Source organism: Sanguibacteroides sp. AM78-02pH3A, assembly GCF_027666085.1.
In the GTDB taxonomy this organism is placed as follows: Bacteria; Bacteroidota; Bacteroidia; order Bacteroidales; family Marinifilaceae; genus Gabonibacter; species Gabonibacter massiliensis.
The window spans coordinates 84,116-131,689 of record NZ_JAQEHX010000008.1; the positions used below are offsets into that span (position 1 = coordinate 84,116).

Sequence of the window (47,574 nt, forward strand, 5' to 3'; positions counted from 1 at the left end):
AATAAAATCTGTATATTTACGCCATCATAAAACGTTCATTTTTTTAAATCGAGTAGAAGAATGAAAGGAAAGGAAAATGATTATATTAATCCATCCAAAACAATACTTATTGCCGAAGACAACGAGAGTAATTTTCTTCTTTTAGATACCATTCTAAAAAAAGAGTATTTTATTATTCGCGCCCGGGATGGGATAGAAGCAATCCAAAAATTCAAATCTCATTTTCCGGATCTTATTTTAATGGACATTAAAATGCCTCAAATGGACGGTTTGGAAGCCACCCGGGAAATACGAGAAACGAATTCAGATATTCCGATTATAGCCGTAAGCGCTTTCGCCTTTCCCCAAGACAAACAAGCAGCAGAGGCTGCAGGATGTTCTGACTATATCGTAAAACCGATCAACTGCGCTCTATTGAAGCGTCTCCTCCGGTATTACCTTTCTCCCGATTAAATTGTCCTTTTCCACACGTCCCATCCTTACTTCGATTCGCGTAGCACCCCAAAAACCAAGGGTTTCAAAACTTTATTAGAAACAATCTATATAACAAAGGTTGACGTTTTGTCAGTTGTTTATTACGATATTTCTACTATATTTGAGACGAATTATTTTCAATTGAAAGTTTATTTTGAAAATAACCGTAAATTTATAAGTGGAAGGTGCGATTTCCCTCACATTTAGAAGTGACGAAGATGCAAGATTTATCAGCTCATATTATGGACATTGCCCAAAATTCGGTGCGGGCAGAGGCCACAAAAATAGAAATTGATATTGAAGAGAATATCATAAAAGACCTCTTTAGCATCACCATAAGAGACAATGGATGTGGTATGGACGCAGAAACGCTGGATCGGGTAACGGATCCCTTTTTCACGAGCAGGACCGTTCGAAGAGTAGGATTAGGAATTCCCCTGTTAAAACAAAATGCCGAACAAACCGGAGGTTCGTTAACCATTAGTTCTCGCGAAGGAGAGGGAACAACCATTCAGGCCATTTTCTCACACTCCCATTTGGATCGCCCTCCCGTCGGCAATATAGCCAACACGGTCGTCCTGCTTGTAGCATCGAATCCGGATATCCGTTTTGTCTATCGTCATGTCACGGAAAAAGGAAAATATCTTTTCGACTCGAAAGAGGTAAAAGATTTCCTGGAAGGCGTTCCCGTTAACGACCCGGAGATCGTACTCGCTTTACAACAAATGATAGAAGAGAACTTAAAAGAGATAACTTATACAACAAATCAACCTTAATCATTAACTATGGAGAAGATAAAATCATTAGCAGATCTTAAACGTATCAAAGAAAACGTTCAGGCTAAAATCGATCTTCGCGAGAAAAGCGAACAGGCAGATAACCTGATCCAGATAAAGATAGCCATGGCTACCTGCGGTATTGCAGCCGGAAGTAAGGAAACCATGAATTATTTTATCGAAAATTTAGAAAAAAACGGGATTGCGGCTGTTGTGACACAAACCGGTTGTATGGGATACTGTTATGCAGAACCGACTATCGAAATCACGAAACCCGGTAAAGATCCGATCGTTTTTGGTCACGTAACCCCGGAAAAAGCAGAAGAAATCATTCAAAAATATTTAAAGAACGACGAACTCGTGGAGGGGATCATTCCCGTCAATTACAACACGATTTAATCGTTGCAACCCGCTTATCACCTGTGGAGTTGTGTTGAAAACAAAAAAATTAACCCTAACAAAACCTTATACCTATGAGTTATAAAATGCATGTTCTCGTATGCGGTGGGACCGGATGTAGAGCATCCGCCAGTCAACACATTATCGGGAAACTGGAAGAGTGCCTGAAAGATAAAAACCTTGAAGACGAAGTTCAGGTCATTGCAACAGGCTGTTTCGGTTTCTGCGAAAAAGGCCCTATCGTAAAAATCATGCCGGACAATACTTTTTACGTTCAGGTAAAGCCGGAAGATGCCGAGGAAATTGTGAACGAACATATTATTAAAGGACGTAAAGTAGAACGTTTACTCTATAAAGATCCGGAGAAAAAAAGCGCCGTAAGTGACTCCAAACACATGGGATTCTACAAAAAACAACTCCGTATCGCCTTACGTAACTGCGGTTTTATCAATCCTGAAAACATCGAAGAATATATCGCTCGCGACGGGTATGCAGCCTTAGCAAAATGCCTCACGGAGATGACTCCGCAAGAGGTAATCAACGAGATGAAACTCTCCGGCTTACGGGGAAGAGGCGGCGGTGGTTTCCCTACCGGTATGAAATGGGAATTTGCCAGTAAATACCAGGCAGATCAAAAATACGTGGTATGTAATGCGGACGAAGGAGATCCGGGTGCATTCATGGATCGATCCATTATGGAGGGTGACCCTCACTCTATCGTGGAGGCCATGGCCATTTGCGGTTACAGTATCGGAGCCACAAAAGGTTTGGTTTATATCCGCGCCGAATATCCTTTGGCTATCAACAGGTTAAAAACAGCCATCCGACAAGCGGAAGAGTATGGACTTTTAGGGGAGCACATTTTAGGAACCGATTTCCATTTTTCCATCGAATTACGATACGGAGCGGGAGCTTTCGTTTGCGGAGAAGAGACGGCCTTGATTCACTCCATGGAAGGACAACGAGGAGAACCTACGATGAAACCGCCTTTCCCGGCAGAGGCGGGTTATCTGAAACGTCCCACGAACGTAAATAACGTGGAAACATTGGCCAACGTCCCGGTCATAATCACGAAAGGCGCCAATTGGTTCAATCAGATCGGGACTGAACGTTCCAAAGGGACAAAAGTATTTGCCCTGGCCGGCAAGATCAATAACGTAGGTTTGATTGAAGTGCCCATGGGAACAACTTTACGGGAAGTCATCTACGAAATCGGGGGTGGTATCAAAAACGGAAAGAAATTCAAAGCCGTTCAGACCGGTGGTCCTTCCGGCGGTTGCCTGACAGAAAAACATTTGGACGTACCGATTGATTTCGATAACCTGCTGGCCTCCGGCTCCATGATGGGTTCTGGAGGAATGATCGTTATGGATGAAGACGATTGTATGGTCGCCGTTGCTAAATTCTATTTAGATTTCACCGTAGAGGAGTCTTGCGGAAAATGTACTCCGTGTCGGGTAGGAAACAAACGACTTTACGAGCTACTGGATAAGATCACCAAAGGACAAGGGACCATGGAAGATCTCGATACATTGAAAAATCTTAGCCGGGTAATTAAGGATACGGCTCTTTGCGGTTTGGGACAGACCTCTCCGAATCCGGTTCTTTCGACCATCGACAATTTCTACGATGAATACATCGCACATATTAAGGACAAAAAATGTCCGGCCGGTAAATGTAAAGACTTGCTGACTTACCACATCGATCCCGAATTATGTATCGGATGCGGACTATGCGCGCGGAATTGCCCGGTAGATGCGATTGTCGGCGAAAGAAAAGAGGTACACTTTATCAACACCGCCAAATGTATCAAATGCGGTGCATGTATGGAGAAATGCAAATTCAAAGCCGTAAGCACGAGATAAGACTTTTCACCTAAAATCAGGAGAAAAGCGGAAAGCTAAAATTTCACGATTAAGATTTTAACATGGAAAATAATATAACATTAAAAATAGATAACCGGGAGGTAAGCGTCCCCAAAGGCACTACTATTCTGGAAGCCGCACGAGGAATGGGAATCGATATTCCAACCCTCTGCTACATGAACCTGAAAGACCTGTGTATTCAAAACATTCCGGCTTCTTGCCGTATATGCGTTGTAGAAGTGGAAGGCAGAAAAAACCTGGCTCCCTCTTGCGCCACCAAATGCGAAAACGGCATGAACGTACGCACGAATACGATCCGCGTTCTGAACGCCCGTCGCGTTGTCCTCGAGTTGATGCTATCCGATCACCCCTCCGACTGTTTGGTGTGTCCGAAATCGGGAAAATGTGAATTACAGACGATAGCCATCAAATTAGGTATTCGCGAAATCCCTTTTGCAGGAGCTCAAACGACCTATAAAGTAGACGAATCTCCTTCTATCCGCCGGGATATGAGTAAATGTATCTATTGCCGTCGGTGCGAAACCATGTGTAACGAAGTACAAACAGTCGGCGCACTCGGAGCGGCAAACCGGGGCTTCGGTTCCGTTGTCATGCCTGCCTTCGACCAGGATCTGAAAGATTCCGAATGTACTTTTTGTGGACAATGCGTAGCTGTATGTCCCGTGGGGGCTCTGACAGAAATAGATCACACGAATCGTTTGATCCGGGATCTGTCTAATCCCGAAAAAACCGTGATCGTACAAACAGCTCCAGCCGTGCGTGCCGCATTAGGAGAAGAATTCGGATTGCCGGCCGGTACATCCGTCACCGGAAAAATGGTCGCAGCCTTACGCCAATTAGGCTTTGCCAAGGTGTTCGATACCGACTTTGCCGCCGACTTGACCATCATGGAGGAAGGAACCGAACTATTAGGTCGCCTTGGAGCCTTTTTGAATGGCGATAAGAACGTCAAACTACCGATCATCACCTCTTGTTGCCCGGGATGGGTCAATTTCTTCGAAAACCAGTTCCCCGATCTCTTGGACATGCCTTCCAGCGCCCGATCTCCGCAACAAATGTTCGGAGCCGTGGCCAAAAGCTACTGGGCCGAAAAGATGGGCATAAAGAGAGAAGATCTGATCGTCGTATCCGTCATGCCCTGTTTAGCCAAAAAATTCGAATGTGAAAGAGACGAGTTCAAAACGGACGGAGACCCGGATGTAAACTACTCTATCTCTACCAGAGAATTAGCCGCCCTCATCAAACAAACCAATATCGACTTCATGCAACTCGAAGAGGAAGAGTTCGACGCACCTCTCGGAGAATCAACCGGAGCTGCCGTTATTTTCGGGGCATCGGGAGGCGTTATGGAAGCCGCTTTACGTACCGCTTATGAAATACACACGGGCAAAACCCTTGACAATGTTAATTTCGACGACGTTAGAGGTATCAGCAACTTGAAAGAAGCTACCATTGACGTTGACGGATTCAAACTGAAGGTGGCCGTTGCCCACGGTCTCGGAAATGCCCGCAAACTGATGAACGAAATACGGGCGGGAAAATCCCCGTACCACGCCATCGAAATCATGGCTTGCCCCGGCGGTTGTATCGGTGGAGGAGGCCAGCCGCTTCACCACGGAGACTCTTCTCTATTGAAGGCCCGTACAAAGGCACTTTATCAGGAAGACGAAACAAAACATTTACGTAAATCTCACGAGAATCCTTATATTGTTTCTCTTTATGAAGAATACTTAGGGAAACCGATGAGCGAAAAGGCACATCACCTTTTACATACATGTTACTTCAACAGAAGTAAAGAAATTACTGAACAATAAAAGAACGGAATATGACAAAGATAACTTTAGCCAAATGTAAGGTGGACGAATTCGTTCAACTATGCGAAAGACATGGTAATCAACCCGGAGAATTGATCAACATCCTGCACGAAGCACAAGAGCTTCACGGGTACTTGCCGCGGGAAGTACAGGAGATCATCGCCCGGCAACTGAATATTCCGGTATCCAAAGTATACGGAGTGGTAACGTTCTATTCCTTTTTCACGATGACTCCCAAAGGAGAACATCCGATTTCTGTATGCATGGGAACAGCCTGTTACGTGAGAGGAGCCGAAAAGGTATTGGACGAATTCAAACGGATTCTAAAAATTGAAGTTGGCGAGACCACACCGGATGGAAAATTTTCCCTTTCCAGCTTACGCTGTGTAGGAGCCTGCGGACTTGCTCCCGTCGTTCTGATCGGAGAAAAAGTTTACGGAAGAGTTACTCCGGCAGAAGTCGAAAAGATTTTGAAAGAGTTCAACTAAAATAAAAAAGAGTGCTTCATCGAAGCACTCTTTTTTATTCGTTCTTTAAAGGCAAGGAGAAACTGAAACTCGATCCCTGACCGTACTCGGATTCAAACCAAAGACGTCCTTTGTTCTTTGTCACGAAATCTTTACACAACAGAAGTCCCAACCCCGACCCTTCTTCGCTATTCGTTCCGAAAGTGGTGAAATGAGTCGCCGCATTTAATAATTTAGGCTGATCCTCTTCTTTTATACCGCATCCGTTATCCGACACGGTTACGATAACCTCCTCCCCTTCCACGTTCAGACTTACCCTGATCTCGGTATCTTTATTACTAAACTTTATAGCATTGGATATTAAATTGCGCACGACAGATTTAATCATCTCTATATCCACACAAACATTTATTGCCTCCCGATCGTTAAGAAGTTTTAACCGAATACCTTTACTTTCGGCTATAGGGCTGAATACTTCCACCACCCCCTGTGCCAACCCGACGATGTCCACCTCCTGAGGTAATAACGACAATTTTCCCAATTGACTTTTGGTCCACTTCAACAGGTTATCCAATAAGGAGAAAACCTCTTCTGCCGTCTTATTCGTCATCTCTAACATTTCAAACACATCAGAAGGCAAAGAATTAGGCTCAATGGTCATCATGATCATATTACACAACATTTTCATTGAAGCCATAGGAGAACGCAAATCATGAGCGATCACGGAATAAAGTTTATCGCGTCCTTCTATCGTTTTACGTAATTCCTCCGTTTGTCTCAAAATAATTCGCCGGGACTCTACCAACAACAATTGATGTTGTACGCGTATCAGCAACTCCTCCCTTCGGAAAGGTTTGGAGATAAAATCACTTGCTCCCAATTGAAATCCCTTGACCACGCTGGCAGAATCGTTCAATGCCGTGAGAAAAATAATCGGGATCTCCGCGTATTCCGGCTCGACCTTCAAACGCCCCGCAACCTCAAAACCGTCCATGTCAGGCATCATCACATCCAACAACAACAAATCAGGCCGCTCTTTTTTTACTACTTCCAAGGCTTCCGCACCATTCATCGCAAAGACGATATTAAATCCTTCCCGCCCTAACAGAGCTTTAAGCAGTAACACATTTGACTGCACGTCATCCACAATGAGTATTTTATATTCCGAAGGGTTCAGGTTCATATCGTATCACATTTAATTTTAGCCCGATTAAGCTTTTACAAAAGTACAAACTAATCACATATATTCAAATCTGCATTCCACTATTCTTTCCGACAAATTTAACTTTCTTAACCTACTAATGGACCATTATTTATAAAAAGAATAATCATTTCCTCATTTTTCACATAAAAAAGGAGAAAGGAACAATATATTTATACGAAAAAATAGCTATCTTGTATTAATATCGTATATTTGTAAGTTACTAAAATGCATGCCTATGGACAAAACTATTCTGATCGTTGATGACAAACCGGAAATTGCGAAGGTGATCATGTATCAGTTATCAAAAGATTATAATGTACACTCTGTTAATAACCCTATACAAGCTTTTAACTGGATGCACGAAGGAAATATTCCCGATTTGATTATTTCTGACGTATATATGCCCGAAATGGACGGTCATACTTTTTTGAAAAAACTGAAAAGCAGCGAGATGTTCAGTTTCATTCCCGTCATTATTTTATCAAGTATGGAGAGTACGAATGACCGTATCGGATTGTTAGAGGACGGAGCTTCCGATTTTGTTTTGAAACCATTTAACCCGCAAGAGCTAAAAATTAGAGTAAGGAATTTATTAAGATAGGGCTATGTTTGCTTACTATATTGGTATTAACCCCCAATGGAGCGAGTACATTCAATCGAAATTGAATGTAACATTGACTGTTTTAGAAAATCCGATCCGGCTCTTTCTATACCTGTCAAAACAAAAAGATGCGAACGAAGAACCGTCTTATATCTTCATAGAATCGAAAAAAGAACGGGACTTCTTGTGGTTAAACCACATTCAAAACGGTAATTTAAAAAATACTTATCTGATCGTCGTAACCGACAAAATAGATAAAAAGGATATTCCATCCTATCTTAAAGCCGGTGCACATGAGATCATAAGCATACATGCCAGTAAGGAGAACCTGCAGGATATACTGATGCTATTACCTCAATTGAAACAATACTCTACCGATAAAAAAAGAGATAGCAAACGTTTTCAACTTCCGTTATGGAAACGGATATTCGACATTGTATTTTCCCTTTTGGCCTTACTTTTTTTATCCCCGCTCCTACTTCTTACGATGCTGGCTATTCGTTTGGAGAGCAAAGGATCCATCGTGTATAAGTCCAAACGGGTCGGAAGTAATTACGATATTTTCAATTTTTTGAAATTCCGTTCCATGTATATAGATGCAGACAAACGGTTGAAGGAATTTGAAGCCCTGAATCAATACAGGGAAGAAAGTTCTTTACAGAAATCCGATATAAAAAGTGAAATAAACGAGTCTCAGGATATTTCCGAAAACGAACCTATTTTCGTGGCCGATGATTTTATTACGACGGAACGCGATCTTTTACAAAATCGGCATAAAAAACAAAAAAATGCATTTGTAAAATACGAAAACGACCCGCGCATTACCAAAGTGGGACATATCATTCGAAAATACAGTATCGACGAACTTCCTCAACTGATAAACATTCTGAAAGGTGACATGTCTATTGTAGGAAATCGTCCGCTTCCCCTTTACGAAGCAGAACTCCTCACTTCCGATGATTACATCGAGCGATTTATGGCCCCTGCCGGCTTGACGGGGTTATGGCAAGTCGAAAAAAGAGGTGATCAGGGCGCTCTCTCCGCAGAAGAACGAAAACAATTAGACATCAAATATGCCCGCAACTTCTCGTTTCGGATGGATATCCGGATCATATTCAAAACATTCACGGCATTCGTACAGAAAGAAAACGTATAACCTTTTAGTAAACCATATGAAAAAATATATTCTTAGTATCATTCTGATTATAAGTTTAGGAATATCTTATGCAGAAGCACAAAACACCACGGTTCTGACATTTATGCCGAACGACTATTTAAACTTCCATCTTCCTCCTCTGGACACGTTATTCAGAAATGTCGAAAAGAATCCCAGAATAACCCAAACAGAGACATTGGTCGAGACCGAAAAAAACAAATTAAAAACGGAAAAAAGAAAATGGCTTTCCTTTTTCAATATAAGAACCGGATACACCTACGGTGTGCTCGGGAACTACACCTCTTTTTCTGATGAAAATACACCTCTGATGACAACTTATAGCGGCAATGCCCAGAGCAGTTGGTCAGTAGGAGCCTCTTTGGCTATTCCTCTGAATATAATATTCAACATGCGTACGGACGTAAAGACTCAAAAAGCAAGGGTTTATTCATCAGAACTGAATAGGGATATTGCCCTCGATGAGTTAAAAGGTCAGATCATCGAGCTCTACTCCAGCATCCTTTCGGGATTAAACATCATAAAATCAAAAATAGAAGTTCTTAATTTTGCCAAAGCTCAGTATGAAATCGACGAAAAAGACTTCAGGCTCGGGAAAACCACGTCAAGCGTTTTGGCTAAAAGTAAGGCGACACAAAACGAAGCTTATGAAGCCTATGAATCCTTTCGGGCCCAATTAAACACGCAAATCCTCAAGCTGGAAATTATTTCTCACACGAAACTCATCAAATAATTACTTTATGGACTACATACTATACATCGTAAAATTCATATACAAACTTAGGTTCTGGCTGACCATCGTCCCCTTATTGGTGGCCTTCATCGTTTTTCTGCAAACGGCCAATATGGCTCGTAACTATACGGTGAACAGCACCATATACACGGGAGTTATTTCCGGATTTAATATCTTATCGGAAAACCAGAATCAAACCAGTGCGGCGATTTCGAACAGTATCATGGACAATCTGTTCAACATTATTCATTCCGATCATACATTGAAAGAAGTATCGCTAAGATTGTACGCCCGCAGCATGATCAACGGTAATCCGCAGCAAGACAACATGTTTATCAAAGCAATCAATTACCGCAAGATACACAACCATGCCCCCCAATACATACGGGACCTGATTGTTAAAGATAATCCGAACGATTCGATCAACGAGGCGAGAACTCTCGAGAATCTGCATCGATTCGAGAAAGCCGATCCAAAAAACTACGTGTACGGTATCTACAACTGGAACCTGGAATATTATAACCGGTCTTCCCTGAAAAATATCGCGGCCAGAAGAGACGGGAAAAGCGACATGTTGGAACTCTCCTACTCCGCAACCGACCCCGGCTTGACCTATCAAACTCTAAAAATCTTATGCGATGAATTTATCAAACAATACCAGGATTTACGTTTCGGGGAGACGAATGATGTTATAAAATATTTCGAGGGAGAGTTGGCCAGATACAGCAGACTTTTAAAACAGGCGGAAGACTCGCTGACGGATTACAGCATCGCAAAACGGGTTATCAATTACGACGAGGAGACCAAACAGGTATCCATATTGAATTCCGATTACGATATCAAATACTGGGAATTTCAATTAGCCCACGAGAGTACGCAAAAACTGATTCAGGAGTTGGAGAGAAGATTGAAAGATCAAGCCGAAGTTTTTCGAAACAATTCCCAATTCATCAGTACCCTGAATAAGATTTCGACCCTATATACACAAATCAGTCAAAAAGAGTTATTCAGCAATGATTCTCTCGCATCGCAAAAAACAGCTCCCATAAAAAAGGACCTTCAAAAAACCGAGGATGAATTTTACGATTTATTGAAGCATTACGGAGAACATAAATACACTAAAGAAGGTATTGCCAATGAAGAAATCCTCCAGCAATGGTTGGGACAAGTCATCCTGTTGGAAAAAACCAAAGCGGAATTGGAGGTTATGAAAGAACGGAAAAAAGACCTTGATAACAAATACGTCTACTTTTCGCCTATCGGCTCCACACTGAAAAGAAAAGAGCGCAACATCAACATTATCGAGGCCCAATACATGGCCATCCTGAATGCATTGAACGCGGCCAGATTAAGGCAAAAAAGCCTGCAAATGACCTCAGCGACCTTAAAGATCATCAATCCTCCCGAATTTCCTCTTTATCCGGAGGAGTCCAAGAGAAAAAAGATCGTAGCCATCGCTTTTGCCATCACTTTTATTTTTATTCTGGGCTTCTTTATATTGGTTGAATTTTTAGACAGAACGTTGCATAACAGCTTCAGGACCAAACGAATCACGGGAGGGAATGTATTGGGAGCTTATACTCGATACTTTAGTCTCCAACACCGGAAATACAATACCATATACCAAACGTTAGAAACAAAAGCGTTAAGTAATTCCATCCTTACTTATTTAAAACCGGATAGCAATAACATTATTAATATCCTGAGTACGGCACACGCGGACGGGAAGAGTTTCGTATCCAATCAATTATTCGAATATTGGAACTCGTTAGGAATGGACGTCAAGCAACTTTCCTGGCATAGCGATTTCGATCTGGATAATGAAGAATTATTAAACTCTTTACTCAGGTCAGGCATCCATAACAAACCGGAGAAAATGACCATTATTCTTGTAGAGTATCCGCCGTTGGAAGAATCTTCCATCACGCAAAAACTCTTGCAGGACGTCAGTCTCAATCTATTGGTCGTTAACTCCAGACGTACATGGAAGAACACGGATCAAGCTTTATACGTCCGGCTAAAAGAGCTATCCGGCAACATTCCTCTGTTCTTTGTCTTGAATCACACGAAACGCGACACGGCAGAAGAGTTCACCGGCTTATTACCGCCCTACACTTTCTGGAGAAAGTTATTGTACAGATTGTCACAACTCGGTTTAACGGCTATCGATGAACGTAAAAAACAGTAATATGTCTCTTTGGAACAGATTTATCAATTTCATGTCCTCCCAGGGGTATTTATATATCGGATTACTGTTAGGTATCATCATCATATATAAATTGATTCTCCTGAAAGGGATCATGATGGCCACTCTGTTCGCGTGTTTACCGATTCTTTTACTCGCTTTGGGATGGTTTATAAAGAATCCGTCCCATAGCTTCATTGCCCTGTATGTATTAAATTACGTCATCATGGGCATCAACCGTTATGTACCTCTAAAAAGCGGATTAATCATGACCTCACTCACGTTGGCGTTAATGGTTCTTCTGCTTTTAAGAAACAATTACCAAGCCTTGGGGTTTTCCAAGGCAAAGAACAGTCTGACTTTGTTATGGAGCATCTGGTTAATATACTGTCTTTTCGAAGTATTTAACCCGAATGCCATGTTCGAGCCATGGTCCATCGCTTTCACGACCTATGCTTTGTACCCTTTCGTTATGGCCATTTGTATCCCTTCCCTTTTTCCTAAATACCACCATTTGAAACTCATGCTGATGCTTCTGGCGTTTCTTACTTTATTGGCCTCAGCAAAGGGTTACTGGCAACGTAATCGGGGATTCGACCGAGCTGAATTATACTGGTTATACGTAGGAGGAGGTGCATCTACTCACCTGATATACACCGGCGTACGTTATTTCTCCTTTTTCCCGGATGCAGCCAACTTTGGTACAGGAATGGGGTTTGCCATGATCGTTTTCGGAATCTCCGCGGCATACGTGAAGAACAAGTGGTTAAAAATCTATTTTGCCGTCGCAGCCTTGGCCGGAGGTTACGGTATGCTGATCGCCGGAACAAGAAGCGCCATGGCCGTTCCTTTTGCCGGAATCACGTGCTTTGCCGTTCTAAGTAAGAATTATAAAGGAGCCCTGACTGGTATATTGATACTGATAGCCGCCTATTGCTTTTTTAACTTTACCAATATAGGAAACGACAACGGTTTAATCCGGCGCATGAGAACCGCCTTCAATTTCAACGATGCATCCTTTCAGGTCCGGAAAAAAAATCAGGAACAATTGAAAACCTATATGGCCTCACACCCTTTCGGAATCGGGCTCGGCCTGGGTGGAGGAAAAGCCAAACGATTCAAACCCAAAGCTTTTGTTTCACAAATTCCCACCGACTCTTGGTTAGTGATGACTTGGGTAGAAACCGGAATCATCGGGTTAATTCTATACATGGGTATTATCCTCACAATACTTGCCAGAAGTGCCTATATCATCATGTTTAAACTTAAAAACAAAGAGTTAAAAGGGATATGCTCCGCTCTTTTGAGCGGTATATTCGGCATGGTTGTCTCTTCTTACGGCAACGAGGTCCTAAGCTATCCTAACGGCATGATCGTATTTACCGCCATGGCATTTATATACATGTCAAGATATTACGACAAAGAACTCGAACAATTTGGGAACAAACAACTTGCACCTCATGAACAACCGGCCTGACCTATCAGTTATAACCGTAAATTATAACGGGATGAGAGATACTTGTGAGCTTGTCGAGTCCATTCACCGGTATGTTTCCGTTCCACACGAAATCATTGTAGTGGATAACGGTTCCAAGATGAATGAAGCGAATTTATTACGGGAAAAGTATCCCTGGCTTATCACCATCCGCAGTCAGCATAATTTAGGTTTCGCGGGGGGTAATAATTTAGGCATTCGACAGGCCAAAGGAAAATATATATTTTTACTTAACAACGATACTTACGTCACGGAAGACTCTTTCGGCTTTTTGCTCGAAGCCATCGAAAAGAAGAAGGAGATCGCTGCCGTATCTCCTAAAATTAAATTCGCATTTCCACCACAAAATATTCAGTTTGCAGGATATACCCCCTTGTCCCGTATCAGTTTACGCAACCACCTGATCGGTTTCGGACAACCGGATGAGGCTATCTACGACCAAGCGGTCCCCACCCCCTTCTTACATGGAGCCGCACTTTTATTTAAAAGGGAAATTCTCGAGCAAGTAGGATATCTTCCGGATATCTATTTCCTCTATTACGAAGAATTGGATTGGTGTACCCGGATCACCCGTCACGGCTATGAATTATGGTATGAACCCCGTTGCACGGTTTTTCATAAAGAGAGTCAAAGTACCGGACAGAACAGTCCGTTACGCGCATTCTATTTGACCCGAAACCGACTTTTGTACGCGTGGAGGAATCGAAAAGGACGAGATCGGCTTTTAGCTATTCTCTACCAACTATGTATTGCCGCCCCCAAAAACATCATGGTCTATCTATCGCACGGGCAGCTCAAACTCATCCGCGCGACTGGCAAAGGGATAGCGGCGTTTTTTACATTAAAACATAAATCGGCATAGCTTATGGAGCACATATTACCTATTATGGACTATATCATTTGGTGTATACTGGCAATATCTACGGGTTATCTTCTCGTATTCAGTATTGCCGCACTTCCCAAACGTACTTTTCACTATCCAGCAAGCCGGAAACAACATCGCATAGTCGTGCTATTTCCCGCATACCAGGAAGATGCCGTCATTATAACGGCCGTTCACTCTTTCCTCCAGCAAGACTATCCCCGGAACTTGTACGATGTCGTGGTCATCTCCGACCATATGAAAGAAGAGACGAACAATGAACTGGCTCTGCTACCCGTTCTCCTACTTAAGGCCACTTACGAGAACAGCTCAAAAGCCAAAGCCCTGAACTTAGCCATGGACAAACTTCAAAACGATTACCAAATAGCGGTCATCCTCGATGCGGACAATCGTGTCGATCCTTTGTTCCTGCAACATATAAACAACGCGTACGCCGCCGGTTCCAAAGCCCTGCAAGCTCACAGAAAAGCCAAGAACCTAAACACGGATGTGGCTGTACTGGATGCCGTCAGCGAAGAAATTAATAATTCCATTTTCAGAAAAGGACATGTAAATCTGGGACTTTCTTCCGCCCTTATCGGTTCCGGTATGGCTTTCGATTACGACTGGTTTAAAGAAAATATAAAAAAGATTTTTACCGCCGGAGAGGATAAGGAATTAGAAATTTTACTTTTAAAACAACGCTACTTTATCGATTATTTAGAAGAAGTTTACGTCTATGACGAAAAGACTCAAGGGAACAAGGGATTTTATAACCAACGACGCCGATGGCTTGCCGCACAATACGGTCAATGGCACCGAATCATCCGTGATCTGCCGGGAGCCCTGTTTTCATTTAATATAGACTACTGTGACAAATTATTTCAATGGATGATGCCTCCCCGTTTGTTACTGTTGGGAAGCATCGGATTTTTTGCTTGTCTCTCCCTGTTCATTCATTGGGAGCACTCCTTGAAATGGTGGGGACTGTTTATCATTACTGGGATAACCCTTTGTTTGGCGATACCGGATTATCTTGTCGATGATCGCTTTAAAAAAGCCATCCGTAAAATCCCCTTGCTATTCATCATGATGTTCCTCAATCTATTTCGCATGAAAGGGGTAAACAAAAAATTCATCCATACGGCACACGGAGAAGTAAAATAGATAATTCACGAGAATAAAATTAAAACAAAGGGGTATGAAAATCGCGATAGAAGCTCAACGCATATTCAGAACAAATAAACATGGAATGGACTTTGTAGCCTTGGAAACTATCCGGGAGTTACAAAAACTTGATAAGGAAAACGAATACTTCATCCTTGTCGCACCGGGAGAAGATCGTTGCCTATCCCATAGCTCCAACATGCATATCGTGGAAATCAAATGCCCCACCTATCCCCTCTGGGAACAAATAGCACTACCCCGTGCGCTAAAAAAGATAAAACCCGACCTGTTGCATTGTACCAGCAATACAGCACCAATCCGTTGTTCGGTTCCGCTCGTTTTAACCTTACATGACATTATTTTTCTGGAAAAAAGACAACACAACAATCGTTCCATCTATCAAAACATGGGATGGTATTACCGCCGTTTTGTCGTCCCTCGCGTTTTACCTTCCTGCCTAAAAATCATTACCGTCTCGAATTTCGAACGTAAGCGCATTCAAGAGGCCTTGCATCTTGAACCGGAACAAGTAACGACTGTTCATAACGGTTATAGCAAACATTTTCATCCCATCGATCAACCGGAAGAAGTCACGAAAAAATACTTCGATACGGATAAATACATTCTCTTTTTAGGAAACACAGACCCGAAGAAAAACACCAATCGTACCCTAAAGGCTTACGGGATATACGCTAAACGCTCCAAACATCCTATTCCTTTGGTCATCGCCGATTTAAAAGAACCCATTATCGATGCGATTCTGAAAGAAGAAAAAATGGAATACCTAAAACCGTTACTACGCTACCCCGGTTATATCCCCAACACGGATCTACCGGCCATCTACAGCGGAGCATTCGCTTTTCTATACACGTCATTACGAGAAAGCTTCGGAATACCTATCCTGGAAGCAATGGCTTGCGGAACTCCGGTCATTACCTCTTCCATAACCGCTATGCCTGAAATTGCAGGAAAAAATGCTATCTTAGTAGATCCGTTTGAAGAAAACGAGATTGCCGATAAACTACTTGTCTTGGAAGAGGACAATATATTTTATGACAAACAAGTTACTTACGGGCTGGAACGGGTAAAATCATTCTCATGGGAAAATACAGCCCGAAAACTATTGGAAATTTATAAATCATTACCTTTATGAACAGCTATACATTCATACTTATATCTTTGGTCCTATTTCTATTCCCTTATCTCGGTAAAATTTGGTTCAATAGGAATACGCTCACCTCTACCGTCGTCTCATTGGGATTATTTTGTACCTTCTGCGGTATTATCTGGGCCCTGTTTAATTTCGATGTAAATGATATCGAAGCAGCCCTCCCACAACTGTTGAACCGTATTAAAACGACTTTTTACAGTTCTGTCGCGGGAATGTTGACCTCTATCGTTCTGAAAGTATTTCCGGCATTCTATGGTATCCGTACAACGAAAAACATTGACCGGTCCTCTCCTTCCAAAGAGGATCGCATAGTGGAATTACTATCTAACATAGAACAAAAAATAGGTACGGCAACCTCCTCCGAAACGATCGACAATCTATTCAATAAATTGAACACGACGCTTATCGAATCTCATAAACAACAAATTGAACGAACCGATGAGCTGAGTCACATCAACCAAAAATTATCCGACTCTCTAAAAGCGATCGGGACGGCTATCGAAAAATGGGGAGAGAACACGAATAAAACACACCATACGGATTATGAAAATATTAATAAACAACAATCCGTATTGGACTCTGAAATCATTAATTTGAACGCTTCCTGCAAGAAACTGGATCTGATGATCAACAATACCAAAGAACTTCTGCAAGAACAGATGAATAATGTGGAAGAAAGATTCGTAACCAAATTGGATTCCATGCAGGAGTTCTCACAAACATTATTAGCTATTGTTAGAAAACTGACACAGGATCACAATGCCATCCTCAAGCAACAGCATTCCGAACAAGAACCCCCAAAATAATCGTTATGAGCATTTTTAACGGACAAAACGAAGATAATCATTGGTTTTCCATCGCAGATTTAATGTCGGTTCTAATGCTGATATATATCTTTATCTCTGTTATCTATATCATTAAAATCACTCACGAAAAAAACAGGATTGAAAAAATTGCCGTCTCTTACAATCAACTTCAATACGAATTATACAAAGACCTGGAAAGCGAGTTTAAAGATGATTTGAAAAAATGGAATGCCGTTTTAGATCAATCGACTCTATCCGTCCGCTTCGAAGAACCTATCATATTCTTCAACCGGGGAAGCGCAACCCTCAAAGAGGAATTCAAGGTGATACTTAATGATTTTTTTCCTCGTTACCTGAAAATATTGACATCTGATAAATACCGTGACGATGTCGAAGAAATCAGGATAGAAGGTCATACTTCGAGCGAATGGGCAGAAAATCTGTCCAAAGATGAAATTTATCTGAAAAACATGGAATTATCCCAGGATAGGACACGAAACGTATTGGCCTACTTATTGGAACACCAGCAAAACAACGAACAATTAGCCCTGATTCTCCCGAAAATCACAACGAACGGCTTATCGTCCAGTAAACTGATCATGAAAAACGGCCTGGAAGACAAAGAAGCTTCCCGAAGAGTCGAATTCCGGGTAAGAACCAACGCGGAAAAGCAGATTACAAGAATATTAACCATCCCGTCCAACTAAAAATTACCGTTATGAACATAACCCAATTAAAAGAACGAATAAAACAAAATCCCCGATTAAAGCAGTTCATTCTGACATGGATGGTTCATCCGGTAAAGACCCGGCCGCGGCATTGGCTACGTCTTTTACAACCTTTCTATTTAAAACGGAAAAAAGGGGCCATCATCTACCGTAATGTACGAAAGGATCTGGTACCTTTCAACCCGTTCACTTTAGGCAAAAGGTCCGTTATAGAAAGCTTTTCCACTTTAAACAATATGGTAGGGGAAATCCGTATCGGCAACCATAGCCGCATCGGATTAGGCAACACGATTATCGGTCCCGTTTTCATAGGAGACAAGGTTAATCTCGCCCAAAACATCACCGTTTCCGGCCTGAACCACAATTACCTCGATCCGGACCTGCCGATTATCGACCAAGGGGTATCGACCGCTCCTATTCATATAGAAGATGACGTCTGGATCGGAGCGAACGCCGTTATTCTGGCCGGAGTCACGATCGGCAAACATGCTATCGTCGCGGCGGGAACCATCGTAAACCGTTCCGTCCCCCCTTATTCCGTGTGCGCGGGCAATCCGGGAAGAATTATAAAACAATATGATTTCGTAAAAAAAGAGTGGGTAAAATACAATAAATAATCGACCTTTCAACAACCTATCATGTCAACCTATTCAAACATAGCTAAAACAACGGGAATCATCGGTGCAGTAAAAATAATCATGATGTTTTTCGGAATCATACGTGCCAAAATCATCGCCATGGTTCTCGGTTCTGCCGGTTTTGGTTATTACGGGTTATACAATAGTGTGACGGATTTGGTCTCTACCGTATCCAGTTTGGGACTGAACCAAAGCGGAGTTCGTCAGATCGCCAAATCGAATGTACAAAATGACAGCCAACAAGTCTCCAAGACTTATACCGTACTGCACCTGTCGATTCTGATCACCTCTTTTTTAGGGGCACTATTTATCTGTATCTTTTCCAGAACCATCAGTTTTAAATTATTCAACACGACAGATTATTATTGGGGAGTATGCATTGTCTCTTCAGTCGTATTATTCAATGGTGTTTCCAACGGACAAATAGCCGTTTTAAACGGACTGAAACAAATCAGGAGTATGGCTATCTGCCAAATAATAGGGGCCGTTTTCGGTTCATTATCGACCATCATTCTTATCTTGATTTGGGGAGATGCGGCTATTCCGGCAAGCATAGCCCTGGTCGCTTTAACCATGCTTCTCAGTACCGGTTACTACTTAAAAAAATTGCATTTGAAACCGACCCGCCTCTCTTTTGCCGAGGCGAGAACGGAACTGAAAGGTCTGTTAGGTATCGGTATCAGTCTGTCCGTGGCTGCAGCCGTGGCGAACTTGATGACCTACTTTTCCAGAATTTATCTGAAAGATGCCATGGGAATAGAAGTGGTCGGTTTATACCAATCCTGTTGGACGTTGTCCAACATGTACGTGGGTATGATCCTGTCGGCAATGGGAGTTGACTTTATGCCCCGGATTATGACTTACATTCAAAATAATGCAAAAGTCTCCGACTGTATCAACGAACAGATCGAATTGGGCGTACTGATAGCCGGTATCGGAATCTTAGCAAGCTTCGTTTTTGCACCTGTCATACTCAACCTATTTTATTCCAAAGAATTCGAAACAGGAACGTCTATCATCCGCTGGCAATTGATCGGGGTACTCTTCCGGGTTTTCGGTTTTTCCTTCGGCTACGTTATTACGGCCAAAGGGAAAGGATTGCTATACGTAATCATCCAATCGCTTTTTTTCATATCGGAATACCTATTACTGATTGGATGTATCAAATGGTTCGGACTGGATGGATTGGGAATAAATTATTTCATAGCCTACCTGCTCTATATCTTCGTCGGGGGGATTACCTGCGCCAAATTAGTCGGTTACCGTCCTTCTGCCTTTTTATTACGAATCACGGGCATCCTGTTTATTTTTATTTGTATCGTAGCCCTTTTAAACTATCTCATAACAGATCCATGGATTTTCTATGGAATCAGCTCGTTAGTGCTCGCCATCGATCTTTATTGGACACATAAAACATTAACAACCCGGATGGGAATAAATCTTGTACAACTCGTCCGGTCTAAATTGAAGAAAAATGCCTGATCTACCTTCTCATAAAAACTGTAGCGGCTGTCTCGCTTGTATAGATTGTTGCCCGGTGCAAGCCCTTTCAATGAAACGGGAGAACGGCTTTTTTCACATCGCCGTTCATCACGCCACCTGCATAAATTGCAAATTATGCGAGAAAGTTTGTCCGAATCTGACTTTCAAGACTTCGAACAAGGAGACTGATGCGAAAGTATACGCCGTCTGGTCCCTGAATCAAAACATCAGATTTCAGAGTGCCAGCGGAGGAGCTTTTGCTGAATTAGCCCGCTATTTTCTTGCAACCGGAGGTCACGTGGCAGGAGCTGTCTTGGAAAACAACCGGGTCTTTCATAAATTCATTCATCACGTCGATGATTTATCTCAATTACAAAATTCCAAATACATCCAAAGCGATACCATAAACATATACAAAGAGACTCGTAAGCTCTTATTCCGAAACGAGAAAGTACTTTTTTCCGGAACTCCTTGTCAAATCGCCGGACTCTTTCAATTCCTGAAAAAAGACAATATTGAAAATTTACTTACAGCCGAGATCGTATGCAACGGAGTAGAATCGGAACTCGTCTTGCAAGATCATTTAGGCCATTTCCAAGCCGATCACATCATTAGTTTTCGAGACAAAACACAGGGTATGAAATCTTACGGGACAACCACCCTTTCCATACACGGCGATCCCCGCAAAATACGGCAACAAGAAGATATTTTCGCCCGTTTCTTTTTCGGGGGATTGACCTTGCGCCCCAGTTGCTATAACTGTCCGTTTTCAATCCTACCGAGAACAGCGGATATTACATTGGGTGATTATTGGGGAAGTGACGAATGGCCGGAAGAAACAGAGAAGGGGATATCCCTTGTTATCACCAATAACGCCAAGGGAACATCAGCTTTTGAAGAATTGCAAGAATCCGGAAATATCGAATCCAATCCCGTAAACTGGGAAAAATGTTTACCTTACAACCCTCGTATATTCACCGGAAAAAATTATTTACAATACCATCCGGCAAGGATGTTTTCAAAGCTTATCCGTCTACTTCTCCCGGCCAAGCTGCAACGGAAGATTTTTTCCCATCCGGTACCGTTTGCCTTTGACAAGTTCAGCCTGAAAATCATTAGCTTCATCGCTAATTATTTTTCATCCCGAACGGGTAAAAAGTGTCAGGAAACTGTCGCCCGGATGAACCGATTCACAAACGAAAAAAAGGAAGTCATATGAAAATAGGGATATTAACTTTTCATCGAGCGCATAACTACGGAGCTGTCCTGCAAGCTTTCGCTTTGCAGGAATATTTGCGTAAAGCCGGACACGACGTGAAAATTATCGATTACAACCCGCCTTTTCTTGAAGCCAATTACAAAATCTTCGCCTTCAAAAAATTTTTGACGACTAAGGTTCATGTCTACTATTTGCTCAAAGGAGCGGCCATCGAGTTATTGACTCTTCCGGCCAGGACAAAGCGTTACAAAGCTTTTGACTCTTTTATTCGTTCTAAGTTAGCCCTCTCTACTCCAACCGTTTACCATAAAGAAGAGATTCCGAAAGATTTCGATGCCTACATTTTCGGTAGCGATCAGATCTGGAATCCGAAAATAACCAAAGGATTCGACGATGTTTATTTCGGTTTGTTCTCTTCTCGTCCGGAGGCACGAAAAATCGCTTATGCGGCCAGCATGGAGACATCAACCCTGAACGACGAAGAGAAAGAATACCTCGGCAAGTCCTTATTTCAAATGCACGCGATCGGTGTACGAGAGTCAAAATTAAACGCCCTGTTACAACCTCTCGTTGAGCAAAAGATTCAAACCGTAGCGGATCCGACCATCCTATGTACAAGAGAAACATTCGACAATATTGCCGTAAAACCGGATTTTCAAGGCAAATACGTACTCGTATACCAGGTAAGGATTATGCCGGAAACTCTCTCTTTTGCCCAAAAATTAGCAGACCGAATCGGGGGAAAGGTCATACAATTGGTATCTACTCCCGTTTTAACGAATCGTCCGGGAGTATACAACTGTGCCTCTCCGGAAGAATTTATCGGCTGGTTTAAACATGCCGATTTCGTGGTAACGACCTCTTTTCACGGAACCGTATTTTCCCTCCTGTATCAAAGAAATTTTTATGCCTTGGAGATCCACTCCATAAGCACGCGTATCCGCTCGTTACTTCAAGATGTGGAACTCTCGGAACGTTACGTAAAATCGACAAGCCAACCGGACACCATGCCCATCGATTTTACCCGGGCAACACAGCGTTTAGCCCGGTTACAACAGGAATCAGCCTTATTTTTACAAAATGCATTAAAATAAAATGGCAACATGGAACAGCCTAAAGTCAGTATCATTATACCCATATACAACACGGAAGCTTACCTCAAAGCGACTGTCGATTCCATCCTCCGGCAAACACTATACGAGATTGAAATTCTTCTCATCAATGACGGTTCCACCGACAGAAGTTTACGGATCATGCAGGACTTAGCTGCATCCGATAATCGTATCATCCTATTTTCACAAGAAAACAAAGGATTATCCGCCACGCGCAACCAAGGCCTGGCTATGGCAAAAGGAGAATATATCTATTTTATGGACAGTGATGATCTATTAGAAGCAACGACCTTAGAGGAGTGTTATTCCAAATGCCAGACTCTTCGATTGGATTTTCTATTTTTCGATGCGGATACTTTTTCAGATGACGACCATATACGTTTAGACAATAAGTATTCTCGGACACAAGGTTTGGAAGATCGCATCTACAACGGGGTCGAAATGCTGAATTTGCAATTGGATACCTTCCGGTTTCAATCGTCAGCCTGCCTGAGCTTTATCCGACGCTCATTTTTAGAACGTATAAAACTGATATTCCTACCCGGAATCATTCATGAAGACCAACTATTTACCGCCCAACTTTACATGTCGGCCGACCGGATAGGATTTATCGCAAAACCATTTTTCAAAAGGAGGATAAGGGCAAATTCCATCATGACCCGAAGATTCTCATATCAAAATATGAAATGCTACTTTATTGTTTCTTCAAAATTATTGGAGTTCAGTGAAGACAAAAACAACGAGATAAAAAAAACCGTCCGCCGGTTTATCTCTATCATGTTAAACGCAACCGTCTATAGAGGGAGGGAAATGACGGTAAAAGAGAAATTCCGTACCCTTGGCAGATTCCTTTTTTCCTATCCCCGCCTTGTTTCCGTTAAAAGCATGCTGAGACTGTTTATCACTAAAAAATCTTGATCCCATGACCTACAAAGTAACTTTAGCCATGCCTGTTTATAACGTGGCCCTCTATATAAAAGAAGCCCTGCTCTCAGCTCTTAATCAAGATTTCGACGGTTTGGAAATCCTTTTGTTAGATGATAAAGGAAACGACGGTAGTCTCGATATCGTCAGAGAAATACTCCGTACCCATCCCCAAAGGGAAAAGGTAAGGATCATAGACCAAGAAAGAAATCAAGGGCCTGGATCAGCCCGCAACCGGGCCATAGAAGAAGCCCGGGGAGAATACATCCTGTTTATGGATAGTGACGACCAACTCTCTTCCGATTGTGTCGAAACACTATACCAGAAGGCTATGGAATATCCTCAGGCGGATATCATAGCCGGGAATACAGCCTATGTCATGCCTTCCGGAGAAAAGCGTTATCCCTTTCACAAACGTCAATTCTCCGTATTGGTCTCCCCCGAAGAGGTAATGAACTTCTATGTTAATCCCGATACATTAATGGGGCTCGCCACGTGGAACAAACTATTCAAGATCAGTTTTTTGAATGAATTTCACATTCGCAATAAAGAACATCGAATACTCGAAGACCGTTATTTCTTTATTCAAGAGTGCATGAATGCCCGGTTTGTGGTCGCTTTGGAAAAAATCACTTATTACTATCTAATCCGGGAAGGATCCACTTCCAACTCGGATGCAGAACGTTACTCCATCACCCGTTCTCTCCTGCTGCAACGCGCAGAATTAATAACGGACTGTACTCATTACGTTATGAACCACCCCGATCCTTTGGCCCGCGAATACGGGACAATAATCGTACTGGAACATATCCGGCAACTCCTACCGCTTGCAGCCAATTGCCGATATGTCACCTACCGGGAAAAAAGAAAAATAATAGAGTCCTTGCACGATTCCCAATTATTCCAATTAGCCCATACGTCCGGTTTGATAAAAAAACGACTGAACAATAAACGATACCGGATACTATTTTTTAGTTTTAAATTACCGGCTCTTTTTTATCCAATATGCTGGATATTTATTGAAAAAATACACCGAATAATTTGATTCAAAATAAGTTTACCCTATTAAAACATTTATTTACCGCCCAATTTATGTATATTTGTATAGTAGATATTTTGTTAAATTTATTCTACTTGGCATATATTTAGTCTTTAATAATACTCTAAATAAACAAGGTTATGAGAGAGAAAATACTCCAAAAGGTACTGTCGGTCATATTTTTTATCGCTATATTAATCGGATGTCAGAAAGATTATTTTGACCCGGAATATTTTGAAAAAAATTACATCATTCAAAATATCCCTAAAAATTTCGATTGGTCGAATATTTCGACCCTGGATGTGACAGTCCTCCCTTATGACACCCATAACAACAAATATTTTTATACCATCGAAATATTTGACGAGAACCCAGTATTCGAAAAAGAGAAGGCGATCCTATTGGCCAAAGGGGTAGGCAGTCAGAATCAGACGTTTCAAACAAGCGTTGTTCTACCTAAAGGTACACCCACGATATTCGTTCGCCAAACCTCGCCGGAAGGCCAACAAACCATACAAGAATATACCGTGGAAGGAAATAAGCTGACCTGCAACTTCAATCCCGTGCCAAACACTAACGCTTTGGTTAAAACGGCACTGAAAATCAATGCGATACAAAATTACAACATCGAACAAACCGATTTTCCGACTCCCTCCCAGGCCATCGAAATCAACAGTTCATCTCCTTCACCCTATCGGCTCCAATACGGAAATAGTTACGTGATCAGGGGAAACTACACCGGAGCAATCGAATACTCTTGGGGCAACGTCTCCTTATACGTGGAAGGCAGATGGCAAAATACCTCTTCCGCACGGTTAAAATTAGAAAAGGACGATAACCTGATTATCCAAAACGGAGGAGAAATTATTTTTGACGAGCCGGTAGATATCCAGGCTACCAGTAATGAAACAAACATAGTTATCGCTCCCGACGGAAAATTCAATCTTACACAAAAAGAGGTAAACCTTACCCTCAGCAACAAATCGAAATTCATCGTACAAGGGAAAGTCTGTTTAAAAAATCTGATCTTTGAAAACGGAGCCAGGTTGTACAATACCGGAGAAACCTCCGTAACGAATTTCACCGTTAAGAATAACCAAACGATGGTTACAAACGACGGGAGTCTCGCGGCCGGCGAAGTGAATCTTATCGGCTCTCTATTTACCAACAACGGCCCGCTAACTACCGATAATTTCATAACGGAAGGCAGCACTTTTATCAACAACAGCAAATTTACAGCCAAGTATATTGATTTCAAAAGAGGTGCATACACAAACAACTGCATGACTCTATACGAAGATTTTACAATGAACGGAACCACCCTGTCGCTTGCAGCAAATACGCTCGTCGGTGGAACATCCATGACGGTAAAAGGAACGACCATCCAAATGGAAGGACACTCAATCATATCCATATCCGATAAAATGTCCTTTACAAACGCTTCCAGTACCATCAACGGTATCGGCAACGAAGAGTTCGCTTTGCTTCGGGTTAAAGAAATAGATGCAAAAGGTTGGAAAATAGCAACTTTCCGCGGAAACCTTGAAATCGAATGTTCGCGTTACCCGGGAGCTAATTATCACGTACTCCTCGAACCCGCCCATTGGGTTGCAGAAGGGGAATCGACCATCCGTATTCCGGCCTCGGAATGCACTGACGGGAACATAACGGATCCGGGAGATCCGAAGGATCCGGATTTTCCGATCGAAGGAGACAGTACGCTGATGTATACCTGGATCACGGAAGATATGTTTCCCGACTTGGGAGATTACGATATGAACGACTTAGTGGTCGATTTAGGTGCGATACCGGCTATCACCTCCAATAACATGGCAGAAAGCCTCACTCTAAAAATAGTGATTCGTGCCGTAGGCTCTACCCGCCCCATCGGAGCTGCCCTTCAATTAGATCAGGTAACCCCCGGTGAAATTCAAAACGTAACTTACAGTGCCAACAATCTATTCGAAGGAAAAATGTTTTCAGTCAATACCCAAGGCCTAGAAAACGATCAGACACAGGCTGTCATACCTTTATTCGAAAACGCCCATAGAATTATGGGAGTATACAACACCGCCATCATGATAAATACATTTGCCCTCGGATCCGTAGTTCCGGGAAAAGGCGAACGGAAAGACATACAGAAATTTGAGGTTAAAATAGAATTTAGCCGCCCCATCGCATTAAATAAAATCAACATGAACCGACTCAACTTTTTCGTGATCAGCGGAAACAAATTTACACCCCGGAGAACCGAAATCCATCTACCCGGTTTCAAACATACGGCTTTGAGCAATATCAGTCGTCCCATAGAAGAAAGTACGGACGGTTTGATGTGGGGCTTGCTGGTACCCCGTTCTTTCCGTTATCCGTCCGAAGCGATCTCGATACTAAAAGCATACCCGGATTTCGAAAAATGGGTAAAATCAGGAGGTACAAATTATTTGGAATGGTATAAAGCCCCCAGCACAAACGATGCGTACATTTACAGATAACGGTAGAAACACGATTCCTATGAAAATGCTTTTTTTAATTTTTCATGGCTTTGCCGAATATAACGGCATCAGTAAAAAAATATTTTATCAAAAAGACGCGTTGAAAGCCTGCGGATGGGATGTCCGGTTTTGTTATTTGGACTCGGATGCGGAGGGCAATCACATCCGACGGGTCGAAGAAACAATAATAGATAACTACGGGAAAGGATGGATCGCCAAAATAAAAAAACGAACGGCATATAGCCACCTGTACCGGTATATACTGGACAATGACATCCGTTTCGTTTATATGCGATACGATCATAACGCCAATCCGTTCCTGATCCGCTTTCTAAAAAAATTACGTAAAAAAGGAATTAAAACTGTCGCAGAAATTCCTACCTATCCCTATGATCAAGAGTATAACGGTCTGGCTTTAAAAGAAAAACTAATGTTGTACGCGGATAAATTTTTCCGGACATCCATGGCTAAACAACTTTTTCGGATCGTGACATTTTCCGGCTATACCTCCATCTGGCATGTTCCCACGATCAACATCTCCAATGGAATCGATTTCAGCCGGATAAAATTAAAAACACAAAACGACTATTCACTCCGAGAGTTTCATCTGACGGGGGTGGCAGACATGCATCGCTGGCATGGCTACGACCGTATCGTGGCCGGCATGATAGAATATTATAAACAACCGCACGATACGGACGTGTATCTCCATCTGGTCGGAGGAGGAATGCCGGATATTTTAAACGAACTCCATCAAATGGTCACGGACCATCATTTGGAAGAAAAAATATTTTTCCACGGCCCCGTATTCGGGGAAGAATTAGACAATATATTCGAACAAACAGACATGGGAGTTGCCAGTTTAGCCAGGCATCGTAGTCAAATTTCAAAGATCAAAACTTTAAAAAACAGAGAATACGCCGCCCGGGGAATTCCATTCGTCTATTCCGAAACAGATGAAGACTTCGATCGTATGCCCTATATCATGAAAGCCCCGGCCGACGATTCGCCTATAAATATCCAATCTCTTGTCGACTTCTGGCAAACACATCCCTTTATACCGGCAGAAATTCGGAATTCCATCGAACCGGCTCTTTCGTGGACACAGCAAATGCAAAAAATAACCGATGTCGTAAACTCAAGCAAAACTGAACCATGAATCTTAAAATAGCTTATTGTATCCCCTCTCTCTATTACCCGAGCGGCATGGAACGGGTTCTTACCTTGAAGGCGAACTATTTCACAGAAGTCTTTAACTACGAAATCTATATCATCATCACAGACGGGAAAGAAAAGGCTCCTTACTATCCGCTTTCTCCGAAAGTGAAACTAATACAATTGGATATAAACTTCGATCACCTTTACGGTCAACCCCTCCATAAACGAATTGTCGGATACCGGAAAAAACAACGACTATACAAAAAACGTTTGAAGGAGATCCTTTGCAACATTCGTCCGGATATCACCATATCCATGTTACGGAGAGAGATCAATTTTATCAACTCCATACCGGACGGTAGTATAAAACTGGGTGAAATCCATTTTAACCGTTCCAATTACCGGGATTTCAGCAACGAAAAGTTACCGCATTGGTTGCAACAAATAATAGCCAAATTCTGGATGAATCAACTGATACGGCAATTGAAGAGATTAAAGAAATTTATTGTTCTTAGTCACGAAGACAAAGGATATTGGAAGGAATTGGACAACGTCGAGGTAATTTATAACCCGCTCTCTTTTTTTCCCGACAAAACTTCTTCTTTGGAGCCGAAACAGGTCATAGCCGTCGGAAGGTACGTACCGCAAAAAGGATTCGACCGCCTGATCGATGCCTGGCAATACGTGGCCCCCAAACATCCGGATTGGACATTAAAAATATACGGCGACGGCATGCGCTCTCAATTAGAGGCCCAGATACATCAATTACAATTGGAAAAATCATGTATTTTAGAACACTCCGTCACTGACATCGTTGATAAATATTGCGAAAGCTCTGTATTTGTCTTGAGTTCCCGTTTTGAAGGATTCGGTATGGTCATTATCGAGGCCATGGCTTGCGGTGTTCCCCCCGTTTCATTTACCTGCCCCTGCGGCCCCCGGGATATTATTCAGGATGGACAAGACGGCCTCCTTGCAGAAGACGGCAATATAAAACAATTAGCAGAAAAAATATGTTATTTAATCGAAGAGAACGAGGAAAGAAAAAGAATGGGAAAAACCGCACGTATACACGTGGAAAGATTCAAAATAGAACACATTGCCGAGCAATGGAAACATCTTTTTGAACAAATATTACCTCGAAAAATATAAACAAAAATCAGCAACTATGTCTTGGTATTCAAAATATCTATCCGTTTACAATAAAACCTATGATGAAATTCCTCCCCAAACACTACAAGAAATAAGGGAGAAACTACAACGTATCAATCAATCGGAACAACCATTAGTATCCGTTGTCGTCATTGCTCATAACGAAGAAAAACATTTGGCTGCCTGCCTTTGGTCCCTTAGCGATTCCCTTTGCCGTTATCCTATGGAGATCATAGGAGTGGACAATAGCTCTACGGATCGTACGGCGGATATTTATAAAGCTTCCGGTATTCCTTATTACAACGAAACACGAAAAAGTTGCGGATATGCCCGCCGATGTGGTTTGGAACAAGTCCGAGGTAAATATTACATCTGCATCGATTCCGACACCATGTACCCTCCCCGCTACGTAGAGACCCTTATCCAAAAATTAGAACAACCGGGGGTTGTTGCCGTATCTTCTCTCTGGAGTTATATTCCAGATAAAGATCACCCGTGGTTAGGTCTCAAAATATATGAATTCATGAGAGATACCCATCTCTTTTTACAATCTTTCAAAAGACCGGAACTAAGTGTCCGGGGATTGGTGTTCGCCTACAAGGTCGAATACGGGAAAAAAGTCGGCTACCGTGTCGACATCATCCGGGGCGAAGACGGATCTATGGCTTTGGGGTTAAAGAAATTCGGAAAAATCGCTTTTGTTCGAAAAAGAAAAGCACGGGCTGTAACAGGATACGGAACGGTAAGTGCGGACGGCTCCTTTTTCAACAGCTTTAAAACACGAATCATCAAATACCTTTCAGGTATGAAAAGTTATTTTACCACCAAAACAGATTACAAAGACGAAGATTCAAATCTTATCAAATAAAAATTATGGCAGCACTTCGATTCATGCTTTCTTTATTAATGATTCCAATTACGTTGTTCATCGCACTAAGTAGTATTACGGGAGCATTGGCCGTTTATGTTCATCCGGAAACCTTCTGGGCCATCGCTATTCTCGGCTTACTCCTTCCTGTCACATTAACTATGAACCTCCTGCTTTGTATATATTGGGCGATTAAAAAAAAGAGGTGGATTTCCGTTCCCATCGCAGCGATCCTGTCAAATATCCCTTATCTTTTATCCTTATTCCAATTTTCACCCTCTTCTAACCCCGAGAACGATAAGATTCGCATCGCGACCTACAACATTTTAAATTTTAAGAACTTAGAATCCAATCATACCTCCATTCCCGATATCGTGAACTTCTCGGAATCGAATAACGTGGATATTCTCTGTTTGCAAGAATACGGTGAGTCCAATCAAGAAAACGCAATCTCTCCGACTTCCCGTTTTTTAAGTTTACCTTATTCGGCTAAAAGCTGGTCGCACCAAACCCATACTTCCAATTACGGAATTGCCATATTGAGTCGCTACCCCATCATCTCCTCCCAAAATATAAGCTTTGATTCCCCGACAAATAATGCCATGTGGGCAGACATAAAGATCGGGCAAGATACGATTCGCATTTTCAACGTACATATGCAAACGACCAATTTCAGCCAAAAAGAGAAACAATTACGCCAACAACTTTTGAAGGACACTCCGACAGGCGGGAAAAAGGCGGTAAAAGAAATCATTATGACGTTAAAAAATAATTTAGAGATACGGGCTCAACAAGCGGAATTATTGCGATCCATCATCGATACTACCCGGTTTCCGACTATCGTATGCGGAGATTTTAATGATCCTCCCACTTCTTACGTCTATCGTAAAATCAGAGGGAAACTGAAAGACAGCTTTATGACAAGCGGAAACGGATACGGATATACTTACCGTAATCTTTGCAAATTATTCAGGATAGACTATGTATTATATTCTCCTGAAATTCACGGGACTTCCTATCGCTCTCCCTCCCTCCCCTGGAGTGATCATAATCCTGTTGTTACAGGGATCGAATTAGTAAAATAATATTATCTTTGCTTACTTATAATTATTCGGAAATGGAAAATGATTTACCTCGTACGGACCCTATTCAACAGAAGACCTCTTCGGAGAAAGATTATCCCCCTTCTCCTGAAGAAACAGAGGAGATCATTCAAGCCATGAATTCGTCTAATGAAGAGATATATGCACTCAGAACCGACGGATCTCTTTATTATGCCAACGATCAAACCAAGATAAGTTACAATTTAAATAAACCGATCTCTACCTATTTTATTTGGGATTTTCATTTGGAAATAACTCAGAAGAATTGGCCTGAAAAATTAAAATTCTTCAGGGAGAACTCAACAGGATGCAGGTATATTTCCAGGCATAAATACCCGGACGGAAGCAGTAGACCCGTAGAAATAGTCTCCAGAATCATAAATTACCAGGGAGAAGAAAAAATATGGGTATTTTGCAGGGATATCTCTTCAACCATACGACACGAGAATAAGATTAAAGAATTAAACAGTCTGTTTAATTCCGTCTTAGATAATATTCCGGTCTATCTCTTTGTTAAGGATACCAAAGACCTCCGTTACCTGTATTGGAATAAAGCGTTTGAAATACATTCACATATTCCGACCGACCGCGTTATCGGTAAAACCGATTTTGAAATATTTCCCAATGAAAAGGATGCTGAACATTTTAGAAACGACGATCTTCGTTTATTAAGTACGGGCAAGGATATCGAATTCATCGAAACTTACCAAAACAAGTCAGGAGAATTACGTACCGTCAAAACATTAAAAACCCTAATCCGGGACGATAAAGGAGAGCCTACTTTTTTAGTGGGAATTTCATGGGATATCACGGATATGAAAAATTCTGAGCAAGAACTCATCAAAGCCCGGCTAAAAGCAGAACAATCGGATCAGTTGAAATCGACTTTTCTATCAAACATGAGTCACGAGATCAGAACTCCGCTTAACGCCATCATCGGTTTTTCCCGGTTGATCTGCGATCTTCCGGATCAGGAAGAGAAACGGAACTACATGGAAATCGTAGAGAATAACTCGGAATTACTCATCCAACTCGTCAACGACATACTCGATTTATCCAAGATCGAAGCCGGAACCCTGGAGTTTTACGATAAACCGACTGATATCAGCGAATTATGCCAAAAGATTTTGCAGATGTATCAACATCGTACGGCAAAAAACGTAACGCTGTTATTGGACCTCCCCGCGGAGTTAATCATACAGATCGATGGAAACAGACTGGCACAAGTCCTTTCCAATTTAATTACCAATGCTATAAAATTCACGTCCAAGGGGTACATCCGTTTCGGATATCATTTGTTAGGAGAAAAAATAGAATTTTATGTGATAGACACGGGATGCGGTATCCCACGCGAAAAATTAAATGATATTTTCAGCCGTTTTACCAAGCTCAACTCCTTTTCTCAAGGTACGGGACTCGGTCTTGCCATCTGCAAAATGATCGTCCAAAAAATGAAAGGGGAAATCTCCGTTGAATCGGAATTAAATAAAGGCACTACATTCAGGTTTACGATTCCTTATCGTTCGACTCCATTAAAAAGCACGGAAGAACCTGTAAATCGAATCAACGTAAAAGAAGAGATGGACACACAATACACGATTCTAATCGCAGAAGACGTAGAAAGTAATTTCTTGCTTCTAAAAGTCCTGATAGGTAAAAAATATAAACTATTACACGCCTGGAATGGTATCGAAGCGATTAAATTATTTAATGAAGAGAAACCGGATCTCATCCTAATGGATATTAAAATGCCGGAAATGGACGGTTTGGAAGCGACCCGTATTATTCGGGAAAAATCCAAAGACATTCCAATCATCGCTTTAACAGCTTTTGCTTTTAACGATGATCGTACCCGGACGTTGGAAGCCGGATGCAATGATTTTTTGACCAAACCGATATCCTCGTTACTCTTAAAAGAAACCCTCGAAAAATATTTAAAATAAGATGCTCGGAATAGACTATTTTTTCTGGATAGCCGCCATTATCGTTCTCTATACCTACATAGGCTACGGCCTCCTTCTCTATTTACTCGTCAAAATAAAAGAAAAACGACACCCTGTTCAACCGTTATACCTGCAAAAACCGCCCCCGACGGCAACCCTCCTAATTGCCGCCTATAACGAGGAGGATATAGTGGATTTGAAAATGGAAAACTGTAACCGGCTCAATTATCCGAAAGGTAAACTAAACATCGTATGGGTCACGGATGGAAGTACCGATAACACGAATCTAAAATTAGCTGAATATCCGGAGATCACAGTCTTGCACGTCCCCGAAAGAAAAGGAAAAACAGCTGCCCTTAACCGGGGAATGCAATATATACATACCCCTTTCACTGTATTTACAGATGCCAATACCATGTTAAACCAAGAAGCGATCCGGGAGATCCTAACCCCGTTTTCCGATCCCGTTGTGGGTTGCGTCGCCGGAGAAAAGCGAATTGTTGTCGAAGATAAAGATAACGCTGCCGCAGGAGGAGAAGGTTTTTATTGGCGATACGAATCCAAACTGAAATCGTGGGATTCCCGCCTGTATTCAACAGTAGGAGCTGCAGGAGAACTTTTCGCCATCCGTACTTCACTTTTCAAAACCATGCCGGAAGATACGCTATTAGACGACTTCGTCCTATCCATGAGCATTGCCTCTCAAGGCTATAAAATCGCTTACAGAGATGCGGCATACGCCATAGAATCCGCCTCCGCCGATATCGGGAACGAACAAAAAAGAAAAGTACGTATTGCCGCCGGCGGACTGCAAGCTATATGGAGGCTACTCCCCTTGTTGAATATCTTCCGTCACGGCATATTAAGCTTTCAATACATCTCCCACAGGGTCTTGAGATGGTCGATCACACCCGTACTTCTCTTTCTTCTGTTTCCTTTAAATATTCTACTCGTCAGTCTAAGGCCGGAACAAACAGGCTACATGATCCTGCTCGTCCTTCAATCTCTATTTTATCTTATGGCAATTGGAGGAAGTATTCTGCAACGACGACACATCAAAGTAAAAATTTTATTCATTCCTTATTACTTCGTATTCATGAATCTGAATGTAATAAAAGCCTTCTTCTATTTACAGAAACACAAAGGGACTGGAGCCTGGGAAAAGGCCAAAAGAAAACAATAAAGCCTCGAACCTACACGTGTTCCACGGCACTACCGAACAATTCCATAATTAAAAATACCTCATTCGGCCACTGAATTTTACATTTTCCGGAAATAATCAATCGTTCGTAATAACCCCTCTCGTAACGGAATAGCCGGTTTCCAATCCAATACTTTTTCTGCCATAGTAATATCCGGTTTTCTCTGTTTCGGATCATCCGAAGGCAACGGCTTAAATACGATTTTTGATTTAGACCCGGTGAGCTCTAAAATCTGATGAGCCAATTCCAAGATGGTGAATTCATTCGGATTACCTATATTCACGGGTCCTGTAAAACTATCGTCCGTTTGCATGGTACGGATCATACCTTCGACCAAATCATCCACGTATTGAAAACTACGGGTTTGCGAACCATCTCCATATATTTCTATATCCTCCCCGCGTAAGGCGTTAACAATAAAATTAGATACTACACGTCCGTCGTTTATTGACATACGAGGCCCATAAGTATTAAAAATACGTACAATTTTTATCCGAATCATCAGTTGCCGATGATAATCCATAAACAAGGTTTCAGCACACCGTTTACCTTCATCGTAACAGGAACGAATCCCGATAGGATTTACATTTCCCCAATAATCTTCAGGTTGCGGATGCACGATAGGATCTCCATATATCTCACTCGTAGAAGCTTGCAGAACCTTGGCATTGGACTGTTTGGCCATTCCCAGTACATTAACAGCCCCGATCACGGAGGTTTTCAATGTTTTTATCGGGTCATATTGATAATGAATGGGAGAAGCAGGGCAAGCCAAATTATAGATCTCATCCGCATCTTTTATAATATACGGGTATACAATATCGTGATTTACCAACTCGAAACGAGGATGATCCAATAAATGGGCAATATTTTCCCTTGCACCGGTAAAAAAATTATCCAAACAAGTAATCCGCGCTCCTGTTGCCAACAAACGTTCGCATAGATGGGAACCCAAAAAACCTGCCCCCCCGGTTATCAATATCTTTTTCATTTTTTCATATTTAGGAATTATAAATTTTCATTTACACCCCAACAGCCCCTTATAGCCCCTATCTATACATTTTCTCCGCTTGTGCTTTTATAGTATCACTCGTAATATAATCATCAAAATCCATACGTTTATCGATAATTCCGTCAGGTGTCAACTCGATAATCCGGTTACAAACCGTTTGAATGAACTCATGATCGTGCGAATTCATCAATACAACGCCTTTAAATGCAACCAACATATTATTAAATGCCTGAATAGATTCCAAATCCAAATGGTTTGCGGGAGAATCCAATACCAATACGTTTGCATTTGTCAGCATCATGCGGGCAATCATACAACGCATCTTCTCTCCCCCCGATAATACTTTCACCCGTTTATATATATCCTCTCCGGAAAAAAGCATTTTCCCTAAGAAACCGCGTAAAAAAGTCTCGCTCGTGTCCATTGAATATTGTCCCAACCACTCTACCAATGTCATATCCGTTTGAAAAAAGGCCGAATTATCCAACGGTAAATAGGCATTGGTAATCGTTACACCCCAAATATACGATCCTGTATCAGGCTTATCATTTCCGGTAATAATCTCCAATAAAGCCGTCATTGCCCGGGGATCTTTCGACCAGAATACGATCTTATCCCCCTTATCCACGGTAAACTCTACGTTCCTGAACAACCACTTCCCCTCGACCTGCTTACTCAAGCCACGTACATCGAGAATCCGATCTCCCACTTCCCGTTCCGGGGTAAAAATAATACCGGGATATTTCCGGGAAGAGGGAAGAATTTCCTCTACATTCAACTTTTCCAACATCTTCTTCCTACTCGTCGTTTGCTTTGACTTAGCGACATTAGCACTAAATCGCTGAATGAACTCCAACAACTCCTTCCTTTTCTCCTCCGCTTTTTTATTTTTAGCCTGGGCCTGACGTAAAGCCAACTGACTCGACTCGTACCAAAAACTATAATTACCGGCAAATAGCTGTACCTTACCGAAATCGATATCTACCGTATGAGTACTAACGGCATCCAAGAAATGCCGGTCATGCGATACGACTAATACGGTATTTTCGTAATTGGACAAATAATTTTCCAGCCACATCACAGTCTCTATATCCAAATCATTCGTCGGTTCGTCCAACAATAAATTATCCGGCTTACCGAACAACGCCTGAGCCAACAAAACCCGCACTTTCTGTTTACCGCTCAAATCTTTCATTAACGAATAATGCCACTCCTCCTCTATTCCCAATCCACTCAATAAAGATGCCGCATCACTTTCTGCATTCCAACCGTCCATCTCCGCAAATCTCTCCTCCAATTCGGCAGCCCTGACCCCATCCTCATCCGAAAAATCGGGCTTCGCGTATAATGCATCCTTCTCCTTCATTACATTCCATAAATCCAGATATCCCTGCATCACCGTATCCAATACCGTACACTCATTATAAGCTTGATGATCCTGTTTCAATACCGATAGCCGTTCTCCCGGACCGAACATCACGTTTCCACGCGTGGGTTCCAAATCCCCGCTTAACATCCGTAATAAAGTCGATTTTCCCGCACCATTCGCCCCAATCACACCGTAACAGTTTCCCGGAGTAAATTTTAAATTCACATCCCGAAATAAAACCCGTTTTCCAAATTGAATCTCTAAATTTGAAACTACAATCATTCTATTATATCTTTTTTATTGATAATCAACACATTTAACCTCTAAAGAAACGCCTGCAAAGATATGTTTTATTTCCAAATCTCACAAATAAAGATTAATACAATACTTTATATCGTTACTAATCTCACAAACGTTCCGATACCCGGAAAGCAATCCCCTTTCTCCCCCGGCAAATACTCTTCTCCGCCCAAATACTATGCTTTGAATCCTTTGTTCATACACCGGATCAAGGCTTCTTTCCATTCCGGAATCTCTATTTCGAATTCCCGCTTAATCTTTGCCTTATCCAATACCGAATAGATCGGACGTTTCGCCTTTACCGGGTATTGATCCGTAGAAATAGGATTTACCCGACAACTCTCTCCGGATAAAGAAACGATCTCCTTTGCAAATTCATACCAAGAACAACTACCCTCATTCGTGTAATGATAGATACCTTCATGTTCCGGTAATTCATCATTCTCTAACATCTTTATTATAGCATCAGCCAAATCTCCCGCGTAAGTCGGAGTTCCCCATTGATCATCCACCACATTCACCTCCTCTTTTTCTTTAGCGAGGCGACAAATCGTCTTGACAAAATTATGCCCGAATGACGAATACAACCAAGCGGTACGAATAATAATATGCATGCAACCGGAACGTTTGATAGCCTGTTCTCCTTCTAATTTGGTACGCCCGTAGACAGTCTGCGGATTCGTTGCCTCTTTTTCCGTGTAAGGATGATCATGAATTCCGTCAAAAACATAATCCGTGGAGATATGTATCAATAAACAGTCCAATCTCGCGGCAGCCTTAGCCAAATTAGCGACGGCATCCCGATTGATTAAAGCCGCTTTCTCCTCCTCTTCTTCGGCCCGATCTACCGCGGTATAGGCAGCACAATTAATGATCGTATCGATTTCATGCACCTCGATGAACGAACATATTGCTTTTAAATCCGTTATATCCAACTCCTCTACATCCGTGTAAAACACCTCGTCTAACAATGAAAACTTTCTTTCCTGAAATTCCGAGCCTAACTGTCCGTTAGCCCCTGTTATCAATATATTCGCCATACCTTAAAAACACTAAACATGAACTTTATCAAATTTCTCAAATTCCGAATTTTTGCTGATGTACTCCGGTACGATCATTTTCATTTTACAAATCATTTCAGGAATATTCACAGCCGACGATAATTCACAAATCTCCTTCAACTCCTCTTTTATCTCCTCATAGTCATACTCTCTGACTTTAGCAATACGGATCTTATCGTGCATCGTGGGGCTCGTATTCTCCTTATTACTCAACAACTCCTCGTATAACTTTTCCCCGGGACGTAAACCGGTATAAACGATTTTTATCTCTTTATCCGGAACAAACCCGGATAATTCTATCATACGCCGGGCCATATCCGCAATCTTCACCGGTTTTCCCATCTCAAATATAAAAATCTCACCGCCGTCACCCATGGTCCCTGCCTCTAACACCAATCGACAAGCTTCCGGTATCGTCATGAAATAACGAATAATATCCGGATGAGTCACCGTCACCGGTCCCCCGTTTCTGATTTGCTCCCTGAACCGGGGAATCACCGACCCGTTAGATCCCAAAACATTCCCGAATCGGGTAGTAATGAATCGGGTTCGTCCCGCGTATTTCCCGTCTCGAATAGCCACACTTAAACTCTGGACATAGATTTCCGCCAAACGCTTCGAAGCTCCCATCACATTCGTAGGATTCACCGCCTTATCCGTAGAGATCATGACAAACTGATCTACCCCGTATTTTACGGAATAATCCGCCATATTGCAAGTCCCACATACATTAACCAACACGGCCTCACAGGGATTCAACTCCATCAATGGGACATGTTTATAAGCCGCCGCATGAAAAACGACTTGCGGATGGTACTTACGAAAAACGAAATCCACCCGCTCCGGAGAGCGTACGTCCCCGATAACCGGAACGAAAGAAGTCCCCGGATAACGATCTGTGAATTCCAACTGTATATTATGCATAGGTGTCTCGGCCGAATCAAAAAGAATCAACTGTCTGATCTTAAAACGAGTCAATTGCCTGCAAAGTTCGCTTCCTATAGAACCGGCAGCCCCGGTAACCATCACTACTTTACCTTCCAATTTAGCCGAAATCTCCCGCATGCTGATTCGAATCTCATCGCGTCCCAACAAATCCTCCAAGCGAATGGTTTTCATTCGGGGACGAGGCAGATTGCCATCGTATACCTCTTCGATTCCGGGAAGTATAAGCATTTCCAAACCTCTTTTTTGACAAAAACGTACCAACCGGTCCTGTTCGTCCTGGGCCGTCCAATAATCCGGAAAAACAATGCCTTTAACCTGCAAGCGCCTTACCAGACGATTAAAAGACTCCTCTCCCTTCACGGAATAAACAGAGACTCCGGATAAGCGGTAATGCTTGTATCGCCTGCCTATCGTCAAGTATCCCACTACCCGGTAATTAGGTAGGAAATTATTAGATAACGTAATATTCAACGAAGCACTTTTGCTATCCATACCATATATTAAAACCCGCTCGACCTGGCCTATCGAATGCGTCTTTAAAAATTCGTACACATTGATAAACAAGACCCTCAGGGAAACCAATACGACGGCACTAAAATTCAAATCGATAATCCCACCCAGCAACAAACGGTTTACCGAAACCTCCGGAATGATCCAATGAATGGTAAAATACAACAATATCACCTTCAAAATAATAGCCACCCCGATACGCCACGTTTCCTGCAGTGTCGTATGCCTCACGACTCCCCGATAAGCATGCAATCCCAGAAAAGCCAACAAGCTATACACGGCTGACCATACCGTCAATCCCCCCACATACCCCGCCTTTATTGGCGTTTCTGTCACATACATAATAATAAAATAAACAAACAGGGTCACGCCAACGGATAAAATCAAATCTATGGCCAATACGATCCATCTGCTTATGTATCTCGAGTGTACAATTTTAGAAGCCAAGCTCCTCAGCTCGAACAACTCATTCATGATTCACTTTAATTTAACCGATGCAACCTATAACTTTAAGGAATCATATTCCTTTTACGTCCTTAAAATAAGGACGATTCTTATCCTTTTCAGATAAAATCATAACATCCGCAGGCAATCTCCAATCAATCCGCAAATCGGGATCATTATAACAAATACCCGCCTCATACTCCGGAGCATAAAAGTTATCGCATTTATACTGAAAAACGACCTCCTTGCTTAAAACGACAAAACCATGTGCAAACCCTTTCGGGATAAATAATTGCCGCTTATTCTCTCCGCTTAACTCTATCGCCAAATGCTTTCCATACGTGGGAGATCCGGTCCGTATATCAACGACTACATCCAAAATCATACCGCTCACCGCACGAACCAATTTCGATTGCGTGTAGGGAGGCAATTGGTAATGTAACCCCCTCAATACTCCGTGTACAGAACGAGATTCATTATCCTGTACAAATACTACCTTTCCTACTTGACGTTCAAATTCCCGCTGAGAAAAACTCTCGAAAAAATATCCCCGCTCATCTCCAAAAACCCGAGGTTCTATGATCACGACTCCCTCTATATCTGTCTTAACTACTTTCATCCGATAGATTATTATACTACAATACTCTAAATAGCAGAACCGTACATCTTTTCATAATAGGTTTGATAACCGCCGCTCGTCACGTTATCCAACCACTCCTGATTATCTAAATACCATCTTACCGTCTTCTCTATCCCTTCTTCGAACTGTAAAGAAGGCTCCCAACCCAATTCCTTATGCAATTTCGTCGAATCGATGGCATACCGCAAATCGTGTCCCGCCCGGTCGGTCACATAAGTGATCAACTTATCGGAAGTACCCTCCGGCCGCCCCAACAAACGATCCGTTACCCGGATCATCACTTTTATCAAATCGATATTTTTCCATTCATTGAAACCGCCGATATTGTACGTATCTCCTACCCTTCCTTCATGAAATATCAAATCGATCGCCCTCGCGTGATCCACCACGTATAACCAATCCCGCACGTTTTCTCCCTTGCCGTATACCGGAAGCGGCTTATCATGACGTATATTATTGATAAACAACGGAATTAACTTCTCAGGAAATTGATAAGGCCCGTAATTGTTTGAACAATTGGAAATTTTTATCGGCAAACCGTAAGTATCATGAAAAGCTCTCACGAAATGGTCGGAAGAAGCTTTAGAAGCAGAGTAAGGGGAATGGGGATCGTATTTCGTCGTCTCCACGAAAAAACTTCCGTCGTTTTTCAACGCTCCGTACACCTCATCGGTTGAGACATGATAAAATAATTTACCCTCGAACTCTCCGTCCCAAGCCAATTTAGCGGCCTGCAACAAACTCAATGTTCCCATCACGTTGGTTTGAGCGAACGAAAAGGGATCTTTAATGGAACGATCCACGTGGCTCTCCGCCGCCAAATGAATCACACCATCGATGCCATATTGACGAAAGATCTCCTGAATCCTGTCGAAATTACAAATATCCTCCTTCACAAATACATAATTAGGACAATGTTCGATATCCTCCAAGTTAGCTAAATTTCCGGCATACGTCAACTTGTCCAAATTCACGATCCGATATTCAGGATATTTATTTACCATCCATCTGACCAGATGCGAACCGATAAACCCGGCTCCACCGGTAATCAATATATTTTTCATCTTATTTCAAATTAAAATATTTAAGCTAAAAGTTTATCGAAGAACAAGTATACGATGAATTTACCCGTATCTCCCGACATACGCTCCGCTTCAGTTACTCATTCTAACTATTTCAACAACTTCAAAAGGTATTGCCCGTATTGATTTTTAATCATCGGCTGTGCCAACTTTTCCAATCGTTCACTTGTTATCCATCCCTTCCGGTAAGCGATCTCCTCCAGACAAGCAATTTTTAAACCTTGCCGCTTCTCTATTACCTCCACAAAAGTAGAAGCCTCGGCCAAGGAGTCGTGAGTTCCCGTATCCAACCAGGCAAATCCCCGTCCCAATAGTTGGACCTTTAACTCCTCTTCTTTCAGGAACTCCTGATTTACCGTGGTGATTTCCAGTTCTCCCCGGGCCGAAGGTTTTATTCCTTTTGCAACCTCAACAACCTTATTCGGATAGAAATACAGTCCCACGACCGCGTAATTGGATTTAGGTACTTTCGGCTTCTCCTCTATGCTCAGAACATTCCCTTTGGAATCAAATTCGGCAACGCCATAACGCTCCGGATCGCTCACCCAATAACCGAATACAGTCGCTTTCCCTTCCACCTCCGCCATTTTCACGGCCTCCGATAAACTCTTCGTAAAAGATTGTCCATAAAAAATATTATCTCCCAACACCAAACAAACAGAATCCTCCCCCACAAACTCTTCACCTATAATAAATGCCTGAGCCAATCCATCCGGAGAGGGTTGCTCGGCATAGGAAAAACAAACGCCATAATCCGACCCGTCTCCCAACAAACGCTTGAATCCCGGCAGATCTTGAGGCGTCGAAATAATTAAAATATCCCGGATTCCTGCCAACATCAATACGGATATCGGATAATATACCATCGGTTTATCGTAGATGGGCAACAATTGTTTGGATACCCCTTTCGTGATCGGATATAAACGCGTGCCCGAGCCTCCTGCTAATACAATACCTTTCATTCGATACGACTATTTACTTTATGAATCGCACAAACATACAACTTTTTAACTTCAAATCTTAACTTTTAAAACAGAAATCCTTTATTAACTCATAAATTACTAATTTAAATAGCAGAAAAGGAATATCGTTTGTTTTCCCTAAAAATCTATATCTCCATTATATTTTCTTTCCCCAAAGGCGTGTAAGGACCGTCCTTCACCTCGAAAATGACACTACCCCGCTCCAATACTTCTAACGTATGCCATTGTCCGGCGGGAATGTGAATGCCATGAATTCCCGCTAAAGGATTCAACAGGACACTCTCTGTCAATTCTCCTGTTTCATCGTAGAACAATACCTCTATTTTTCCTCGTAACAATATATAAGTTTCTGCCGTCGCGATATGACGGTGTATCGGCAAGATAGTCCCCGGTTCCAAAGCATTCAATAAACGCTGAGCCTTTGCATCCAACGTTTTATGAAAATTATAATTCATTCGTAACCTCGGATTCTCCTCCGCTTGCCGAGAAACCTCATTCAATAAATTTGTATCGATCAAATCCATATGTTTCATCTAATTCGCTAAATTAAAAATAAAAACCTTTATCCCTCCGTCTCCTGCCAGGCCTGAAACAAGACCTCGATCGGATGCAGGGCCGTTCGTCCCGTTCCATCCTTAATCTGTTGACGACAACTGGTTCCGGGTGCTGAAATACAAACGCCTTCATCCGCATTCCTTATTGCCGGAAACAGAACCTGCTCCCCTATCTTCATGGACAACTCGTAATGCTTTTTCTCGTAACCGAATGCCCCGGCCATACCGCAACATCCGGAAGGGATCACCTCCACCTCATAATTCTCAGGTAAAGACAACATGATCTTAGAAGGCTCGACGGATGCTAAGGATTTTTGGTGGCAATGCCCGTGCAATAAAATTTTCAACGGCTTACGAGTAAATTGCCCCGACCGGATATTCCCTTTCCGTATCTCCCGCACTATAAATTCATCATACAAAAGGCAATTTTTCCCCAAAGAAGAAGCTTCGGCTTTCAGATCGTCTCCGACCAAATCGGGATATTCGTCTCGAAAGGAGAGAATACAGGAAGGTTCAATTCCCACCAACGGGTTCTCGTCCGTCACGATATCCTTTAATAAAACGACATTTTTACGGGCTATTTTCTTTGCCTCTTTCAACAGCCCCTTGGACAGTGCCGTTCTTCCGCTTTCCACGTGCTCGGGGATCACCACCTCATATCCTAATCCGCTCAATAACTCGATCATCCGTATACCGACCCGCACATCCATGTAATCGGTAAATTCATCGGCAAACAGGTATATTTTTCCCCGGGTCGTATCCTTATTACAAGACCGATGGCGGGTAGCCCAATGCCGTAACGTCGTTTTATACAATTTCGGTATACTCCTTTCAGGTGCGAACCGTAAAAGTTTTTTCAATAAGCCGCCTGTCAACGGATTGGAGATAAATACATTATAAAGGGAAGGCAAGTACATACCCCAACGTTGTATCCGACTCAGGTTCGCTACAAGTAAAGCTTTCAGAGGCACACCGCAAACATCGTAATGGTGTTGCAAGAATTCAGCCTTATAACGGGCCATATCCACGTTTGAGGGGCATTCCGATTTACAAGCCTTACAGGAGACACAATTATCCAATATTTCCAACACCTCCGGCTGGTCGAATATCCGTTCGGTTTTCGGACGAGCCAACAGTTCCCGAAGTACGTTCGCCCGGGCACGCGTCGTATCCTTTTCATCCCCCGTCGCCCGAAAACTCGGACACATCGTTCCCCCGAACTCGGTTTCCTTCCGGCAATCCCCGGAACCATTGCATTGTTCGATAGCGCATACCCATCCCTTTTGCCGGGAAAAATCGAAATAGGTTTTCAAATCATCCTCCCCGGCATGATCCTCTTTGACCCTTAAATTCTTATCCATCGGAGGAGTATCTACAATCTTTCCCCGGTTGAATATTCCTGCCGGATCCCAACAACGTTTTACCTCCCGCATCATCTCGTATACCTCTTGCCCGAACAATACCGGAATAAACTCACCCCGCAACCGACCGTCCCCGTGCTCCCCGCTCAATGCACCCTTATGTTTTTTCACCAGTAATGCCGTCTCCTCAGCCACCTGCCGAAACAACCTCCGGTCCCTCTCTTTTTTCAAATCCAAAACAGGACGCAAATGCAATTCTCCGGTCGCAATATGGGCATGGTAGACGCAACTCAATCCCATACGTTCCAACATTGCCCCGAAATCCTTCATATAAGCCGGCAAACGTTCCGGAGCCACAGCCGTATCTTCAATCACCGAAACCGGTTTCGCACTTCCCGGCATTCCCGACAACAACCCCAATCCGGCTTTCCGCAAATCCCAAACCCGTTTGATATCCGTCCCGTACAATCGAGGATAATGATAACCGTACCCGTGCTTTTTAAAATCTTCCTCTATCGTATCCGCCAACCGATCGACCTCTTCACGGGAAGAACAAGCCAACTCTACGATTAAAATGGCCGCTGGATCCCCCTGAATAAAAAAACGATTTTTATTCTGCGCTATATTTCCTTTGCTCAATTCCAAAATCGTCCGGTCCATCAATTCTACGGCCATCGGCTTATGCTTCAAAGCCACTAAATTACCCTCGAATGCCTCTTCCAGCGTGGAGCAATGGATACATATCACCGCTTTCTCTTTCGGAGGCAACGCCACCAAACGCAATTTCAATTCCGTGATAAAAGCCAAGGTCCCCTCGGAGCCGGCTATCAACTTACAAAGATTAAAAGGTTCATCATACCGTTTATCGAAATAACCCGAATACAATAACTGGTCCATAGCATATCCCGAGTTCCTCCGACGCAATGCCGGATCCGGATAATGTTCGAGAATTTCCGTTTTGTGCTCCCGCAACATCCCCACCACCTTCCGGTATATCTCTCCTTCCAACGTATCCGACTCCAATTTTCCTTCCACCTCGTCGACCGTCAAATCTTTCAACACGACCTCCGTTCCGTCTCCCAACACCACTTTCGCTTCCAACAGATGATCCCTGACACTGCCGTATACCAACGAATGCAACCCGCAAGAATTATTTCCGACCATCCCTCCCATGCAACACCGGTTGGATGTCGAAGTTTCCGGTCCGAAAAACAGCCCGTACGGCTTCGTGTACGAATGCAAAGCCTCCAACACGACTCCGGGCTCTACCCTCACCCACTCTTCCTGCACATTCAACTCCAGGATCCGATTCATATGACGGGAAATATCCACGACCAAACCATCCCCCACGACCTGACCGGCCAACGAAGTACCGGCCGCCCTCGGGATCAACCCGACTTCATTTTCCCGCGCAAATTTCACGATCTCCTTTACATCCGAAGCATCTTTCGGGTATACGACCCCTAACGGCATCTCCCGGTAGGCCGACGCATCCGTCGCATAAATTACCCGATGGAGCAAATCAGACTCCACTTCACCTTTTATTCTTTGGGATAAAACATGTAAGTCCATTTCAATCTTAAATCCATTACACGCTAATAAGCTACAATATTATATAAAAAAGGCATGTGATAAAAACACATGCCCTAAACTTTTTATTATTACACTCCAATTACCTCTCCCATCCGAAAGGATGCTTCGCCAAAGGCAATTTGGCCAACGGGTGATAATCCCCTTTTAACCCGACAGGGGTCGCGTGCCGGATATCATGCACGATATTGATACAATTCCGGGCCTCTTCTATCCTGAACCCTTCTCCCGCCAATATTTTCCTGTAACTCTCCGTGTGTAATTCGGTAAATCCCTGGCTGAACTCGAATTCCTCTCCCTCGATCTGAATGGAACGATACGTTCTTTTCTCGCCTTCCACGGCATTCTCCGGCAGATTATCCGCGTTAATACTCAGGAAATAACGTACCCGTGCCCGTTTCAACCCGAGGTACCCCGCTACCCGGTCATGACTCATCACGTGAACGATGTTCTCCTTTACCGGACCGAATATCCAGGAAAGCATATCGTAAAAATGTACACCTATATTGGTAGCCACCCCACCGCTCTTGTGCTCGTCTCCCTTCCAGCTCGTGTAATACCAGTTTCCCCGGGAAGTGATATAGGTCAAATCCACGTCGTACACCTTATCTTCCGGCCCCTCGTCTATCCGTTTCTTTAACGCTTTTATGGCCTCGTGCAAACGCAATTGCAAAATCGTATATCCCTTGTGTCCCGTTTCCCGCTCCACCTCTTCCAAGGCATCGATATTCCACGGGTTCAACACCAACGGTTTTTCGCAAATCACGTCCGCCCCCAACCGCATCCCGTAACGCATGTGCGCGTCATGCAGGTAATTCGGAGTACATACCGACACGAAATCGATCTGCTTCTCCGTTCCTTTCAACTTCGAACAATGCCTGTCGAACAACTCCATCTCCGTGAAAAACGAGGCCTCCGGAAAAAAACTATCCATAATTCCCACGCTATCGAACTTATCATAAGCGGCAATCAACCGGTTCCCCGTATCCTTTATCGCACGCAAATGCCGGGGTGCAATATATCCTGCTGCCCCTATCAACGCAAAATTCTTCATATTATCTGATTATTTTTATAAAATGCTAATTAACAACTGTTCCCCTTTACATGCAGATGAAAATATTTCTTCATAAATAAGACATAGACTATACCTAATAACAAAATACTTCCTCCTAAACACCAATAACGGGCTCCCGGCAACATCAAATAGATCGTAACTACTATTCCCTGTAAAACCATATACACCAATGAGACTAACACATGCGGTAAAGTTAGCTCGTTAGCCATCAATTGATACATATGCTTCCGATGAGGGAGACTGATGTTTTCGTGTAATAGAAGCCGGTGAACCACAGTGAGTGTACTGTCCACACCATACACGACCAGCACCACGATGTAACTGAGATCCCGTGTTTGTATAATTAACTTCCCTAACAGGAATAAAATGAT

The 47,574-nt window shown here is 42.6% G+C and carries 40 protein-coding genes and 1 pseudogene; 29 read left to right on the forward strand and 12 right to left on the reverse strand.

Going from position 1 to position 47,574, the window contains the following annotated elements:
• Positions 1-60: 60 nt before the first annotated feature.
• The 6 genes from PGR74_RS11635 to nuoE all read left to right on the forward strand — a co-directional run bounded on the left by PGR74_RS11635 (position 61) and on the right by nuoE (position 5,837).
• Positions 61-453, forward strand: coding sequence for a response regulator (locus tag PGR74_RS11635; protein ID WP_052634377.1), 393 nt, complete (start codon positions 61-63; stop codon positions 451-453).
• Between the two features lie 239 nt (positions 454-692).
• Complete coding sequence (locus tag PGR74_RS11640) at positions 693-1,250, forward strand: ATP-binding protein (protein WP_041502295.1); 558 nt, start codon at positions 693-695, stop codon at positions 1,248-1,250.
• 9 nt (positions 1,251-1,259) lie between these two features.
• Positions 1,260-1,649 (forward strand): (2Fe-2S) ferredoxin domain-containing protein, encoded by a 390-nt coding sequence (locus PGR74_RS11645; protein WP_041502296.1) that lies wholly within the window; start codon positions 1,260-1,262, stop codon positions 1,647-1,649.
• Positions 1,650-1,723: 74 nt separating this feature from the next.
• Positions 1,724-3,514, forward strand: coding sequence for an NADH-quinone oxidoreductase subunit NuoF (locus PGR74_RS11650; RefSeq protein WP_041504810.1), 1,791 nt, complete (start codon positions 1,724-1,726; stop codon positions 3,512-3,514).
• A gap of 62 nt (positions 3,515-3,576) precedes the next feature.
• Positions 3,577-5,349: an NADH-dependent [FeFe] hydrogenase, group A6 gene (locus PGR74_RS11655; protein ID WP_041502298.1), complete on the forward strand. Its 1,773-nt coding sequence runs from the start codon at positions 3,577-3,579 to the stop codon at positions 5,347-5,349.
• An 11-nt stretch (positions 5,350-5,360) separates the two neighbouring features.
• Complete coding sequence (gene nuoE, locus PGR74_RS11660) at positions 5,361-5,837, forward strand: NADH-quinone oxidoreductase subunit NuoE (protein ID WP_041502299.1); 477 nt, start codon at positions 5,361-5,363, stop codon at positions 5,835-5,837.
• 34 nt (positions 5,838-5,871) lie between these two features.
• Here the strand turns inward: nuoE and PGR74_RS11665 are convergent, their stop codons facing one another.
• The gene (locus PGR74_RS11665) at positions 5,872-6,999 is read right to left on the reverse strand and encodes a hybrid sensor histidine kinase/response regulator (RefSeq protein ID WP_041502300.1); all 1,128 of its coding nucleotides are present in this window, start codon (positions 6,997-6,999) and stop codon (positions 5,872-5,874) included.
• 256 nt (positions 7,000-7,255) lie between these two features.
• Between PGR74_RS11665 and PGR74_RS11670 the strand changes: the two genes are divergently transcribed.
• The 23 genes from PGR74_RS11670 (at position 7,256) to PGR74_RS11780 (ending at position 34,255) form a co-directional block, all read left to right on the forward strand.
• Positions 7,256-7,621: a response regulator gene (locus PGR74_RS11670; protein ID WP_041502301.1), complete on the forward strand. Its 366-nt coding sequence runs from the start codon at positions 7,256-7,258 to the stop codon at positions 7,619-7,621.
• A gap of 4 nt (positions 7,622-7,625) precedes the next feature.
• Entirely contained in the window at positions 7,626-8,777 is a 1,152-nt protein-coding gene (locus PGR74_RS11675; RefSeq protein WP_052634379.1) for a sugar transferase, read from the forward strand.
• 16 nt (positions 8,778-8,793) lie between these two features.
• On the forward strand, positions 8,794-9,528 hold the full coding sequence (locus PGR74_RS11680) for a TolC family protein (protein WP_041502302.1): 735 nt from the start codon (positions 8,794-8,796) through the stop codon (positions 9,526-9,528).
• Positions 9,529-9,535: 7 nt separating this feature from the next.
• A complete protein-coding gene (locus tag PGR74_RS11685; RefSeq protein ID WP_041502303.1) occupies positions 9,536-11,716 on the forward strand; it encodes a GumC family protein in 2,181 nt (726 codons plus the stop codon).
• Position 11,717: 1 nt separating this feature from the next.
• A complete protein-coding gene (locus PGR74_RS11690; protein ID WP_052649348.1) occupies positions 11,718-13,190 on the forward strand; it encodes an O-antigen ligase family protein in 1,473 nt (490 codons plus the stop codon).
• The gene (locus PGR74_RS11695) at positions 13,174-14,070 is read left to right on the forward strand and encodes a glycosyltransferase family 2 protein (RefSeq protein WP_041502304.1); all 897 of its coding nucleotides are present in this window, start codon (positions 13,174-13,176) and stop codon (positions 14,068-14,070) included. Before PGR74_RS11690 ends, PGR74_RS11695 begins: the two co-directional genes overlap by 17 nt.
• Positions 14,071-14,073: 3 nt before the next feature.
• Positions 14,074-15,237 (forward strand): glycosyltransferase, encoded by a 1,164-nt coding sequence (locus tag PGR74_RS11700; RefSeq protein ID WP_270517210.1) that lies wholly within the window; start codon positions 14,074-14,076, stop codon positions 15,235-15,237.
• Between the two features lie 34 nt (positions 15,238-15,271).
• Positions 15,272-16,390, forward strand: coding sequence for a glycosyltransferase family 4 protein (locus PGR74_RS11705; RefSeq protein ID WP_041502306.1), 1,119 nt, complete (start codon positions 15,272-15,274; stop codon positions 16,388-16,390).
• Positions 16,387-17,214, forward strand: coding sequence for a hypothetical protein (locus PGR74_RS11710; protein ID WP_041502307.1), 828 nt, complete (start codon positions 16,387-16,389; stop codon positions 17,212-17,214). The genes PGR74_RS11705 and PGR74_RS11710 overlap by 4 nt, the downstream gene beginning before the upstream one ends.
• A 5-nt stretch (positions 17,215-17,219) precedes the next feature.
• Positions 17,220-17,921, forward strand: coding sequence for an OmpA family protein (locus PGR74_RS11715; protein WP_041502308.1), 702 nt, complete (start codon positions 17,220-17,222; stop codon positions 17,919-17,921).
• Positions 17,922-17,932: 11 nt separating this feature from the next.
• The gene (locus PGR74_RS11720; RefSeq protein ID WP_041502309.1) at positions 17,933-18,559 is read left to right on the forward strand and encodes an acyltransferase; all 627 of its coding nucleotides are present in this window, start codon (positions 17,933-17,935) and stop codon (positions 18,557-18,559) included.
• A 21-nt stretch (positions 18,560-18,580) separates the two neighbouring features.
• Positions 18,581-20,062, forward strand: coding sequence for an oligosaccharide flippase family protein (locus PGR74_RS11725; protein WP_041502310.1), 1,482 nt, complete (start codon positions 18,581-18,583; stop codon positions 20,060-20,062).
• Positions 20,055-21,281, forward strand: a complete 1,227-nt coding sequence (locus tag PGR74_RS11730; RefSeq protein WP_041502311.1) for a Coenzyme F420 hydrogenase/dehydrogenase, beta subunit C-terminal domain — start codon at positions 20,055-20,057, stop codon at positions 21,279-21,281. Before PGR74_RS11725 ends, PGR74_RS11730 begins: the two co-directional genes overlap by 8 nt.
• Positions 21,278-22,375, forward strand: coding sequence for a polysaccharide pyruvyl transferase family protein (locus PGR74_RS11735; protein WP_041502312.1), 1,098 nt, complete (start codon positions 21,278-21,280; stop codon positions 22,373-22,375). Before PGR74_RS11730 ends, PGR74_RS11735 begins: the two co-directional genes overlap by 4 nt.
• A gap of 9 nt (positions 22,376-22,384) precedes the next feature.
• Positions 22,385-23,311: a glycosyltransferase gene (locus tag PGR74_RS11740; RefSeq protein ID WP_110688690.1), complete on the forward strand. Its 927-nt coding sequence runs from the start codon at positions 22,385-22,387 to the stop codon at positions 23,309-23,311.
• Positions 23,312-23,315: 4 nt separating this feature from the next.
• Positions 23,316-24,362: a glycosyltransferase family 2 protein gene (locus PGR74_RS11745; RefSeq protein WP_052634383.1), complete on the forward strand. Its 1,047-nt coding sequence runs from the start codon at positions 23,316-23,318 to the stop codon at positions 24,360-24,362.
• A gap of 134 nt (positions 24,363-24,496) precedes the next feature.
• Positions 24,497-26,848 (forward strand): LruC domain-containing protein, encoded by a 2,352-nt coding sequence (locus PGR74_RS11750; RefSeq protein ID WP_041502314.1) that lies wholly within the window; start codon positions 24,497-24,499, stop codon positions 26,846-26,848.
• 19 nt (positions 26,849-26,867) lie between these two features.
• The gene (locus PGR74_RS11755; RefSeq protein WP_041502493.1) at positions 26,868-28,007 is read left to right on the forward strand and encodes a glycosyl transferase; all 1,140 of its coding nucleotides are present in this window, start codon (positions 26,868-26,870) and stop codon (positions 28,005-28,007) included.
• Entirely contained in the window at positions 28,004-29,158 is a 1,155-nt protein-coding gene (locus tag PGR74_RS11760) for a glycosyltransferase family 4 protein (protein ID WP_270517219.1), read from the forward strand. Before PGR74_RS11755 ends, PGR74_RS11760 begins: the two co-directional genes overlap by 4 nt.
• A gap of 16 nt (positions 29,159-29,174) precedes the next feature.
• Positions 29,175-30,026: a glycosyltransferase family 2 protein gene (locus PGR74_RS11765; protein WP_041502316.1), complete on the forward strand. Its 852-nt coding sequence runs from the start codon at positions 29,175-29,177 to the stop codon at positions 30,024-30,026.
• 5 nt (positions 30,027-30,031) lie between these two features.
• Entirely contained in the window at positions 30,032-31,111 is a 1,080-nt protein-coding gene (locus PGR74_RS11770; RefSeq protein ID WP_082027450.1) for an endonuclease/exonuclease/phosphatase family protein, read from the forward strand.
• A gap of 32 nt (positions 31,112-31,143) precedes the next feature.
• On the forward strand, positions 31,144-33,072 hold the full coding sequence (locus PGR74_RS11775; protein ID WP_052634385.1) for an ATP-binding protein: 1,929 nt from the start codon (positions 31,144-31,146) through the stop codon (positions 33,070-33,072).
• A 1-nt stretch (position 33,073) separates the two neighbouring features.
• A complete protein-coding gene (locus PGR74_RS11780; RefSeq protein WP_270517221.1) occupies positions 33,074-34,255 on the forward strand; it encodes a glycosyltransferase family 2 protein in 1,182 nt (393 codons plus the stop codon).
• A 77-nt stretch (positions 34,256-34,332) separates the two neighbouring features.
• Here the strand turns inward: PGR74_RS11780 and PGR74_RS11785 are convergent, their stop codons facing one another.
• The 11 genes and pseudogenes from PGR74_RS11785 to PGR74_RS11835 form a co-directional block, all read right to left on the reverse strand.
• Positions 34,333-35,265: a UDP-glucuronic acid decarboxylase family protein gene (locus tag PGR74_RS11785; RefSeq protein WP_041502319.1), complete on the reverse strand. Its 933-nt coding sequence runs from the start codon at positions 35,263-35,265 to the stop codon at positions 34,333-34,335.
• A 58-nt stretch (positions 35,266-35,323) separates the two neighbouring features.
• Positions 35,324-36,937: an ABC-F family ATP-binding cassette domain-containing protein gene (locus tag PGR74_RS11790; RefSeq protein WP_041502320.1), complete on the reverse strand. Its 1,614-nt coding sequence runs from the start codon at positions 36,935-36,937 to the stop codon at positions 35,324-35,326.
• Between the two features lie 194 nt (positions 36,938-37,131).
• Positions 37,132-37,995: a dTDP-4-dehydrorhamnose reductase gene (gene rfbD, locus PGR74_RS11795; protein ID WP_041502321.1), complete on the reverse strand. Its 864-nt coding sequence runs from the start codon at positions 37,993-37,995 to the stop codon at positions 37,132-37,134.
• Between the two features lie 12 nt (positions 37,996-38,007).
• Positions 38,008-39,948, reverse strand: coding sequence for a polysaccharide biosynthesis protein (locus tag PGR74_RS11800; protein WP_041502322.1), 1,941 nt, complete (start codon positions 39,946-39,948; stop codon positions 38,008-38,010).
• A gap of 43 nt (positions 39,949-39,991) precedes the next feature.
• The gene (gene rfbC / locus PGR74_RS11805) at positions 39,992-40,537 is read right to left on the reverse strand and encodes a dTDP-4-dehydrorhamnose 3,5-epimerase (RefSeq protein WP_041502323.1); all 546 of its coding nucleotides are present in this window, start codon (positions 40,535-40,537) and stop codon (positions 39,992-39,994) included.
• A gap of 26 nt (positions 40,538-40,563) precedes the next feature.
• Positions 40,564-41,622, reverse strand: a complete 1,059-nt coding sequence (gene rfbB / locus PGR74_RS11810) for a dTDP-glucose 4,6-dehydratase (RefSeq protein ID WP_270517223.1) — start codon at positions 41,620-41,622, stop codon at positions 40,564-40,566.
• A gap of 107 nt (positions 41,623-41,729) precedes the next feature.
• The gene (gene rfbA, locus PGR74_RS11815) at positions 41,730-42,602 is read right to left on the reverse strand and encodes a glucose-1-phosphate thymidylyltransferase RfbA (RefSeq protein WP_041502325.1); all 873 of its coding nucleotides are present in this window, start codon (positions 42,600-42,602) and stop codon (positions 41,730-41,732) included.
• A gap of 146 nt (positions 42,603-42,748) precedes the next feature.
• Positions 42,749-43,147, reverse strand: a complete 399-nt coding sequence (locus PGR74_RS11820) for a WbuC family cupin fold metalloprotein (RefSeq protein WP_041504843.1) — start codon at positions 43,145-43,147, stop codon at positions 42,749-42,751.
• A gap of 38 nt (positions 43,148-43,185) precedes the next feature.
• The gene (locus PGR74_RS11825) at positions 43,186-46,110 is read right to left on the reverse strand and encodes an FAD-binding and (Fe-S)-binding domain-containing protein (protein WP_270517225.1); all 2,925 of its coding nucleotides are present in this window, start codon (positions 46,108-46,110) and stop codon (positions 43,186-43,188) included.
• A gap of 100 nt (positions 46,111-46,210) precedes the next feature.
• Positions 46,211-47,182: a Gfo/Idh/MocA family oxidoreductase gene (locus tag PGR74_RS11830; RefSeq protein WP_041504806.1), complete on the reverse strand. Its 972-nt coding sequence runs from the start codon at positions 47,180-47,182 to the stop codon at positions 46,211-46,213.
• 29 nt (positions 47,183-47,211) lie between these two features.
• A pseudogene (locus PGR74_RS11835) lies at positions 47,212-47,574 on the reverse strand (UDP-GlcNAc--UDP-phosphate GlcNAc-1-phosphate transferase); the annotation flags it as partial.

Bases quoted from the DNA above. Each gene is read 5' to 3' on its own strand.
- PGR74_RS11635 (WP_052634377.1), top strand. From the start codon at position 61: ATGAAAGGAAAGGAAAATGATTATATTAATCCATCCAAAACAATACTT.
- PGR74_RS11640 (WP_041502295.1), top strand. From the start codon at position 693: ATGCAAGATTTATCAGCTCATATTATGGACATTGCCCAAAATTCGGTG.
- PGR74_RS11645 (WP_041502296.1), top strand. From the start codon at position 1,260: ATGGAGAAGATAAAATCATTAGCAGATCTTAAACGTATCAAAGAAAAC.
- PGR74_RS11650 (WP_041504810.1), top strand. From the start codon at position 1,724: ATGAGTTATAAAATGCATGTTCTCGTATGCGGTGGGACCGGATGTAGA.
- PGR74_RS11655 (WP_041502298.1), top strand. From the start codon at position 3,577: ATGGAAAATAATATAACATTAAAAATAGATAACCGGGAGGTAAGCGTC.
- nuoE (WP_041502299.1), top strand. From the start codon at position 5,361: ATGACAAAGATAACTTTAGCCAAATGTAAGGTGGACGAATTCGTTCAA.
- PGR74_RS11665 (WP_041502300.1), bottom strand. From the start codon at position 6,999: ATGAACCTGAACCCTTCGGAATATAAAATACTCATTGTGGATGACGTG.
- PGR74_RS11670 (WP_041502301.1), top strand. From the start codon at position 7,256: ATGGACAAAACTATTCTGATCGTTGATGACAAACCGGAAATTGCGAAG.
- PGR74_RS11675 (WP_052634379.1), top strand. From the start codon at position 7,626: ATGTTTGCTTACTATATTGGTATTAACCCCCAATGGAGCGAGTACATT.
- PGR74_RS11680 (WP_041502302.1), top strand. From the start codon at position 8,794: ATGAAAAAATATATTCTTAGTATCATTCTGATTATAAGTTTAGGAATA.
- PGR74_RS11685 (WP_041502303.1), top strand. From the start codon at position 9,536: ATGGACTACATACTATACATCGTAAAATTCATATACAAACTTAGGTTC.
- PGR74_RS11690 (WP_052649348.1), top strand. From the start codon at position 11,718: ATGTCTCTTTGGAACAGATTTATCAATTTCATGTCCTCCCAGGGGTAT.
- PGR74_RS11695 (WP_041502304.1), top strand. From the start codon at position 13,174: ATGAACAACCGGCCTGACCTATCAGTTATAACCGTAAATTATAACGGG.
- PGR74_RS11700 (WP_270517210.1), top strand. From the start codon at position 14,074: ATGGAGCACATATTACCTATTATGGACTATATCATTTGGTGTATACTG.
- PGR74_RS11705 (WP_041502306.1), top strand. From the start codon at position 15,272: ATGAAAATCGCGATAGAAGCTCAACGCATATTCAGAACAAATAAACAT.
- PGR74_RS11710 (WP_041502307.1), top strand. From the start codon at position 16,387: ATGAACAGCTATACATTCATACTTATATCTTTGGTCCTATTTCTATTC.
- PGR74_RS11715 (WP_041502308.1), top strand. From the start codon at position 17,220: ATGAGCATTTTTAACGGACAAAACGAAGATAATCATTGGTTTTCCATC.
- PGR74_RS11720 (WP_041502309.1), top strand. From the start codon at position 17,933: ATGAACATAACCCAATTAAAAGAACGAATAAAACAAAATCCCCGATTA.
- PGR74_RS11725 (WP_041502310.1), top strand. From the start codon at position 18,581: ATGTCAACCTATTCAAACATAGCTAAAACAACGGGAATCATCGGTGCA.
- PGR74_RS11730 (WP_041502311.1), top strand. From the start codon at position 20,055: ATGCCTGATCTACCTTCTCATAAAAACTGTAGCGGCTGTCTCGCTTGT.
- PGR74_RS11735 (WP_041502312.1), top strand. From the start codon at position 21,278: ATGAAAATAGGGATATTAACTTTTCATCGAGCGCATAACTACGGAGCT.
- PGR74_RS11740 (WP_110688690.1), top strand. From the start codon at position 22,385: ATGGAACAGCCTAAAGTCAGTATCATTATACCCATATACAACACGGAA.
- PGR74_RS11745 (WP_052634383.1), top strand. From the start codon at position 23,316: ATGACCTACAAAGTAACTTTAGCCATGCCTGTTTATAACGTGGCCCTC.
- PGR74_RS11750 (WP_041502314.1), top strand. From the start codon at position 24,497: ATGAGAGAGAAAATACTCCAAAAGGTACTGTCGGTCATATTTTTTATC.
- PGR74_RS11755 (WP_041502493.1), top strand. From the start codon at position 26,868: ATGAAAATGCTTTTTTTAATTTTTCATGGCTTTGCCGAATATAACGGC.
- PGR74_RS11760 (WP_270517219.1), top strand. From the start codon at position 28,004: ATGAATCTTAAAATAGCTTATTGTATCCCCTCTCTCTATTACCCGAGC.
- PGR74_RS11765 (WP_041502316.1), top strand. From the start codon at position 29,175: ATGTCTTGGTATTCAAAATATCTATCCGTTTACAATAAAACCTATGAT.
- PGR74_RS11770 (WP_082027450.1), top strand. From the start codon at position 30,032: ATGGCAGCACTTCGATTCATGCTTTCTTTATTAATGATTCCAATTACG.
- PGR74_RS11775 (WP_052634385.1), top strand. From the start codon at position 31,144: ATGGAAAATGATTTACCTCGTACGGACCCTATTCAACAGAAGACCTCT.
- PGR74_RS11780 (WP_270517221.1), top strand. From the start codon at position 33,074: ATGCTCGGAATAGACTATTTTTTCTGGATAGCCGCCATTATCGTTCTC.
- PGR74_RS11785 (WP_041502319.1), bottom strand. From the start codon at position 35,265: ATGAAAAAGATATTGATAACCGGGGGGGCAGGTTTTTTGGGTTCCCAT.
- PGR74_RS11790 (WP_041502320.1), bottom strand. From the start codon at position 36,937: ATGATTGTAGTTTCAAATTTAGAGATTCAATTTGGAAAACGGGTTTTA.
- rfbD (WP_041502321.1), bottom strand. From the start codon at position 37,995: ATGGCGAATATATTGATAACAGGGGCTAACGGACAGTTAGGCTCGGAA.
- PGR74_RS11800 (WP_041502322.1), bottom strand. From the start codon at position 39,948: ATGAATGAGTTGTTCGAGCTGAGGAGCTTGGCTTCTAAAATTGTACAC.
- rfbC (WP_041502323.1), bottom strand. From the start codon at position 40,537: ATGAAAGTAGTTAAGACAGATATAGAGGGAGTCGTGATCATAGAACCT.
- rfbB (WP_270517223.1), bottom strand. From the start codon at position 41,622: ATGAAAAATATATTGATTACCGGTGGAGCCGGGTTTATCGGTTCGCAT.
- rfbA (WP_041502325.1), bottom strand. From the start codon at position 42,602: ATGAAAGGTATTGTATTAGCAGGAGGCTCGGGCACGCGTTTATATCCG.
- PGR74_RS11820 (WP_041504843.1), bottom strand. From the start codon at position 43,147: ATGGATTTGATCGATACAAATTTATTGAATGAGGTTTCTCGGCAAGCG.
- PGR74_RS11825 (WP_270517225.1), bottom strand. From the start codon at position 46,110: ATGGACTTACATGTTTTATCCCAAAGAATAAAAGGTGAAGTGGAGTCT.
- PGR74_RS11830 (WP_041504806.1), bottom strand. From the start codon at position 47,182: ATGAAGAATTTTGCGTTGATAGGGGCAGCAGGATATATTGCACCCCGG.